Raw genomic sequence first — 55,339 nt, forward strand, 5'->3', positions numbered from 1 at the left:
CTGCCGCGTCGTCTGGTGCGAGTACGTCGATGCGTGCGAGGACGTCGGCCAGGTGCGCGGTGGTGTGGTACTTGCGCTGCGGCTCCGCCCAGGCGGTGAGGAGGCGGTCGGCGTAGGGGGCGGGGTCGCGGTCGGGGGCGGCTCCGGCGGCGGCGGTGGTGGCGTGCCAGCGGGCGCGGAGGTTCTGCTCGCGGTGCGTGTCGGAAGTCATGGCGGATGTCATGCGCACATTGTGGTGGTGGCGTGATTGTGCTGGTGGAGGGTGGGCGAAGGCCCGTACCCTGGATATTGGACTAGACCTATTTTCCAATGCGGGACGAAGGATGGGATTACATGAGCAACCGTGCGCTCCTGGAGGTGATCGCCCTCGACGTGGAGGACGCGGTCGCGGCCCAGGCCGGTGGGGCGGACCGACTCGAACTGGTCACCGACATGGCCGCCGACGGGCTCACCCCGCCGCGCGAGACCTTCGCGGCGATCCGGGCGGCGGTCGACATCCGGCTGCGCGTGATGCTCCGGAAGGCGGACGGCTTCTCGGCGGGTTCCGCGCAGGATGTGGAACGCCTGGTGGAGGAGGCGCGGGCGCTGCGTGCGGAGGGGGCGGAGGAGTTCGTGCTCGGCTTCCTGAACCCCGACGGCAGCCCCGACCTCGTCGCCGTCGAGGCGGTCGTGGCGGAGCTCGGCGGCTGCGGGTGGACGTTCCACCGCGCGATCGACCGGGCGGCGTCCCGTGACCAGCTCCGCAAGGCGGTCGCGGAGCTGCCCGGGCTCGACACCTACCTGACCGCGGGTGCGGCGGGCGGGGTCGACGAGGGCCTGCCGACGCTGCTGGCCGAGGCGGCGAAGTCCGGCACCCCCGGCTACGAGCCGCGGATCCTGGTCGGCGGCGGCCTGACCCTCGCCCACCTGCCGGTGCTGCGCGAAGCGGGCATCGACGCCTTCCACATCGGCGGCGCGGCTCGCCCGGCGGGCTGGGACCGGCCGGTGTCGGCCGAGGCGGTCGCCGCCTGGCGGACGTCCCTGAGCTAGCCCGCCTGGATCGCCGGCGTCGGGTGGGTCGGTGCCGGGGCCGGGGTGGGGTGTCGGCCTGGACTGCATGATTTAGGCGCCCTGTCCTCGGCTCCGACAGGGTGAAGCGTGTTCTCGCGCCACAAATCACGCTCTACGTCCAGGCCGACACCCCACCCCGTCCCCGTCCCCGCCCCGGGCCGCCGCAGCAAGTTCAGCCGTCCGGCGTTTGAGGACCGGGGTCTGGGGCGGAGCCCCAGGGGTCCGGGCGCAGCCCGGGGCCCTGCTTTGGGCCCGTCCGGCGTTTGAGGACCGGGGCAGGGCCGGCCCTGGGAACGGTGGAAGGGCGGGTCGGGGATTTCGCCCCGCAGGGTCGCCCCGCCTGCGGCGGCGGAGGGATCCCGGGGGTCAGGCCAGGGCCTCCGGGAGGGGGGTTGTGTGGAGGAGGGTGAGGCCGGAGACGGCTCGGGTGAGGCAGACGTAGAGGCGGCGCAGGCCCGTGCGTTCGTCGGGCTCGCCCGCGACCACGTCCGCCGGCTCGTGGAGGACGACGTAGTCGTACTCCAGGCCCTTGGCCAGGGAGGCCGGGACCAGGGTCAGGCGGGACTCCGCGGTCGTCTCCTCGCCGGGAGAGAGGTAGGGAAGGCCCGCCGCCAGGAGGGCCTCCGCCAGTTCCGGGATCCGCGCGTCCGCCGCGATGAGGCCGATCGAGCCCTCGTGCACGAGCGAGGCCCGGCAGGCATCGATCACCGCCGGGGGGAGGGAGGCGGCGGAGTCGACCGTAGTGACGATCAGTGAGCCCGGGGTCTCGCGGACCGAGGAGACCGGCGACAGGCCGGGCGAGATCGCCGGCAGCAGCCGCGAGGCGTAGGCGATCACCTCGCGCGGCACGCGGAAGCCCGCCGTCAGTTCCTCCAGCACCGCACCCGGCTTGCCCAGATGCCCCAGCGCCTCGTCCCAGCTGCGCGTCGCCCACGGGGTCGTGCCCTGCGCGAGGTCCCCGAGGACCGTCGCCGAGCCGGTCGTGCAGCGCCGGCCGACCGCCCGGTACTGCATCGGGGACAGGTCCTGCGCCTCGTCGATGACGACGTGGCCGAGCGAGTGCGTGCGCTCCACCAGGTCCGTCGCCTCGTCGATGAGGACCAGGTCCGCCGCCGACCACTTCACCGACTTCACGCTGCGCGCCGGCTTGGACCAGAGGAGCAGCGACTGTTCGTCGGAAGACAGGATCCCGTCCGCGTGCGCCGCGAGGAACTCCGGGTCGGAGAGGAGGCGCAGGACCAGCTTGGCCGGTTCCACCAGCGGCCACACCGTTTTGACCACGGCCTTCACGGCGGGATTGCGCGCCACCGCGTCCTGGACCCGGTCGTCGGGCGCCTCGCCCGCCTGCTCCATGCGGACGAGGACCGCGTGCGCGATCCGCTGCGGGAGGGCGTCGCGGGCGGCTCCGTAGCGGATGTCGCGGTTCTGGAGCTCGGCGACGATCTCGGCGATCTCGTACGCGGGCACCCGCCAGCGGCGCGATCCGCGGACCACCATCAGCGGTTCGACCGGCTCCGATACGTGCGAGTGGACCGCGCGGCGCAGGACCTCCGCCATCCGGGCGTCGCCCTTGACCACGGCGGTTTCGGCGGCGTCCGCACCGCGTACCTCCAGGTCCGCGCGGGCGACCAGATCGTCGACCGTGGCCTGCTTCACCTCAAGCTCGCCGAGGGCGGGCAGGACCTGCTCGATGTAGTGCAGGAAGGAACGGTTCGGCCCGATGACCAGGGTGCCGGTACGGGCGAGGCGGTCGCGGTGCGCGTAGAGGAGGTAGGCGACGCGGTGCAGGCCGACGGCCGTCTTGCCGGTGCCGGGACCGCCCTGCACGCAGACGGAGCCGGAGAGGCCGGAGCGGACGATCTCGTCCTGCTCGGGCTGGATCGTCGCCACGATGTCGCGCATGGGACCCACGCGCGGGCGCTCGATCTCCTGCTGGAGCAGCTTGCTGACGGACGCCGCCTCGGCGGGGTCGGAGAGGTGCTCGTCCTCGTACGCGGTCAGCTCGCCGCCCGTGTAACCGAAGCGGCGGCGCAGCCCGATGTCCTGCGGGTCGTTCTTGGAGGCCCGGTAGAAGGGCTGGGAGACCGGCGCGCGCCAGTCGATCACCATCGGATCGCCGCCGGCGTCGTGGACGTGGCGGCGGCCGATGTAGAACTGCTCGCCCTCCGCGCCCTCGGCGAGCTCCGCGCCGGGCGCGTGCAGGTAGTTGAGGCGGCCGAAGAAGAGGGGGGTGTGGGCGAGGTCGGCGAGGGCCTTGATCCGGTCGTCGATCTGGGCCTGGAGGACGATCGCGTTGACCCAGTTCGCGGTGACGTCGCGGATGTCGAGGTTCTGCACGTCCTCGCGCATCGCGCGGAGCGCGGACCGGGAGGCGGCGAGGTGGGCCCGCTCGCGGCCCAGGGGGTCGGTGGCGGCTGCGTCGGCTGCTGATGCGGCGTCGGAGTCTGTGACGTGGGCGTGCGCGGGCACGGAACTGCCTCCATCTGCTGAGGACCTGCGTGATGCGGGCGGACGGGCCCGCCGGTTTCCGAGCGGCGGGCGGCGCTCCCGGTGACGCGGCGGGAGGCGGCAAGAGCGGAGATTCTAGTCCGCGTGGACGTGCCGCGCGAATGGATAAGGGGGGCCGAAAGTCCTTCGGGGAGGTGACCCCGTACGGGGGGTGTTCGGGCCGTGTCCTCCTTCGGACAGAGCCCGTAGGGGGAGGCATGGGCCGGGAGGAGGAGGGAGCAGAGCCGGAGGTTCAGCCCTCAGGGCGATGTGACAACCCCGGCGAAAACCGACCATGGATACATGAGCACCGCAACCTACACCCCGGTCCAGGGTCGCCGCCCTAGCGGCGCCACCGCCACCTCCGACACCCGCCGCCCCCGCCACAGCGCCGGCAGCGTCCTGCGCGCCGCCAAGGTCTTCGCGGCGACCGCCGTGAGCGTCGTCGTCCTCGGTGAGTACGCCGAGAACGCAGCGGACGCGGGCGTCATACGCCGCTGAGGCCCCGCTCACGGCGCGCAGGCTCCGTGAACAGGACCTCGTGGGGTTCGGCCACCCCGTCCGTCAGCCGTCGGCCAGCAGCTCGTCGGCGTCCATGATCCGGTAGGCGTAGCCCTGTTCGGCCAGGAAGCGCTGGCGGTGCGCGGCGAAGTCCTGGTCGATGGTGTCGCGCGCGACGACCGAGTAGAAGCGCGCCTCGTGGCCGTCCGCCTTCGGGCGCAGCACGCGGCCCAGGCGCTGGGCCTCCTCCTGGCGGGAGCCGAAGGTGCCGGACACCTGGATGGCGACCGTGGCCTCGGGCAGGTCGATGGAGAAGTTCGCGACCTTCGAGACGACCAGCACGCTGATCTCGCCCTCGCGGAAGGCGTTGAAGAGCTTCTCGCGCTGCGCGTTGGAGGTCTCGCCCTTGATGACGGGCGCGTCGAGGTGTTCGCCGAGCTCGTCGAGCTGGTCGATGTACTGGCCGATGACCAGCGTCTGCTCGCCCGCGTGCTTGGCGACGAGCGCCTCGGTGACCTTCCGCTTGGTGGCGGTGGTCGCGCAGAAGCGGTACTTCTCCTCCGTCTCGGCGGTCGCGTAGGCGAGCCGCTCCGACTCGGTCAGATTGACCCGTACCTCGACGCAGTCGGCCGGTGCGATGTAGCCCTGCGCCTCGATCTCCTTCCACGGGGCGTCGAACCGCTTGGGCCCGATGAGGGAGAAGACGTCCGACTCGCGGCCGTCCTCGCGCACCAGCGTCGCGGTCAGCCCGAGGCGGCGGCGTGCCTGGAGGTCGGCGGTGAACTTGAAGACCGGTGCCGGCAGCAGGTGCACCTCGTCGTAGAGGATCAGCCCCCAGTCCCGCGAGTCGAAGAGCTCCAGGTGCGGGTAGATGCCCTTCCGCTTCGTCGTCAGGACCTGGTACGTGGCGATCGTGACGGGCCGGATCTCCTTGCGCGTACCGGAGTACTCGCCGATCTCCTCCTCCGTCAGCGAGGTCCGCTTGATCAGCTCGTGCTTCCACTGGCGGGCGGAGACGGTGTTCGTGACGAGGATCAGCGTGGTCGCCTTGGCCTTCGCCATCGCGCCGGCGCCGACCAGCGTCTTGCCGGCGCCGCAGGGCAGCACGACCACGCCGGAGCCGCCGTGCCAGAAGCCCTCGACGGCCTGCTGCTGGTAGGGGCGCAGCGCCCAGCCGGTCTCGTCGAGCTCGATCGGGTGCGCTTCGCCGTCCACGTACCCGGCGAGGTCCTCGGCGGGCCAGCCCAGCTTGAGCAGGGTCTGCTTGATCTGTCCGCGCTCGGAGGGGTGCACGGCGACGGTGTCGGCGTCGAGGCGCGCGCCGACCAGCGGGGCGATCCGCTTCGACCGCAGGATCTCCTCCAGCACCGGCCGGTCGGTGCTGGTCAGGACCAGCCCGTGGACGGGGTGCTTGGAGAGGGTGAGCCGGCCGTACCGGGCCATGGTCTCGGCGACGTCGACGAGCAGCGCGTGCGGGACGGGGTAGCGGGAGAACTCCACGAGCGCGTCGACGACCTGCTCGGCGTCGTGCCCGGCGGCGCGGGCGTTCCACAGCCCGAGCGGCGTGATCCGGTACGTGTGGATGTGCTCGGGAGCGCGCTCCAGCTCGGCGAAGGGCGCGATGGCGCGCCGCGCGGCCGCGGACAGCTCGTGGTCGATCTCGAGGAGGAGTGTTTTGTCGCTCTGGACGATCAGTGGACCATTCACACGCAGCGCCCCGTTTCACTCTGGCCAAACCTCCAGTGTGCCGCATCCCCGCATGTTCAGGAACATGGCGCTCGGAGAGCCCCAGGTGGTGCGGGGTCCACGGGGGTCAGGCCGTTTCCCCGGCGCGGGTGGTGAGGCGGCCGGCCGCTGCGCGCCGGTACAGGCGTTCGTGCTCCCGGTCGGCCCAGCGCCGGACCCGGTCGGGTTCCAGCGGGGAGCCGTGGCCGACGTGGAGTCGCGTGGGGTTGAGGGCGAGCATCTCGCGGAGGCTGGTCAGGTTGCGCTGCGGGTCGTCGTGGAACGGCGGATTGGCCGGCTTGCCCGGGATGAGGCCCATGAAGGAGTTGGCCACCAGGTCGCCCGCGACGAGGTCTCCGTCGTCGGTGAGGACGGAGATCGATCCGGCGGTGTGTCCGGGGGTGGGCATGATGCGGCCTGCGATCCCGAAGTCCTCCAGGGAGGTCTCGCCGCGGATCAGTACATCGGGGTCGAGGGGTTCGGCCTGGACGTGCAGCTCCTTGTTCCGGTCCATGACGCGGCCCATCGGGCCGGTGGGCAGGTACGGTTCGCGGACCCGGCCGGAGCGGTACGGTCCGAGGTCCGCGATGTGGCCGGCGACGGGCGCGCCGGTGAGCCGGTGCAGTTCGGCGGCGGAGCCGAAGTGGTCGATGTGCCCGTGGGTGATGACGATCAGCGAGACGTCGCGGGGGTCCACTCCGTGCTCGGTGATCCGGTCGTGGATCTTCCGGCCGCTGCCGGGTGTCCCGGCGTCGACGATCACGGGCCGGCGGCCCAGGAGCAGGTACGCGTTGATGGCCGTGCGGCCCATGACGGGGATGGGGATGACCTTCGTGCGTGACATGGCGTCCTCCATGAGGTGACGTACGGTCGCTGCCCGTGCGGGCATGCCGGGGATCCGCCGGACTGCCGGCGGATGGTCGGGGTGTGGGGTGTGGGGTGTGGGGTGGGGACAGGCCCTAGCGGAATCGGCGCCGGTATTCGGCGGGAGTGGTCCCCAGCCGGCGCTGGAAGGAGCGGTGCAAGGTCTCCACCGAGCCGAGGCCGCTGGCCGCGGCGATGTCCGGCAGGCTGCCGTCGGTCTCCTCCAGCAGCCGGCGGGCGGCTTCGAGGCGGGCGGACTCCACGTAGGCGGCGGGCGTGCCGTGGGTGCGCTGCCGGAACAGCCGGGAGAAGTGGCGCACGCTCAGGTGCAGCCGCGCGGCCAGGGCCTCCGCGGTGAGGTCCTCGGTGAGGTGGTCGGCGATCCACACGCGCAGGTCGTCGATCCGGTCGCCCGACGTGGCCGGGGCGGAGAGCGGAACGCTGAACTGGCTCTGCCCGCCGGAGCGCTTGACGTACATGACCATCATCCGTGCGGTGGCCAGGGCGAGGGCCTGGCCGTGGTCCTCGGCGACCATCGCCAGTGCCATGTCCAGCCCCGAGGTGACACCGGCGCAGGTCCACACGCTCCCGGACCGGATGAAGATCGGGTCCGGGTCGACGGCGACCCCGGGATGGTCGGCCGCCAGCCGGGCGGCGGTGAGCCAGTGGGTGGTGGCGGACAGTCCGTCGAGCAGGCCCGCCGCGGCCAGCAGGTGCGCTCCCGCGCAGATCGACCCGGTCCTGCGCGCCGTCGGCGCCGCTTCGCGCAGCCAGTCGGTGACCTCGCTGTCGATGACGGGCTCCACTCCGTCGCCGACCAGGTCGACGGCGCCGGCCACGAGCAGGGTGTCGACCCGGCCCCGCACCTCGTCGAGGGTCAGGTCCGCCAGCAGCCGGACGCCGCTGGAGGTGGTCACCGGCCCGCCGTCGGCCGTGGCGATCCGGACGAGATAGCCGGGGTGACCGGGGTGGCCGGAGTGGCTCGTACCGGCGACCCGGGTGGCTACCGAGAAGACCTCGGCGGGGCCGGTGACGTCCAGCAGTTCCACACCGGAGAAGGCCACGATGACGACTCTGTGCGGTGCGGATGCGGGCATGTGCCGATCATTTCGCCCTGCCCTGATGGCCGCAATGACGAGGTTCTGTCAGATCCGGCCACCCCGGTGCCGGGAGTGCCGCTACGCCCGCCCGGTGGCGAAGGCGAGGATCTCGGCGGCGCCGTCGAAGGCGGCGTAGGTGCCGGAGGGGCACGGCATGCGGTGCGGTCTGGGCGGGAACGGTGGCTGTGTCGGTCACCGGCGGATCACGCCAGGCCGCGCAGGAGCAGCTTCAGGCCGCCCTCGAACTCCCGGTCCGGGGTGACCGCGCGGGCGTCGCGGGCGGTGGCCGACATGTACGGGAACTCGTGCGGGGGGAGACCGGCGATGGCGGTGGTTCCGGGACCGGCCAGCGGGCCGAGGTGTTCCAGCTGCGTGGCGCCGATCACGTAGGCGACGAGCGCGCGCAGCGCGATCACCCGCTCCTCGGCCTCGATGCCGGCCTCGGTGAGGACGCCGAGCACGGTTTCCGACCAGCGCAGCCCGCTCGGCGAGCGGTGCCGGTGCGTCAGGGAGAGCGGCAGGGCGGCCGGGTGGGCGCCCATGGTGTCGCGGAAGCGGCGGGCCAGGACCGTGATCCGGCCGCGCCAGGGCCCCGGGGGCGGCGGGGTGGTGTCGACGCGGCTGAGGACGAGTTCGACGACGAGTACTTCGAGTTCCTCGCGGCCCGGGACGTAGCGGTACAGGGCCATCGGGCTGGTGCCGAGCTCGGTGGCGACGGCGCGCATGGTGAGGCCGGGGAGCCCGTCGCGGTCGATGACGGCGAGGGCGGCGGCGGCCAGTTGGTCCGGGGTGTGCGAGCGGGGGCGCGGCATGACGGTTGACAGCGTACGGCATACGCCTACGCTGGGGAGGTAGGCGTACGGCATACGCCTACGCCTGTCGAGGGAGGGTTTCCCATGCTCGAACCCGGTTCCGTGGTACCCGTACGCCTGCTCACGCCCGTCACGCCCGTCACGCCCACCGAGTCCATCGGGGACGGGGCCGCCGTCCCCGTGCCCGACCCGGAGCGGCTCGTCCATCTGCAGTTCCGGCGCTTCGCCGGCTGCCCCGTCTGCCACCTCCACCTGCGGTCCGTCGTGCGGCGCCACGCGGAGATCGAGGCCGCCGGGATCCGCGAGATCGTGCTCTTCCACTCCTCCGCGGAGGAACTGCGCCCGCACACCGCCGACTTCCCCTTCGCCGTGATCGCCGATCCGGGGCAGCGGCTGTACCGGGAGTTCGGCGTCGAGTCCTCCCCGCGTTCCCTGCTGGACCCGCGCGCCTGGGGCCCGGTGGTGTGGGCGATCGCCCGGTCGGCCGTCGAGGTGGCGCGCGGGCGGGAGCGGCTGCCCGCCCCGCGGCAGCCGGGCGGACGGCTCGGGCTGCCCGCCGACCTGCTGATCGGGCCGGACGGGAGGGTGCTGGCCGCCAAGTACGGGGAGCACGTCTACGACCAGTGGTCCGTGGACGAGCTGCTCCGGCTGGCGGCGGCGGCCCGAAACTCCGTGGGCGCCCGGAGAGCTCCTGCGTAGGGTCGCCGCATGAGCAGCGATCAGCAGACCTTCGTACCGCCGGCCGAGGTGTTCGAGGTGCCCGTCCGGCTCGTCGGGGAGGGCTTCCGGCTGGAGCCCCTCGGGCCCGAGCACAACGAGGGGGACCTCGCCGCCTGGAGCGGGAGCATCGAGCACGTGCGCGCGACGCCCGGCTTCCTGGGCGACTGGCCTCCGGAGGAGGGGATGAGCCCCGAAGCCAACCTCGCCGACCTGGTGCGCCACGCACGGGACTTCGCCGAGCGGCGCGGATTCACGTACAGCGTCCTGGAGGGGGAGCGGGACGGTACGGGCGAGGTCATCGGGTGCCTCTACATCTACCCCGGGAAGGCGGACCCGGAGCGCGTGCACGTCACCTCCTGGGTGCGCGCCGACCGGGCCGCGTTCGACAAGACGGTGTACGAGGCCGTCGTGCGCTGGCTCGCCGAGGTCTGGCCGTTCGACGCGGAGCGCATCGACTACGCGGCGAGGTGAGCACGGCTGGGTGAGCAAGGCCGAAGGGGCCCGGCCCACGCGGTGCGTGGACCGGGCCCCTTCGGGTCGTCGTACGGGGCCACTAGCCGCGGACGGTGCGCCGACGGCGGGCGAACCAGGCGACCGCTCCGCCGAGGCCGATGAGGACGGCGGCCAGGCCGGAGTACAGGGCGGTGTTGGAGTCCGAGCCGGTGTGCGCGAGGGAGCCGGTCGGCTTCGGGGTGTTCCCCGTGGCCGGGGTCGTGGTGGCCGCCGGAGCGGTGGTCACCGGAGCGGTGGTCGCGGAACCGGTCGGGGCCGGGGTGGTGGGCGCCGGGGAGGTCGGGGCCGGGGTGGTCGGCGCCGGGGAGGTGGGCGGGGTGGTGGCGGTCTTCGGGCCGAGCTGGAAGGGCTGCTCGGCGCCCTCGAACTGGTAGGTGTTGCCCTCGGCCAGCCCGACCATGGTGGAGACCTTGACGTCGGTGAGCTTCTTCAGCTTCGACTTGGGGCCGAGCTTGACCTGCACGTGCGTGATGACGTCACCGGAGGCGGCGCCGTAGCCCTTCGGGATGACCGGCAGCGTGCCCGTGCCGTTGCCGCCCGTCAGGTCCTTCCACTCGCCGCCGACCTTGACGCGGGTCTGGATGTCGGCGTCGTCCTTGCTGTCCACGTCCACGTTGAAGAAGGTGCTGAGCGCGGTGTTGAACTCGCCGTCACCGGTGACCCGGTAGCGGACGTCCATCTCCTGGCAGTCGGGGGTCTCGGTGTCCGCGCAGGGGCTCAGCATGTCGAACCAGGTCTCCAGCGCACCGGGCTTGGAGGCGGGGCCGGTCTTGAAGGCCAGGGAGCCCTCGCCGCCGTTGGCGATCTCGTTCGCGAAGCTCGACGCCCGCAGGGTGAAGTCGCCGTTGAGGGTCGGGTAGTTCTTGCCGAGGCCGATGGTGACCTTCCAGACCATCTTGCCGCCGGCCGGGATCTCGAAGCCGTCCTGGGCGTTCTTGCCGGCCGGGTAGAACAGGCCCTGCCACCCGCCGTCCTGCTGCCCGACCTTGGACTCGGTGGCGGGGGCGGTCACCGCTTCGACCTTGTAGACCACGTCGCTCTGCTGGAGCGGGCTGCCGCCGGTGTGGTCGAGGAGCATCCACGGGTGGTAGGAGGAGGACTTGTCCGTCGGGTTGGCGACCGTCAGGTCGAAGGTCTCCGTCGCACCGCCGCGGGTCAGCGGGCCGCTCGGGACCGGCGCGCTCATCGTGGTCTTCAGCGCCTGGGGGTTGCTCTCCTCGGCGGAGGCCGTCACCGGCATCAGGACCGTACCGGCGATGGCGGCGGCGACGACGGAGGCGGAGGCGGTGCGGAGGGCGGCGGTGCGAGCGGACATGGTGGACTCCCCCAGGAATCTTCAAGATCAGACGGCAGTGGCGGCCGAGAGGCCGAGAGGCAGAGCAGAGGTTGAGCGGCCGAGCGAGGCGATGGCCGGCGGTCGAACGCCGGTCCGTTGGTGCTTGGTTCTCGCTGGCGGTCCGGCTTCTTTCCCCCCGGTCGCTGCTGCGATGAGCTGATCTTCACACAGGCCACATCCCCAATCAGTCGCCGGAATGTCACCGCCGTGCAACAGCGAAAAACGCCTCTCCCTACCGCCTGACCTGCGGAGACAGCGGAATGGTCGTGACCTGTTTCGAGCCCCCTGCTACGCCCCCAAGTGCTCCAGCGGCCCGGCCGGATAGGGGGTCTCCACCGGCAGCAGGGCCCGCGCCGCCTCCGGTGCGCCGGAGCGCAGCAGGCCGTGGACCTCCCGGGCCAGCGGGGTCACGTCGCGGATGGCGACCGTCCACTCGTCGGCGTAGGCGCGGGACGCCGGTCCGGACAGGCCCAGTTGGAGCGAGCGGTACGGCAGCGGGTTGAGGTGCAGATCGCGCTCCGGGTCCCACTGCACCCGGGCGGGGGCGGTGCGCAGCGCCGACGTCCAGGCCTCGCGGTCGGCGTGCACGCCGGGGACGTAGTGCGACAGGCAGGCGCCGCTCAGCGCCCGGTCGAAGCCGGCGCGGGTGATCTCGACGGCCAGGACCGTTTCCTGGTCGGCCTTGGTGGCCCAGCCGCAGCGGTACATCATCCACAGGAACGAGGGCTTGACCCAGGTCATCCGCTCCCGCTTCCAGGCGGGCGGGAAACGGCCCTCGCGGGCGGCCGGCACGCCGATCCGGGGGTGGTACGCCTGGTACACGGTGACGGTGTCGGCGGTGTGCGAGGCGCGGATCTGATGGCGGGGGACCCGGTCGGCGGTTGCTTCGGACATGACCCCAGGGTGCGGGGCCGCGCCCCGTCCGGGCCAGGGGTTTTCCTTCTCCGCCGGCCGGCGAGACCGAGGCCTCCGGTCAGATCTGGTCCTCCTCCAGTTCCGCGACGCCCGTGATCCGGTGCAGCGCGAACGTCCGTACCTCGTCCGCCGTGTGGTCGTAGCCGGTGACGAAGCCGCCCTCCACCCGTACCGGGGCGATGACCCGCTGGCTCGCCGCCCCGTCGGCGTTGACGTAGCCGATCCACACCGCCGACCCGGTGAGCGCGGCCGCCTGCACGGTCGCCAGGGTCTCCGCCGCGCTCGTGCGCGGGAGTTCACCCGGGGCGCCGGAGCCGCCCGCCCCGGACCCGGACGACCCGGCCGGCTCCTTGCGGACCGCCGTCGCCGCCAGGTCGCCCGCGCGGATCGCCCGTACGGCCGCTCCCAGCAGCGTCGCGTCCGGTACCGGCGGCCCGTCCGGGACCGGTACGGGCAGCGCGCGGGCCGGGGTGCGGTGGGCGTCGGCGCGGGAGACCAGGACGTCCCCCGTACGGGATTCCGCGGCCGGGGCGTAGCCCATGGCCCGCAACCCGTCGAGCAGCGAGGTCGGTTCGGCCTGCGCGGCCAGTACGGTCGGCGCGAGGCGGCGCAGCCCGAGGCCCGCGGACCGCTTGTCGGCGAGGATCTCGTTCAGCATGCCGTCGTCGTCGCAGCGCACGTACGAGGAGGCCGCGCCGACCCGGAGGTGTCCGTGCCGCCGGGCCACGTCGTCGATGAGGTACGACAGCGGCTGCGGCACCGGGGTCCGGCTGTGCTCGGTGAGGAAGGACTGCAGGTCGACGGCGGTGTGGCCGGCGTCCAGGGCGCGGCGTACCGATCCGGGCGTGAAGCGGTACACGGTGGCCCCGCCCTTGGACTCCACCTCCGCCAGCACGGCCAGCACTTCGGCGAGCGCCCGCCGCAGCGGCCCGGGGGCCACCGCCGTCAGGTCGGCCTGGAGCAGTACGTGGTCCACGGGCTCGGGGAGCAGCGGCGCGAGCAGCGGCGCCGGGTCGCGCCCCTCCAGCAGGGCCCGGCCGGGCGCGGCGAGCGCGCCCCGGCCGGTGACTCCGAGGACCTCCGCCTCGGTCAGGGTCCAGTGTGCGAGGCGGCTGCGCAGTTCGCTCGTACCGCGCACCGGACGCTCCCACTCCAGGCGGGCGAGGAGCGCGGCCGGGGCGGGGGAGCCGCCCTCGGGGAGCTCGGCGAGCAGGCCGAGGATGCGGCGGCGGACCTCGGGGGCGGCGGAGCGGTCCAGTTCCGCGCCGAGCGCCGACAGGGTGCGGCCCTTCGCGTCCTGTTCGCCGACCAGGCCCGGGGTGCGGGTGGCGGCCATCCAGGCCGTCGCCAGCACCGACCAGCGCTCTGCGGGCGGGAGTTCGAGCCAGACGTCGAAGGCGGGGGTCGGGGCGTACCGTTCGTCGGCCTCGCCGTCGCTGGCCAGCAGGCCGGCCGCGTAGGACAGTTCGATCCAGAACGCCGCCGACGTCTCGTCGGTGTCCAGGGAGGCGGCCGCACGCTTCAGGTCGCGTACGGAGAGCCCGCCCGCCCGGAGCACGGGCGGACCGGCGTGCTCCCAGGACTTCACCAGCTCCTCGACCGTCGACAGCGCCGCCAGTGCCTGGCCGGCCGCGTTCGCGTCCACAAGCTGTGGACGGTGCTCGCGGTGCGCGGAAACGGCCGGGGGCAGCGGCTCCGTGACCCGGTGCGCGAGCCCGCCGCGCAGGTACAGGGCCACCTCGCGCGGCAGCAGCACCGTGCGCGCCGTGGCCGGCAGCAGCAGGCCGCGGTCGCGCAGCCAGCGCACCGGAGGCGTCGGATGGGGCGTCACCTCCCCGTACGGCGGACCCCACACGAGCCGGCCCAGCACCTGGTGGGCCTCCGCCGGAGCCTCGTCGAGCAGCGCCGACATCCGTTCCGGGTCGGTGAACAGGGCCGTCAGCGCGGTCACCGCCGACACCGGGTCGTGCGTCGCGGGCAGCCCGACGGCCGCCACGATCTCCTGGATCCGGGTCGGCGACATGCCGGCGGTGGCCTCGGCGACGGTGGGGCCCAGGCCGGTGGGAGAGGGGCGTGTCGCGGAGGGGGCGAGCAGTTCGCGGGCGGTGCGCACCAGGCGCAGCCGTTCGTCGTCGCCCCATACGAGAGCCTGCTCGCGCAGGGTGGCCAGGGCCCGGGGGAGTTCGGCGCGGGCGCCGTTGTCGGCGCCGGAGGTGGTGCCGGTGTCACCGCTGAGCAGGGACTCCAGTACCGCGTACGGGCAGGGCTCCGGGCCCACCGCGAGGGCCTCGGCGGCCTGCAGGGCGAACCGGTCCAAGTGGTCCAGCGCGCGCACCACCGAAGCCCGCGTCCCGGCCCGGGTGGCGAGCTGCGTCACGTCTCCGGGCACCGGGCTCAGCAGGTCCGGCCGGGCGCGCAGCAGGGCGCCGAGGCCGTCGTCGTCGCGGGCGCGCAGCGCTTCGGCGAGGGAGCGCGGAGCGCTTCCCGCGGTGCTCGGGTCAGGCACGGTCGTCGCCTCCTGGTCGCGTCGGCCGGTCAGTCGGCCGGTCCCCATCCGGTCAACGGTATCCGCTGCGCCCCCGGCCGCTCCACGGGCGCACGCGCTACCTTCGCTGGAGGTGGCACGGGAGGAGCCGGGGCGTGGGGATCGAGAGCGACCATCTGGTCTACGAATATCTGAGCCGGGTCGGGGACTTGGCGCAGCGCAGGCACCTGTCGTCGGGGGACCGGATACGGCTGGTGGCGGGGTTGCGGGACGAGATCGACCGGCGGCGGGCCAAGTACGAACCGGAGACTCCGGCGGCGGTGCGGCGCATCCTGCAGCGGATCGGCACGCCGGAGGAGGTCCTGGACACGCTGTCGACGACGGGCGCGGCGGGGGCCGTCTCCGCGTCCCCCTTCGCCCCCTCCTCTTCGGCTGCTCCCTCGGTGCCGGTGCAGCGGGGGGCTGCGCCGCCGCATCTCGCGGGGCTCGACGAACTGGGTGCGGGCGAGCGGCTGGAGCCCGACTGGTGGACGGTCGGGCCGGGGTCGACGGTGGAGGGCTTCGCGGGCGGCATCGAGATCCCGGAGCTCCTGAAGCCGCCGAACCGGCGGGGCTCCGATGCGGACTCCGACTCCTCCGACTCCTCCGACTCCGACCCGCAGCCTGACGCTCCCGCCGAAGCTTCGGCGGGTGGCCGGCGCACGCTCATGGGGTACCTGCGGGAGCGGCGGCGCCGGGCGAAGGCGGAGGCGGCGGCTGCCACCGCCGAGGCTGCACCGCGGGCCAAGCCGTACGCGTTCCTGCTGCTCGCGGGGGTGGCCCTGCTCGCGGGGGCCGTGTCCGGCTACTGGCTGCTGCTCGCGGCGGGGTGGCTGCTCGCGTACGCCTCGCGGGTGCTGGGGCCCGCGGAGCGGAAGTGGGTGGTGTTCGGGCTGCCCGGGGTGGTCTTCGCGGGGGCGGTGGTGTGGCTGTGGGGCCGCCAGAACGGCCGCTGGGGCTCCCCCCTGGCGGACGAGGCCCTGAGCGGGACCTTCCAGGACCTGCTGCCCTGGCTGGCGCGGGCCGCGGCGGTGTCCTCGGCGCTGTACCTCCTCTGGCGCTCCCGACGCCGCTGAGTCCCGCCTACGGTGCGGCGCCGTTGCCGGGGACCAGTCCCCGGACCCCTGCGCCTCAATCGCCGGCGGGGCTGGGTTGTGGTGGCGCCGGGCGGGCTGCGTCGGGTGGGTCGGTGCCGGGGCCGGGGTGGGGTGTCGGCCTGGACTGCATGATTTAGGCGCCCCCTGCTCTACTCCGACAGGGCGAAGGGTGTTCTCGCGCCACAAATCACGCTCTACGTCCAGGCCGACACCCCACCCCGTCCCCGTCCCCGCCCCGGGCCGCCGCCCTCCGACCCCGGCCGGGCGGCGAGTCTTTCAGCCGCCCGGGCGCAGCAAGTTCAGCCGTCCGGCGTTTGAGGACCGGGGTCTGGGGCGGAGCCCCAGGGGGCCGGGCGCAGCCCGGTACCCCGCTTTCAGCCCGTCCGGCGTTTGAGGACCGGGTCAGGGCTGGCCCTGGGAACGGTGGAAGGGTGGGTCGGGGAGTTCGCCCCGCAGGGTCCCGCACCCGCCCGAAGGTGCCGTCCACGGGGACGTCGGGACGATCAGGGGGGAGCCCGTTATCGGGTCGGGGATGACGATCGAGTCGAGGCCGAAGACCTCGTGGACCAGGTCGGCCGTGACGATCGCAGACGGCGGGCCCTCCGCCACCACCCGGCCCGATTTCATCGCCACCAGGTGGTCCGCGTACCGCGCGGCCTGGTTGAGGTCGTGGAGGACGGCGACGACCGTGCGGCCCCGTTCGTGGTTCAGGCGGCGGACCAGGTCCAGCACCTCCACCTGGTGGGCGATGTCCAGGAAGGTCGTCGGCTCGTCCAGGAGCAGGATGTCCGTGTCCTGGGCGAGGGCCATCGCGATCCAGACCCGCTGCCGCTGTCCGCCCGACAGCGCGTCCACGGGACGGTCCGCCAGGTCCGACACCGAGGTCCGGGCCATCGCGTCGACGACGGCCCGCTCGTCCGCCTCCGACCACTGCTGCCACCAGTGCTGGTGCGGCTGGCGCCCCCGCGCGACCAGGTCCGCGACCGTGATCGCCTCCGGGGCCGAGGGGGACTGCGGGAGCAGGCCGACGGCCTGGGCGATCCGCCGGGTGGGGAGGGAGGAGAGGGCTTCGCCGTCCAGGACGACCGAGCCCGAGCGGGGACGGAGCAGCCGTCCCAGGGCCCGTAGCGTCGTCGACTTGCCGCACGCGTTCGGGCCGACGATCACCGTCACCTTGCCGTCGGGGACGGCCAGGTCCAGGTCCTCGACGACCACCCGGTCCTCGTAGGCGAGGGTCAGGCCCCGCGCGGACAGTCGGCTCACTGCTTGCCTCCGGTGCGGCTGCGCATGAGCAGCCAGATCAGGTACGGGGCCCCGACGGCGGCCGTCAGGACGCCCACCGGGAGTTCGGTCGGGGAGAGGAGCCTGCGGGCGAGCAGGTCGGCGAAGACGACGATCACCGCACCCGTCAGGGCGGAGCAGAGCAGCGGGATCTGGGCCGTGCGGGTCATCCGGCGGGCGATCTGCGGGGCCAGCAGGGCCACGAAGTCGACGGGGCCCGCGGCGCCCGTGGCCACCGAGGCGAGGATCACGCCGAGGGCGACGAGCCCGAGCCGGACCCGGCCCAGCCGGATGCCGAGGGCTGTGGCGGTGTCGTCGTCGAGGGAGACGGTGCGCTGGGCGCGGGCCGCCCACAGGATGCCGGGGAGGAGGGCCAGGAGGACCCAGGCCAGGGGGGTCGCGACGTCCCAGCCGCGGCCGTTGAGGGAGCCGGTCATCCAGATCTGCGCCTGCTGCGCGACCAGGTAGTCGCCCTTGGTCATGAGGAGGGTGGTCACCGAGCGCAGGGCGATGGCGAAGCCGATGCCGATGAGGACGAAGCGCGTCGCGTGCAGGCCGCCGCGCCAGGCGAAGACGTACACGAGCGTCGCCGCGGCCATCCCGCCGAGGACCGAGAGGTACGGGAGGACCGTGTACGAGGTGACGCCGAAGGTCAGTGCCGCCACCGTGACGGCGCTCGCGCCCTGGCTGATGCCGATGATGTCGGGGGAGGCGAGCGGGTTGCGGGCGACGGTCTGGATCAGTGCGCCGGCCACCCCGAAGGCCAGGCCGACCAGCAGGCCGACCGTCATGCGGGGCAGCCGGAGGGTGCCGACGACCAGGTCGTCGGGGGAGGGCCGTCCGAGGAGGACCTTCACCACCTCGGCGGGGGCGACGAAGGATTCGCCGATGGAGAGGTACGCGACGCACACCGCGGCCAGGAGGAGGGTCAGGCAGAGGGCGACGGCCGCCGCCCGGCGGTGCAGGAGGAAGGAGCCGCGGCCCGAGCGGGGGCGGAGGAGTGCGTAGCCGGCGGGGAGGACCCGCGTACCGGCGCTCATGCCGCCACCGTCTTCCGGCGGACCAGCGTGACCAGGAACGGGACCCCGATCAGCGCGGTCATCACTCCGGCAGGGACCTCGCCGGGCGGGACGAGGATCCGGCCGAGGACGTCGGCGACGAGGAGCATCACCGGGCCGATCAGGGCCGCCACGGGCAGCACCCAGCGGTGGTCGCTGCCGACGAGGGCGCGGGCGAGGTGCGGTACGGCGAGGCCGATGAAGGCGATCGGGCCGGCCGCCGCGACCCCGGCGCCGGTGAGGATCGTGGCGCCGAGGCCGGCGACGATCCGTACGGCCGCGACGTTCTGCCCGAGTCCCTTCGCGAGGTCCTCGCCCAGAGCGAGCGCGTCCAGGCCGCGGGCCACCGAGACCACGAGGACCGCACCGACCAGCAGGAACGGCCAGATCTGGTGGACGACGGAGGCGTCGCGCCCGGCGATCGAGCCGACCTGCCAGAAGCGGAACTCGTCCAGCGCCGAGGCCTTCGTCGTGAGGACGCCCATGGTGACCGAGACCAGCAGGGCGTTGATCGCGGCCCCGGCCAGCGCCAGCTTGACGGGGGTCGCCCCGCCGCGGCCGCCGGAGGCGACGGCGTACACGGCCACCGAGGCGATCCCGGCGCCCGCGAAGGCGAACCACACGTAGCCGCTCAGGGTGTGCACCCCGGCGAAGGCGATGGCGCAGACGACCGCGACCCCGGCTCCCTGGCTGATGCCGAGGATGCCGGGGTCGGCGATCGGGTTGCGGGTGATGCCCTGGAGCGCGGTTCCGGCGAGGGCGAGGCCCACGCCGACCATCAGGGCTATGAGGGTGCGCGGTACGCGCAGCGAGCGGACGACCTCGGCGTTCGGCCCGGTCGCGCCCCGGAAGAGCGCGTCGAAGACCTCGCCGGGCGCGATGGCGCGGGCGCCGACGGCGAGGCTGAGGAGCACCGCGCACAGCAGCGCGGCGAGGCCGGCCGCCGTCCAGGCGATACGACGGGCCGTCAGGGCGCGCCGGACCACGGCGGGGGCCGCGGGGAGGGGAGGCGCGGGAGCCGCGGGAGCGGGGGCTGACATGTCACCAAATTTCACTGTCTGGTAAGGCGAGGCTCAGTCTACGTTCCCGCTCGCGGTGCCCGGCTCGGCACAATGGGGGCATGAGCCCCGAGACGCAGCTGACCGTCGGATTCGACCTCGACATGACCCTCATCGACTCCCGGCCGGGCATCAAGGCGGCCTTCGAGGCGCTGTCGGCCGAGACGGGCACGTTCATCGACACCGAGCAGACGGTTTCGCGCCTCGGTCCGCCGCTGGACCAGGAGCTCGCGTACTGGTTCCCGGAGTCGGAGATCCCCGCCATGGCCGACCGCTACCGGGAGATCTATCCCACGTACGCCATCGGGCCGACCCCGGCGATGCCGGGCGCCCGCGAGGCGGTCGAAGCCGTCCGGGCCCTCGGCGGCCGCGCGATCGTCGTCACCGCCAAGCACGAGCCCAACGCCCGCCTGCACCTGGACCACCTGGGGATCAAGCCCGACGCGGTCATCGGCTCGCTGTGGGCGGAGGCCAAGGCGGTCGCCCTGCGCGAGTACGCCGCCCAGGTCTACGTCGGCGACCACGTCGGCGACGTCCGGGGCGCCCGTACGGCCGGCGCGGTGTCGGTGACGGTCCCGACCGGCCCGTGCCCGGAGCCGGAACTGCGGGAGGCGGGCGCGGACGTGGTCCTGGCGGACCTCACGGAGCTGCCGGCCTGGCTCGCGGAGTACGAGCGCACCCGGACCGCGTAACCGCGTGGGCCAGGGGTCGTACTAGGCCTGCGAGGCGCGGGCCGCCGTGCGCTGCGCGGCGGCCGAGCGCAGCACGCCCGCCGCCGAGATCATGAAGCCGACGCCCATGAGCATGCACACGGCCCACGCGTACGAGGGGAACGGGTCCACGTCGAGGAAGAGCGGGGCCATCGTGGCGAGCGTGGCGACGGCGCCGACGATGAAGACGATGCCGCCGGCCTTGACGAGCGCGTCGCCGGGGCGGGCCGCGTCGGGACCCGCGTCCGCGGGATCGGGCTGAGGAGTAACAGTCACCCGACCAGGGTAGTTCCCTGGCCGGAGCGGTCACCCGCGAAGGACCGGGGAACGTCTTGTCACCCGGAGAGGGGCAACTAGCCTGAGAGGTGCGGGTCTGCGACCCGCTTCCCACCCGACGAACGCAAGGACAGAGGACGGACGTGCCTACCGGCAAGGTCAAGTGGTTCAACAGTGAGAAGGGCTTCGGCTTCCTCTCCCGCGACGACGGCGGCGACGTCTTCGTCCACTCGTCGGTGCTCCCCGACGGGTTGGACGCGCTCAAGCCCGGCCAGCGCGTCGAGTTCGGCGTCGTCGCAGGGCAACGCGGTGACCAGGCACTTTCGGTGATCGTCCTGGATCCGGCACCCTCCGTCGCGGCCGCGCAGCGGCGCAAGCCGGACGAGCTCGCGTCCATCGTGCAGGACCTCACGACCCTGCTGGAGAACGTCACGCAGCAACTGGAGCGGGGCCGTTACCCCGACAAGGCGCACGGCGGGAAGATCGCCGGCATGCTGCGCGCGGTGGCCGACCAGCTCGACGTCTGAGCCCTGCGCACGACCGTGCCCCGCCGCCCGTCAGGGCCGCGGGGCACGGTCGTGTCCTACGGGAAGACCAGTGCGTCGGCTGCGATGGCCGGAACCAGCCCCTCCGCGGCCGCCCGGGTCAGCAGCCCGCGCACCGCCGCGTAGCCGGCTTCGCCGAGGTCGGCGGTGAACTCGTTGACGTACAGCCCGATGTGCTGGTCGGCGACCGCCGGGTCCAGCTCCTGCGCGTGCGCCCGTACGTACGGCCGGGACGCCTCCGGGTCGGCCCAGGCCATCCGGACCGAGGTGCGGGCGGCCTCGGCGAGCGCGCGCAGCGCGTCGGCGCCCAGGGAGCGCTTGGCGATGATCGCGCCGAGCGGGATCGGCAGGCCGGTCGTGGACTCCCAGTGCTCGCCCATGTCGGCCAGACAGTGCAGTCCGTAGTCCCGGTAGGTGAACCGGGCCTCGTGGATGACCAGTCCGGCGTCCACCCGGCCGTCGCGCACGGCGGGCATGATCTCGTGGAACGGGAGGACGACCACCTTGCCGACGCCTTCGGGCAGCACGTCGGCGGCCCACAGCCGGAACAGCAGGTAGGCGGTGGAGCGTTCGCTCGGGACCGCGACCGTCTTGCCGGTCAGGTCCAGCCCCGGCTCTCGCGTCAGGACCAGGGGGCCGCAACCACGGCCCAGCGCGCCGCCGCAGGGCAGCAGCGCGTACTCCTCCAGGACCCACGGCAGGACGGCGTAGGAGACCTTCAGCACGTCGAGCTCGCCGCGCTCGGCCATGCCGTTGGTGACGTCGATGTCGGCGAAGGTGACGTCGAGGGCGGGCGCGCCGGGAACCCGGCCGTGGGCCCAGGCGTCGAAGACGAAGGTGTCGTTCGGGCAGGGCGAGTACGCGATCCGCACGGGCGGTGCGGCGGCTGTTCCGGTCATGAGGGTCCTCCCCAGGAAGCGAGTACGGGTCCCAGTGCCCGGAAGCCGTCGGCCAGCGCCGTCAGCGCCTCGCCGATCCGCCAGGCGTCGCGGTCCCGCGGGCCCACGGCGTTGGAGACGGCACGGACCTCCAGCACGGGCAGCCCGTGGGCGGCGGCGGCCTCCGCGACCCCGAAGCCCTCCATCGCCTCGGCCCCGGCCAGCGGGTGCCGGGCGGCGAGGGCGGTCGTACGGGCGGCGGTGCCGGTGACGGTGGAGACGGTCAGCACGGGCGCGAGCAGCGCCCCGGTCGCCTCGGCGGCGCGCGCGGCGAGCTCTGCGGGAGGCAGGTGCACGCTGCGGCCGAAGCCGAGTTCGGTGACGGTCAGGAACCCCTGCGGGGTCTCGGCGCCCAGGTCGGCGGCGACGATCGCGTCGGCGACCACGAGGGAGCCGATCGGGGCGGCGGGCGCGAACCCGCCGCCGATGCCGGCGGAGACGACGAGGCCGTAGCCGGCCGGAGCGGGCGCCAGCGCCAGGGCGGTCGCCGTACCGGCGGCCGCGGCGGCCGGGCCGACACCGGCGACCAGCACGTCGAAGGCTCCCCGGCGGTGGATGAGGTAACCGCCGGGGAGGCTGCGCGGCTCGAGAGCGGGGGCGTGGTCCGGGCCGGGGGTGTGGTCCGGATGAGGGACCGGACCGGACAGGCCTCGGACGACGGAGTCGGCCTCCGCCGTCACCGCGGTCACGATGAGCGCGCGCATGGTGGGTACGGGACTACTTGAGCTTGACGTTGAAGGCCCAGACGGCGATGGGCTTGCCGTCCTCGGACACCTGGACGATGTTCAGCTTCTTGGAGGCCGGGGCCTCGCCCTGGCCGCCGGTGGCGAACAGGTCGGCGCCGGGGAAGCTGCGGTAGGTGTTCGAGGAGGGCTCGGTGATCGGCTGCCCGTCGAGGACCGCCTGCCACTTCTTGCCGTCCTCGACGACGTCCGGCTCGACACCGAGGCGCAGCGTGTCGCCGCGGCCGTAGTCGATGTTCTTGGCGTGCTTGAGGTCGGCGAAGCACTCCTGGACCTTGTCGGCCGTGAGTTCCTTGGCGTCGCTGCAGGCGGCTTCGGTGGACACCGACGAGGTGCCGACCGTCACGGTCGCCAGCGGCGTCGGCTTGTCACAGGCGGAGAGGAGGAGGAGGCCGGCGGAAACGGCTCCGAGGGCCGCGACGCTGCGGCGGGCCCTACCCGAGAAAAGCGGTGCGGTCATGAGCCGAAGGCTATCGGGCGGGTGGCGTGCCTTGCTGCACGGGGTCCTGTGGTGCGGCGCCGTGGCGCAAGCGCCCCCGGCTGCGCCGGACTTTCCGGGGCGGAGCCCGGGGAACGGTGGAAGGGCGGGTAGGGGACGGCCCCGCAGGGCAGCGGCTACGCCACCCGGGGGCGCGACGGTGTCGTGTGCTGGTGGCGCGGGGACGTGAGGAAGCCGCGCAGGGCCATCGTCGTGCCGAGGGCGACCACCACCGCGGCGACGGACATGCCCAGGACGCCGTTCAGGGGAAGCGCGATGCCGATCGAGCCGCCCAGTACCCAGGCCACTTGGAGCAGGGTCTCCGAGCGGGCGAAGGCCGACGTACGGACGGCCTCGGGCACGTCGCGCTGGATCATCGCGTCCAGCGAGAGCTTCGCGAGGGCCTGGCAGAAGCCCGCCGTCGCCCCCAGGACGGCCATGAACACCCCGCTGAAGAAGACCGCCGCGAGGACGGCCACCGCGAGGGTCAGGGACAGCACGGCGGCGATGATCGCCTCGGGCGCGCGGGCCCGGAGCCAGGCCCCGACGGCGGTCCCGCAGGCGTTGCCGACGCCCGCCGAGACGCCGACGATGCCCAGCGACACCGCCGCGCTCTGACCGGCGAGCGGGTGCTCGCGCAGCAGGAACGCCAGGAAGAAGATCAGGAACCCGGACAGCCCGCGCATCGACGCGTTCGCCAGCAGCCCGCACAGCACCGGCCGGCTGACCGTCCGCAGCCCCGGCCGCTTCGAGTGCGGCTCGTGGGTGGAGAGCCGGGCGCGGCGCTCGCCCTTCGCCTCGTCGACCTTGTGCGGCAGCGTGAACGCCGCGAAGGTGCCCCAGATGAAGATCGCGCACGCCCCGTAGAGCGGCCACGGCGGACCGATCGTGTGCAGGGCGGCGCCCACGGGCGCGGCGGCGCCGGTGGCCAGCAGGCCGGCCAGGGTGACCCGGGAGTTCGCCTTGACCAGGGAGAACCCCGGTGGGAGGAGCCGCGGGACCACCGCGCTGCGGACCACCCCGTAGGCCTTGGAGGCGACGAGGACCCCGAGGGCGGCCGGGTACAGCTCCAGGCCGCCCGTGGCCACCGCGCCCGACATCATCACGGCCAGCAGGGCCCGGGTGAGCATCGCGCCGGCCATCGCGGCCCGCCGCCCGTGCGGCAGCCGGTCCAGCAGGGGACCGATCACCGGGGCCAGCAGGGTGAAGGGGGCCATCGTGATGGCGAGGTACAGGGCCACCCGGCCGCGTGCCTCGTCCGTGGGGACGGAGAAGAAGACGGTGGAGGCGAGCGCAACTGTGATCATCACATCACCGGCGCCGTTGATCGCGTGCAGCTCGATCAGCTTGCCGAGACCCGATTCGCCCGCCCCGTGCGCGTGCGTGGCCCGCCGGATTCCGCGCGCCGTACCGGTGAAGGGCAGGTGCAGGGCACGCCCGATGGCCCGGCCGGCCCGCCTGGCCGGTCCCGAGCCGTCATCGGACGACCGTACGGGTGCCACGTGGCCATAGTGCCCCACTCGGCCCGCCGGGACCCTTCCCGGCGCGTCGCGGGGACACGGCCGGGCCCCGGCTCGGCCCTGGGTTGGCCGTGGGTGTCCGCGAATCGGACCTTGCATGTGGGCCGAAGGCGCCGGAGGAGGTAGCGTGCGTAGCGCGCCACCGGCGGTTGCTCCTGGCCGCGCGCCTCTTCGCGATCCTTCAGAATGGATCGCAGGTAGGTGCGCCCTGGAACCCGATCGGGCGCGGACGTCGACGCGGCCCCCTGGTCCGCTCCGCCCGCGCTACGTAGGGACAGCCGACGGGTCGTTGTGGACGACAAGTACGGACGGCGCACTCGTGAGACGGCGTAGGAGAGAACGAGACCTGTGAGTGCTGCGACGACGCGAAGCCGTACCCCCGACCGCCTGTGCGTCGAGGCGGTAGACCTCGCCCGAGCGGCGGCCGAAGAAGCCGCCTACCCCGGAGTGGTCGGCGAACACACCGCCGCCATCGCGGAAGGTGACCGGGTCGTCACGCACTTCTTCGAGTGCAAGGACCCCGGCTACCGCGGCTGGCGTTGGGCCGTGACGGTGACACGTGCCTCCCGCGCGAAGAACGTCACCCTCGACGAAACGGTGCTGCTCCCGGGCGATGACGCCCTGCTCGCCCCCGAGTGGGTGCCGTGGAGCGAGCGGCTGCGGCCGGGTGACATGGGTCCGGGCGACCTGCTCCCCACGGACGCCGAGGACCTGCGCCTGGAGGCCGGCTGGTCGGGCGAGGACGCCCCGCCGCCGAACTCGGTGGTGTCCACCGAGATGGCCGAGCTGGTCGAGGCGGAGGACGCCGACGTCACCGACCGCGCGGTGGTCCCCGTACGCGGCTCCATCACCTCCGTCGCGGAGGAACTGGGCATGCGCCGGGCGCGCGTGCTCTCCCGCTACGGGCTGCACAGCGCGGCCGACCGCTGGGACGAGTCCTTCGGCGCGAAGACCCCGATGGCGCAGGCGGCTCCGGCCTCGTGCGTCTCCTGCGGCTTCCTCGTCGCGATCGGCGGCTCGCTGGGCCAGGCCTTCGGCATCTGCGCGAACGAGTTCGGACCGGCCGACGGCCGCCTCGTCTCCCTGTCCTACGGCTGCGGCGGCCACTCGGAAGCCGCGGTCATGCCGAAGCCGCCGCGTCCGGCCCCGCCGGTCCTGGACTCGATGGCCTCGGACGAGTTCCACCTCCGCCCGGCCCCCGACACGGGTTCGGTCCCGACGGCGGACGAACTGGCCTCGGACCTCGGCCACTCGTGACCCGGGGCAATCTCAGCCTCGCCGGCGTTTGAGGCGCGGGGTCCGGGGCGGAGTCCCCGGGGAACGGGCGAAGGGCGGGTAGGGGAACTCCGCCCGCCCAGCGGCACCCGCCCGAGCAGCGGCACCAGCCGAAGCGACCCCAGCCGAAGCAGCGCCCCCGTAGCCGGTCCGGGTCCCGGGACCTCGCCCGGTTGGGTGACCCGGGGCGCGACGGGCCGTCAGGCGTGATCCGCTGGGCGGGATGACCACCGACACGCGCCCGCAAGCAGCCCCCCACACCGGACAGGCAGCGCCCACCCGCACCCGCCTGTCCTGGGTCGACTTCGCCGTGGCGGCGGCCTTCCTCGTGCTCGGGTACGCGATCCTCCAGGTCGGCAAGGGCACCGCGGTCAACTTCGACCCCGCCGACGTCCCCGACGTGGACACGGACCCGGCGAAGCTCCCGTACTACGCCGCCCGCAGCGTCCTGCGGATGTTCATCGCGCTGTTCGCCTCCGTGGTCTTCACCTTCGGCTACGCCTACGCCGCCGCCCGCAGCCGCCGCCTGGAACGGGTGCTGATCCCGGCCCTGGACATCCTCCAGTCCGTCCCCGTCCTCGGCTTCCTCTCGGTCCTCGTCACCTTCTTCGTCGCCCTGTTCCCCGGCTCGCTCCTCGGCCTCGAATGCGCCGTCGTCTTCGCCATCTTCACCTCGCAGGCCTGGAACATGACCTTCGGGTTCTACGCCACCCTGACCTCCCTCCCCCGCGAACTCGACGAGGTGTCCCGCTCGTTCGGCTTCACCCGCTGGATGCGCTTCTGGCGCGTGGAGGTCCCCGCCGGGGTCATCGACCTGGTGTGGAACGGCATGATGAGCTTCGCCGGCGGCTGGTTCATGCTCGTGGCCTCCGAGGCGGTCTCCGTCTCCGGCCAGGAGTACGCCGTCCCCGGCCTCGGCTCGTACGCGGGCACCGCGATCGGCGAGGGCGACCTCGGGAAGATCGCCTGGGTCATCCTCGCGATGACCGTCACCATCGTCACCGTCAACTTCTTGTTCTGGCGGCCCCTCACGGCCTGGGCGGAGAAGTACAAGAACGAGCAGTCGGAGTCCACCGACGTCCAGCGCAGCTACGTACTGGACTTCCTGCGCCGCTCCCACTGGCCCCGCCTGCTCGGCCGCGCCACCGCCCCCGCCCGCGACGCCACCGGCCGGGCCGCCCGCGTACTGGGCCGCGACGACAGGGCGCTGTCCGTGGATCCGGCCCGCCGCCGGACCGGCGACGTGGTCTTCACCGTCGTCGCCGGAGCCGTCATCCTGTGGGGCCTGTACGACCTGGTGCGCTACCTCCAGCGCGAAGCCGAAGCCGGTCTCGGGGTGTTCGGGGAGCCACTGGTGCTCGGGCTGATCACCTTCGTCCGGGTGATCGTGCTCGTCGCCGCCGCCACCGTCGTGTGGGTGCCCGTGGGGGTGTGGATCGGCTCCTCGCCGCGGCTCACGAAGATCGCCCAGCCCGTGGTGCAGGTGCTGGCGAGCTTCCCCGCGAACCTGCTCTTCCCGGTGGCCGTCTGGTTCTTCCTCGAGACCGGGCTGAACATCAACATCGGCTGCGTCCTGCTGATGGCCCTGGGCGCGCAGTGGTACATCCTCTTCAACGCCATCGCCGGAGCCATGGCCATCCCCTCGGACCTCAAGGAGGCCATGGACGACCTCGGCGTCCGCGGGCTCCAGCGCTGGAAGCGCCTGATCATCCCGGCCGTGTTCCCCTCGTACGTCACCGGCGGCATCACCGCCTCGGGCGGCGCCTGGAACGCCTCCATCGTCGGAGAGGTCGTCACCTTCGCGGGGACGACGTTGTCCGCGACCGGCCTCGGCGCGTACATCTTCCACGCCACCGAGGACGGGGACTTCCCCAAGCTGATCGCCGGGATCGCCGTCATGAGCCTGTACGTCGTCGGCCTCAACCGGCTGTTCTGGCGGCCCCTGTACCGGCTCGCGGAGCGCCGCTACTCCATCTGAACCCCGCCCGTCCGATCGCCCGACCGTCCGTCCGCCCGTCCGATCGCTCGACCGAGGAGCCCGCCCCGCATGACCACGATCCTCCAGGCCGCCGCCCTCACCAAGTCCTACGCCGGCGCCGACGGGGAACTGCCCGTGCTCGGCGGCATCGACCTGGAGATCCGCGAGGGCGAGATCGTCGCCCTCCTCGGGAAGTCCGGCAGCGGCAAGTCCACCCTGCTGCGCTGCCTCGCCGGGCTGATCCCCGCCAGCTCCGGCTCGGTCACCTACCGGGGCGAGGAGCTGCGCGGGGCGAACCCGGGCACGGCGATGGTGTTCCAGACCTTCGCGCTGCTGCCCTGGCTGACGGTGCAGCAGAACGTGGAACTGGGCCTGGAAGCCAAGGGCATGGACCGCGAGGCACGGGCCCGCCAAGCGGTGGAGGCCATCGACCTGATCGGCCTGGACGGCTTCGAGTCGGCCTACCCGAAGGAGCTCAGCGGCGGGATGCGCCAGCGCGTCGGCTTCGCCCGGGCCCTGGTCGTGGAGCCGGACGTGCTGATGATGGACGAGCCGTTCTCCGCCCTGGACGTGCTCACCGCCGAGAACCTGCGCGGTGAGCTGATGGAGCTGTGGGCCTCCGACCGCTTCCCCGCCAAGGCGGTGGTGCTGGTCACGCACAACATCGAGGAGGCCGTGCTGATGGCCGACCGGGTGGTGGTGCTGGGCTCGCGGCCCTACGGAACCATCAAGGAGACCTTCGAGGTGGACCTGGCCCGCCCCCGGGACCGGGGGAGCGCCGACTTCGAGCGGATCGTGGACGCCGTGTACGCGGTGATGACCGGCCGCACCGCCAAGACCCCGGCCACGGCCCCGCCGGCCAAGCGCACCCCGGCCAACACCCCGCTCCCGGCGGCCAGCGTCGACGGGATGGCGGGCCTCGCCGAGATCGTGCTCCAGCGCGGCACCGGCGACGGCAGCGTGGACCTCGCCGACCTCGCCGAGGAACTGGGCCTCGAGGTGGACGACGTACTGCCCCAGGTGGACGGGCTGGAACTGCTGGGCCTGGCCGAGGTGCGGGACCTGCACCTGGTCCTGACCGCCCGCGGCAGCGCCTTCGCGGGGGCCGACGTACAGGAGTCGAAGGAACTGTTCGCGCAGGGGGCCATGGAGGTCCCGCTGGTCCACCTGATCCACACCACCCTGCACCGCTCGCGGGGCGGCACCCAGCGGGCCGGCTTCTTCCGCGACCTGCTCTCGCACCACTACACGAGCGAGCAGCTGGAGCAGCAGCTGGAGACGGCGACGGACTGGGGCCGCTACGGGGAGCTGTACGGCTACCACGCGGACGGCGAGGAATACCGGCTCGACGAGGATCCCGCACGGGGTTAGACCCGTACGCTCGGTGCATGGGGGAATCGGACATGGTGGGACTGGACGGCCGGGTCACCGGAACGGTCGGGCCGGGGCTGGTCGGCGAGGTCATCGTGCGGATCCGGGGCGGAGCCGAGCACTTCCTCGCGCACCCGGCGCCGGGGACGGGCCGGCTGGCGGTCGGGACGGTGGTCACGGTGGTCGAGTACCTGCCGCCGCGGACGGTCTACGTGATGGCCGCGTACGGGGACTGACCGGGGACGCGGCCGACCGTATCAAGATGGCGACAAGATTCGGCCGCCGTCTTCACGCCGCCCTGACGCGGGCGCACACTCGCCTTCTTCGGTGGCGAACGCCACTGCGTACGAGGGGGAGTTGCCGATGTCTGTCGGCGTACTGGCAGGGATTGTCGTAGGTGCGATCGCGGCCGCGATCGGCCTGTTCAAGCTCATGTGGCGGGTGGCCGAGCCCAACGAGGCGCTGGTCATCTCGGGCTCCGCGCACAAGACCGAGGGCATCGCGGAGGGCATGGGCTTCCGCATCGTCACCGGGCGGGGAACGATGGTGCTGCCCGGCGTGCAGGCCGTGCGCAAGCTCTCGCTGGACCTCAACGAGACCCAGCTGAACGTGGACTGCGTGACCCACCAGGGCATCCCGCTGCGGGTCAAGGGCGTGGTCATCTTCAAGATCGGCGACGACTTCGTGTCCATCGCCAACGCGGCCCGCCGCTTCCTGGACCAGCAGAAGATGATGCCCGAGCGCGTACACATCGTCTTCGCCGGCCATCTGCGGTCCATCGTCGGCGGCCTGACGGTCGAGGACATGATCCGCGACCGGGAGAAGCTGACCGGGCAGACCCGGGCGGCGTGCGGTACGGAGATGGAGAAGCTCGGCCTGATCGTCGACTCCCTCCAGATCCACGAGATCGAGGACCCGACGGGCTACATCAAGAACCTGGCGATGCCGCACGCGGCGGCCGTCCAGCGGGACGCGCGGATCGCCCAGGCGGACGCCAACCTGCGGGCCACCGAGGCCGAACAGGCCGCGTTCGCGCGGATGTCGGAGGCCACCCGGGACAGCGAGATCCTCCAGGCCGGCTACCAGGCCGAGCGGGACAAGGCGGCCGCGACGGCCCGCCAGGCGGGCCCGCTGTCGGAGGCGGCGGCGCGGCAGGAGGTCGTGGTCCAGGAGACCCGGGTGGCGGAGCTGGAGGCGCAGCGGCGCGAGCAGCAGCTCCAGGCGGACGTGCGCAAGCCGGCGGACGCGGCGGCGTACGAGACCCGGACCCGGGCCGAGGCGGACCGCGACGCGCGCATCTCGGCGGCGCAGGCCAAGGCCAAGGAGACGGAGCTGGCGGCCGCGGCCGAGGCGACCCGGGTGACGACGGCGGCGGCGGCCGACGCGAAGGCCACGGAGGCCCGGGGTCTGGCCGCGGCGACGGCCACCCGCGCGACCGGCGAGGCGGAGGCGGCGGCGACCCAGGCCAAGGGCCTCGCGGAGGCGGCGTCGGCCCAGGCGAACGGGCTGGCCCTGGCGGAGGCCGCCAAGGCGAAGGGCCTCGCTGAGGCGACGGCCATCAAGGCGCGGGCCGCCGCGCTGGCGGAGAACCAGGAGGCGGTGGTCGCGCAGCAGCTCGCCGAGAACTGGCCGGCGATCGTGGAGGCGGGGGCGGGTGCCTTCGGCAACGTCGAGCACATGATCCTCCTCAACGGGGCGGAGGGCATGTCGGAGATGTTCGCGAAGGCCCTGACGATGGGCGGCACGGGCCTCGGCCTGGCCCGCCAACTCCTGTCGACGATGTCCCAGTCGACGCCGACGCCGACGCCTCCGGCGGAAACCCCGACCAACGGATCCTCTCCCGCGACCTCTCACCAGATCCCGATCCAGGGGGCCTGAGCAGCAGCGACCGTGCGGCGCCGTTCCCGGGGACCAGTCCCCGGACCCCTGCTCCTCAAACGCCGGAGGGGCTGAATGTGGCCGGCGTCAGCCCGCAATTCAGCCGTCCGGCGTTTGAGGACCGGGGTCTGGGGCGGAGCCCCAGGGGTCCGGGCGCAGCCCGGGGAACGGTGGAAGGGCGGGTAGGGGACTTCGCCCCGCAGGGCCCACCACCGGACCCGGGCTGCGACCCCCGCCCGGAGGGTCAGGGCTTCGGGCGGCGGCGGAGGAGTCGCTTCGCGGCCAGGGTGAGGGTCAGGGCTGCGACCAGGACGAGCGCGCCCTTCGTGAAGCTCCCGCCCTCCGGGCTGCCTGGCGCGCCGGGCGCCGGCGCGGGCGCGGCGGAGCCGGAGCCGGACGCCGAAGGCGAGGGCTTCGAGGCCGACGCCACCGGGACGGCGACGACCCGGCTGTTGGCCCCCTCGGCCCCGAACATCAGCGTCGACCCGTCCGCCGTGTACGTCACGGACTCCGCCTGCCCCTGCCACGGCGCGGCCACCGCCTCCCCGTCCCCGGCCGGCCGCCCGTCCTTCCACGGGTACGTCTTCGCCCACAGATAGCCCCGCAGCACGAGCCGCCCCCCGTCCGGGGAGAACGCCCCGTCCGTGACCCACGGGACGTCCCCGATCCGCCGGAAGGTGTTCGTGCCGGAGGCGGACAGCGCCTCCGGGCCCTCGTAGAGCCCGCCGGCCTTCTCGTCCTTGCTGGCGATGTACACCCGCCCCGTCACCGGATGGACCATCAGCGCCTCCGCGTTCCGCGACCCGTCGGCGTACTTCACGGTGAACTGCTCGGCCTTGAGCGTGGCGTCCCCGAGCGTCTTCGGTTCGGCGAAGCGGTAGATCCACACGTGGTTCCAGGAGCCGTTCAGGTTGTCCCCGATGTCGCCGACGTAGAGCCGTCCGTCCGGTCCCAACGAGATCCCCTCGATGTCCCGGGGCTTGCCGATGCCGGTGAGGGTGATCCGCGCGACCGTCTTCCCGGTCGCGGAGTCCACGGCGTAGACGTACGGGCCGTCGTCGCTGTCGTTGTGCGTCCAGTAGACGCCGGGGTGGATCCGGCTGGCCGCGAGCCCGCTCGACTCCTTGATCCGCGGGTCGGTGATCGTGAACCCGGACGCGGGCCCGGAGGCGGCCGCGGCCACCGAGGGCATCAGCACGAGGGCGGCAGCGGCGGCGGCGGCGGTCAGGGGCAGCAGATGCGGGCGCATCCCCCTACCCTGCCAGCCCGCCCCGCGTGTCCGGCATCACAGGGGCCGCGGCCCGGTGATCCGCGAAGATGTCCGGATGCGTTTCATGTTCGTCGGGGACTCCATGACCATCGGACGCGCCGGCGACTACACCTGGCGCTACCGGATGTGGCAGCACCTCGACACCACCTTCGGCGGCCCGTACGAGATCGTCGGCCCCCGCAGCGGTCTCTACGACGCCGTCGCGGACGCGCCGGCCAGCGACGCCTACGCCGACCCCGGCTTCCCCGCCGAGGCCCGCCGCCACCTGGCCGGCTGGGGCGAGGGCTGGCAGCACATGGCCCCGCTCATCGGGCCCGCCGCCGGCGCCGCCGGGGCCGACGTGCTGCTGGTCTCCCTCGGGCTGATCGACCTGGGCTTCTACACCGCCGCCGAGGGCACGGCCGCCAACGTCCGCCGCTTCATCGCGGAGGCCCGAGCCGCCCGGCCCGGGATCCGGATGGTCCTGCTGCCCGTCATACCCAACGTCCGGGCCCGGGACGACGCGCCCTTCGCGCAGCAGGTCGAGCTCTTCAACGAGCTCCTCGCCAAGGCCGTGGCCGACCTGTCGACCCCCGCCTCGCCGATCCTGCTGGCCGCGCGCCCGGAGGCGTACGAGATCGACCGGGACACCTACGACGGCACGCACCCCAACGCCTCCGGCGAGCACCGCCTCGCGGGGGAGTTCGCGGCGGTCCTCCACCAGGCCTGGGGCCTGGGCGGTCCGTACCGTCCCCGGCAGGACACGTAAGCAGGACACGTAACACGGCCTTCACGGACGGGTCTTGCTTCGAGCGCACTCCAGGCAGTTGGCTAGTGGCCCATGGAGTACACGCAGCTCGGACGCACCGGTCTCAAGGTCAGCCGACTTGTCCTCGGCACCATGAACTTCGGCCCCCAGACGGGAGAGCCGGAGAGCCACGCCCTCATGGACACGGCCCTCGACGCCGGCATCAACTACTTCGACACGGCCAACGTGTACGGATGGGGCGAGAACAAGGGCCGTACCGAGGAGATCATCGGCACCTGGTTCGGCCAGGGCGGCGGCCGTCGGGAGAAGACGGTCCTCGCCACCAAGGTCTACGGGAACATGGCCGCCGAGGGCGACCCGTGGCCCAACTACGACCGCCTGTCGGCGCTGAACATCCGGCGGGCCGTCGACGCCAGCCTCAAGCGCCTGAACACCGACTACATCGACATCTACCAGTTCCACCACGTGGACCGGCTGACGCCCTTCGAGGAGATCTGGCAGGCCGTCGAGGTCCTGATCCAGCAGGGCAAGGTGCTGTACGCGGGCTCCTCGAACTTCCCCGGCTGGAAGATCGCGCAGGCCAACGAGGCCGCGGCGCGCTCGGGGCGGCTCGGCCTGGTCAGCGAGCAGTGCCTCTACAACCTCGCCGAGCGGCGGGCGGAGCTGGAGATCATCCCGGCGGCCGAGGCGTACGGGCTCGGCGTCATCCCGTGGTCCCCGCTGCACGGCGGGCTGCTGGGCGGGGCCATCCGCAAGGCGTCGGAGTCGGGTCGGACGGCCACCGGGCGCTCGGCGGACGCGCTCGCGAACAGTTCCGTACGGGCGCAGGTGCAGGCGTACGAGGACCTGCTGGACAAGCACGGACTGGAGCCCGGCGAGGTCGCCCTGGCCTGGCTGCTGACGCGTCCCGGGGTCACGGGTCCGATCGTCGGGCCGCGTACGCCGGAGCAGCTCGCGTCCGCGCTGCGGGCGGTGGAGCTGGAGCTGTCGCCGGAGGTGCTGGCGGGGCTGGACGAGGTCTTCCCGGGGCCGGGGCCGGCTCCGGAGGCGTTCGCCTGGTAGCCGGCCGCGCTGCGGGGCCGGGGGTCCAGTCGCCTACTGGCCCACTGCGGCGGCCACCGCCACGACGAGGAACATCAGTACGAGCACACCGGCCATGACGCGGTTTCTGGTCTTGGGATCCACCCGTCGAGCCTAACGCGACCGGGCCCGCCCTTCGTACGGAGGGGCGGGCTCTCCCAGTTCCCAGGAGCCGACGACCTCGTAGCGGGGCTGTTCGCCGGGGATGCCGGAGTCGGGGAGATTGCTGCGGACCAGGCTGAGCTCGCCGACCTGCCAGCCGGTGCCCTCGAAGGAGGCCAGGGCCGTGCAGTAGGGGCGGACGTCGTCCCGCTCGTCGCGGAGCCGCCCGAGGGTGAGGTGGGGGGTGTAGCGGTGGTGCTGGTCCATGGGCACCCCGGAGCGCCGGGCGGCGGCGTCGGCGCGCTCGGCGAGCATGCGCAGGGCGTCGAGGTCCCCGGCGGCGCCGGCCCACAGGGAGCGGTGGCCGAAGTGGCCGGAGCCGTGGATCCGCAGCGGGAAGGGGGCGCTGCGTGCCGCGGCGCGGGCGAGGCGTACGTGGAGCTCGGGGAGCAGCTCCTCCCGTACCTCGCCCATGAAGGCGAGGGTGAAGTGCCAGCCCGCTTCCGCGGTCCAGCGCAGCCGGTCGTCGCGCAGGCCGCGCACGGCCCCGGCCAGTTCCGAGATGGCCGCCTCGGGCGGGATGACGGCTGCGAACAGTCTCATGGTGCCGAGCCTAGTCACGAACGACGGCGGGGCCGGACTTCCCGAAGGGAATCCGGCCCCGCCGTCGTTCGAGGACGAGGCGCTACGCGGCCGTCGCCAGCTGGCGGCGGCGGTCCGAGGGGACGAAGGTCACGCCGTGGCGGTTCACGCTGAGGCGGAGGTTGCCGATGCGCGAGAGGACGAGGCCGATCGTGACGGCGGCGGCCAGGGAGACCGCTCCGCCCGCGGCCATGCCGATCCGCGCGCCGTACGTGTCCGTGACCCAGCCGACCAGCGGGGCCCCGATCGGCGTGCCGCCGGTGAAGACCATCATGAACAGGGCCATCACCCGGCCCCGCATCTCGGGGTCGGTGGCCATCTGCACGCTGGAGTTGGCGGTGACGTTCACCGTGAGGCCGAAGACCCCGATCGGGACGAGGAGCGCCGCGAACAGCCAGAAGCTCGGTGCGAAGGCCGTCACCAGCAGGAGGACGGAGAAGAGCACCGCCGCCGCGACCAGCAGCCGGAGGCGCGAGAGTCCCCGGCGGGCCGCCAGCAGCGCGCCCGCGAGGGAGCCCGCCGCGATGAGGGTGTTGAAGAGCCCGTACGTGCCCGCGTCCCCGTGGAAGACCTTGCTGACGAAGGCCGACAGCCAGATCGGGAAGTTGAAGCCGAAGGTGCCGATGAATCCGACGAGCACGATCGGCCAGATCAGCTCGGGCCGTCCGGCGACGTACCGCAGGCCTTCCCGGAGCTGGCCCTTGGCGCGGGGCTGGACCTCGACCGGGTGCAGGTCCCGCGTCCGCATCAGCATCAGGGCCGCGAGGGGCGCCGCGAAGGACAGGCCGTTGAGCAGGAAGGCCCAGCCGGAGCCGACGGCGGTGATGAGGACACCGGCGATGGCCGGGCCGACCAGTCGCGCGGACTGGAAGTTGGCGGAGTTCAGGCTGACCGCGTTGGCCACCTGGTCCTTGCCGACCATCTCGGAGACGAAGGTCTGGCGGGCCGGGTTGTCCACGACGGTGACCAGGCCGAGGAGGAAGGCGGCGAGGTAGACGTGCCAGACGTTGACGTGACCGGCGAGGGTGAGGACGCCGAGCGCGAGGCCGGTGAGGCCCATCGCGGCCTGGGTGCAGAGCAGCAGCGGCCGCTTGGGGAGCCGGTCGGCGAGTACGCCGCCGTAGAGCCCGAACAGCATCATCGGCAGGAACTGCAGCGCGATGGTGATGCCGACCGCGGAGGCGGATCCGGTCAGGGACAGGACCAGCCAGTCCTGTGCGATGCGCTGCATCCAGGTGCCGGTGTTCGAGACGGCCTGGCCCGTGGCGAAGAGCCGGTAGTTCCGGATCTTCAGCGAGCTGAACATCGAGTTCTTGGCGTTCTTGGCGTTCTGTGCGGTGTCCGGCGTGCGCGTAGTGGTGGATGTGTGGCCGGGGGCGGAGTCTGCTCCGGGTCCCGTACTCAAAAGGGTTCGCCTCCTGGCGTCGTTCCTATAGGTGCGCGAGCTTGTCCAGGACGGGCGCGGCTTCGCGCAGCTTCGCCCATTCGTCCTCGGTCAGCTCGGCCGCGAGCCCGGCGAGGAAGGCGTTGCGCTTGCGACGGCTCTCTTCGAGCATCGCTTCGGCCTCCTCCGTCTGGCGGACCACCTTCTGGCGGCGGTCGTCGGGGTGCGGTTCCAGCGTGACCAGTCCCTTGGCTTCCAGCAACGCGACGATGCGCGTCATGGACGGCGGCTGCACGTGCTCGCGGCGGGCCAGCTCACCGGGGGTGGCCTGGCCGCATCGGGCGAGGGTGCCGAGGACCGACATCTCGGTCGGGCTCAGCGATTCGTCGACGCGCTGGTGCTTGAGGCGCCGGCCCAGCCGCATGACGGCGGAGCGGAGGTCGTTCACGGCGGCTGCGTCGTCACCATGGGAAAGGTCATGCATGTATTTAGAGTAACTCATTACTCTTCCTAAGGAACACCGGTTATCCGGTGTCACTCGTACGGGTGAGTCGGCTCCGGAAAGTGACACGCGTCCATGCCCTGTGCCCCGACTCTTTCGGCATGGGGACACATGTGCTGAGCATGCGCATAGACGGGGAGCTCCTCGACAGGCTCCGGACTCATGCCGCCAAACGCGGAATGAGCGTCCAGGACTACGTGGTCCGGACGCTCATTCGCGACGATTTCGACGAACGCTTCAAGGCGGCCGTCGACGAGACGGAGAAGTTCTACGGCCTTACGTGAGGCCCAGGGCCGGCATCGCGTAGTAGAAGACGAAGACCGCCGACACGACGTACATGGCCACCGGGACCTCGCGGCCCCGGCCGGTCGCCAGCCGCAGTACGGAGAAGGCCACGAAGCCGATGCCGATGCCGTTGGTGATCGAGTACGTGAACGGCATCATCACCATGGCCAGGAAGGCCGGGACGGCGATGGTGAAGTCGTTCCAGTCGATGTCCCTGACCGAGCCGGCCATGATCAGGAAGCCGACCGCGACGAGGGCCGGGGTGGCCGCCTGCGAGGGGACCATCGTGGCGAGTGGCGTGAGGAACAGCGAGACGGTGAAGAGGCCGCCGGTCACGATGTTCGCGAGGCCGGTCCTGGCCCCCTCGCCGACGCCGGCCGTGGACTCCACGAAGCAGGTGGTGGCCGAGGAGGAGGAGGCGCCGCCCGCGGCGACGGCCATGCCGTCGACGAACAGCACCCGGTTGATGCCGGGGAAGGAGCCGTCCGGCTTCGTCAGCTTCGCCTCGTCGCCGACGCCCAGGATGGTGCCCATCGCGTCGAAGAAGCAGGACAGCAGCACGGTGAAGACGAACAGGATGCCGGTCAGCATGCCGACCTTGCCGAAGCCGCCGAACAGGCTGACCTGACCGATGAGGCCGAAGTCCGGGGCGGCCACCGGGTTGCCCGGCCACTCCGGGACGGTCAGGCCCCAGGCGGCGTCCGGGAGCTTGGTGATCAGCTGGATCGCCAGGGCTGCGACCGTCATGGCCACGATGGAGATCAGGATCGCGCCGGGGGTCTTGCGGATGATCAGCGTCAGCGTCAGCAGGACGCCGACCACGAAGATCAGGACGGGCCAGCCGTGCAGGTGGCCGTTGCTGCCGAGCTGGAGCGGGACCGTGGTGTGGGCGAGGTCCGGGATGCGGGTGACGAAGCCCGAGTCGACCAGGCCGATCAGCATGATGAACAGGCCGATGCCGATCGCGATGCCCTTGCGCAGGCCGAGCGGGACGGCGTTCATGACCCGCTCGCGCAGACCGGTGGCGACGAGCAGCATCACCACGAAGCCGGCCAGGACCACCATGCCCATGGCGTCGGGCCAGCTCATGCGCGGGGCGAGCTGGAGGGCGACCACGGTGTTGACGCCGAGCCCGGCCGCGAGGGCGATCGGGACGTTGCCGATCACGCCCATGAGCAGGGTGGTGAAGGCGGCGGTCAGCACGGTGGCGGTGACCAGCTGGCCGCCGTCGAGCTGGTGCCCGTACATGTCCTTCGCACTGCCCAGGATGATCGGGTTCAGCACGATGATGTAGGCCATCGCGAAGAAGGTGGCGAAGCCGCCGCGGACCTCCCGGCCGATGGTCGAGCCGCGCTCGGAGATCTTGAAGTAGCGGTCCACGGGGGCCGACGTGCTCATGGGGGTCCTGGTCCTCAGTGGTGGTTTCATACGACGAAAACGGGCCAAGCCCAAACCGTTTCAGTATGAACACATGAACGAGAGGCCGTCTATCTCCGCGCGTAGACCCTCCGCCGACCGGCCTAGACTGGTCCCCATGGCGAAATGGACTGCGAAGCACGAGGCCCCCGAGCCCCTTGAGGGTCCGATCGTCGCCACCGTGGCCGGCGGCACGATCCTGTGGTTCGCGCTCTTCCTCTTCCAGCTCCCCTTCTACGGGTGGTTCGCGGACCGGGGCATGCTGTGGTGGGTCTGGACCTGCGCGGTCGGCGGGGTCCTCGGCCTGATCGGCCTCTGGTACGTCCGCGGGCGCGATGCCGCGCTGAAGCGGCACGCGGATGCGCTGGCCGCTCGGAACGATGCCGACCAGGCGGGCCCGGCGCCCCAGGCGGGCTAGCCCGCCGCCCTCGAGGCCGGCCACCCGCGCCTGCGCCGTTGGTCCACCTCCCGCGCGTGACCGGCGGGCCGGGGGCGGAGCCCCCTGGAAACGGAGCCGCACGTGCCCGGCGCGCCGCACCCCGTCGGTCGAAGGGGCTACCAGGGGAGGATTCCGGTCATCCCGAAGTCGGATCTTCGGACTTCTCGGCGGGTGAACCGTTGAATCCCCCTTTACCGTCGAAACCATGACGGAGCGGGCGCAGAGCGCATCAGACGGGCCGGAGCCGGGCGGTGGCGGCACGGCCGCCGGGACCGCCATCGACGCGGGGGCCGAGCTCGATCCCGTACACCCGGTACGACCGCCCGCACCCCGGTTCAAGCCGGCCGGGCTGACCACCGCCGAAGTCGCCGAGCGCGTCGCCCGCGGAGCCGTCAACGACGTCCCCGTCCGCAGCAGCCGCTCCACCACCGAGATCGTCCGCGCCAACGTCTTCACCCGATTCAACGCCATCATCGGCGTCCTCTGGGTGATCATGTTCTTCGTCGCGCCGATCCAGGACAGCCTCTTCGGCTTCGTGATCATCGCGAACACCGGCATCGGCATCATCCAGGAGATGCGCGCCAAGAAGACCCTCGACGGCCTCGCCGTCATCGGCGAGGCCAAACCCAGCGTCCGCCGCGACGGCCGCACCGCCGAGATCTCCACCTCCGAGATCGTCCTCGACGACGTCATCGAGCTCGGCCCCGGCGACAAGGTCGTCGTCGACGGGCTCGTCGGCGAGGCCGACGGCCTGGAGATCGACGAATCCCTCCTCACCGGCGAGGCCGACCCCGTCCTGAAGAAGGCCGGCGACCCGGTCATGTCCGGCTCGTTCGTGGTCGCCGGCGGCGGCGCCTTCACCGCCACCAAGGTCGGCCGCGAGGCCTACGCCGCCCAGCTCGCCGAAGAGGCCTCCCGGTTCACGCTCGTCCACTCCGAGCTGCGCTCCGGCATCTCCACCATCCTCAAGTACGTCACCTGGATGATGATCCCGACCTCGATCGGCCTGATCATCAGCCAGCTGATCGTCAAGGACAACAACCTCAAGGACGCCATCGCCCGCACCGTCGGCGGCATCGTCCCGATGATCCCCGAAGGCCTCGTCCTCCTCACCTCCGTCGCCTTCGCCATCGGCGTCATCCGGCTCGGCCGCAAGCAGTGCCTGGTGCAGGAGCTGCCCGCCATCGAGGGGCTCGCCCGCGTGGACGTGGTCTGCCTCGACAAGACAGGCACCCTCACCGAGGGCGGCATGGACGTCACCGAGTGCCGCCCGCTCGGCGGCGCGGACGCCGCGTACGTCAAGAAGGTCCTCGGCGCGCTCGGCGAGAGCGACCCCCGCCCCAACGCCAGCCTCCAGGCGATCATCGACGCCTACCCCGACAGCGCCGAGTGGCGCTGCACCGAATCGCTGCCCTTCTCCTCCGCCCGCAAGTACAGCGGCGCCAGCTTCAGCGAGGGCGACGGCGAGAACAACACCTGGCTGCTCGGCGCCCCCGACGTGCTGCTCCCCGCAGGGGACCCGGCCCTGGAGGAGATCAACGAGCTCAACGAGCAGGGCCTGCGGGTCCTCCTGCTGGGACGGGCCGCCCTCGAACTCGACGACCCGGCCGTGGCCACCGGGGTCAAGCCGACCGCCCTCGTCGTCCTGGAGCAGCGGCTGCGCCCCGACGCCGCCGACACCCTGCGCTACTTCGAGGACCAGGACGTCAAGGCCAAGGTCATCTCCGGGGACAACGCCGTCTCGGTCGGCGCGGTCGCCGGCAAGCTGGGCCTGCCCGGCGCCGAGAACACCGTCGACGCGCGCACGCTCCCCACCGACCAGGGGGAGATGGCCGAGGTCCTCGACGGGAACGCCGTCTTCGGGCGGGTCACCCCGCAGCAGAAGCGCGACATGGTCGCCGCCCTCCAGTCCCGGGGCCACACGGTCGCGATGACCGGCGACGGGGTCAACGACGTGCTCGCGCTCAAGGACGCCGACATCGGCGTCAGCATGGGCTCCGGCTCGGAGGCCACCCGGGCCGTCGCGCAGATCGTCCTGCTCAACAACAGCTTCTCCACCCTGCCCTCGGTGGTCGCCGAAGGCCGCCGGGTCATCGGCAACATCACCCGCGTCGCCACCCTCTTCCTCACGAAGACGGTCTACTCGGTGCTGCTGGCCGTCCTGGTGGTCTGCTCCCAGGTCGAGTACCCCTTCCTGCCGCGCCACCTGACGCTGCTGTCCACCCTCACGATCGGCATCCCGGCCTTCTTCCTGGCCCTCGCCCCCAACAAGGAGCGGGCCAAGCCGCACTTCGTGAAACGCGTGATGCGGTACGCGATCCCGGGCGGGGTCATCGCCGCCGTCGCCTGCTTCGTCACCTACGTGATCGCCCGCCACCACTACTCCGGCCCCGACGCCCTCAAGGCCGAGACCAGCGCCGCGACGCTCGCGCTGTTCCTGACCTCGATGTGGGTGCTGGCGATCATCGCCCGCCCCTACACCTGGTGGCGGGTCGGCCTGGTCGGCGCGATGGGCGGGGCGTTCCTGATCGTCCTCGTCGTGCCCTGGCTCCAGGAGTTCTTCCAGCTCAAGCTGGAGGGCGCCGTGATGCCGTGGACCGCCGTGGGCATCGCCGCCGTGGCGGCCGCCCTCATCGAGTTCACCTTCCGGTGGGTGGACCGCAGGTTCCCGGCGTAGGCCGGGGTCGGGCGGTCGGATTCACCCATGAGAGGACTGGACGGGTGGTTCGCGAGGTCTTCATACTTGCTGTATGGCTACGAAGAAGATCACGATCACCGTGCCCGAGGAGCTCCTGGAGTCGATCCGCTCCCGGGTGGACTCGCGCGGGGTGTCGGCGTACATCACCGAGGCTGCGGTGCGTATGGACGCGGTGGACAAGCTGGGTGAGCTGTCCGCCGGTCTCCAGGAGGAGTACGGAGCCCTGACCGACGAGGAGCTCCGTGTGGCGGACGAGTGGCTCGCGGCCATCGATGCCAAGCACGATGAGCTCACGGCCAGAGCGAGAGCAGGCACGGGAGCCGAGGTGAGGGGCGACGTCGGACGGGAGGCGGCATGACTCCGCCTCCCAGGTCCGGCGACCTGGTGAGGCCGAGGCTCTTCGTCTTTGACTCCGAGGCCCTGTCAAGGGCGGTGCGTGGGGACCGGGCCTTCCTCGGACTGGTGAACAAGGCCTGGGAACGACGGGCGCCGGTCGTCACGTCGGGCCTCACCACACTGGAGGCCTGGGATCCGCGGCCGGGCAAGGCGCCGAGGCTCTGGGACTGGGCCCTCTCGCGCATCGAGGTCATCCACGCCGATGGTGCGATCGTCGACAGTGCCCGTTCCCTCCTGACCGAGGCAGGTCTGCACGGCCACAAGTACGCCATCGACTCGATCCTGGCCGCCGTCGCCGCGGCCGGTGCGAGGCGCGGCAGCCAGGTGACCGTGTTCACCTCCGACGCGGACGATCTGGAGCGGCTCCTGGCGGGGATCCCCGTCGTGATCGAGCCCGTCTGACGCCCCCTGCAACGCCCTCACGCCGCCAGGTCGAGGTCCTGCTCCGTGCGCTGCGCGATCCGGGTGCGCAGGCCCAGGATCGCCACCGCGGCGAGCAGTCCGGCGGCCAGGGCGCCCCACCACAGGGCGGCCGCCCCGACGCCGGTGTAGAGGGTGACGCCCAGGGTGAGGGCGGAGAAGCGGGCCAGGCCCCAGGTCCAGCTGAAGGCGCCCTGGTAGCGGCCGCGGGCGTCGGCCGGGGCCAGGTCGGCCACCAGCGAGGCCGCGATGCCGGCCACGGCCACCTCGCCGAGCGACCAGACGACCACCGAGACCACGTACCCGGTGACGGAGTCCGCGAGCCCGGTCAGCGCCACCCCGGCGGCGATCAGGGCGCTGCCCGCAGCCTGCACCGGGAGCTGCGGCAGTCCCGACAGCTTGGCCGTCACGAACGGCTGCAGGGCCACCACCAGGACGGCGTTGACCGCCGCCAGGGCCCCGTACACGGCCGGCGAGAGCCCGCTGTCGCGGACGGCCAGCGGCAGCGCCACCTCGGTCAGCGAGTACACGAACAGCTGGATCCCGAGCAGGGGGAGCAGCAGGAGCATCAGCCGGTCGCGCAGGACGACCCCGTAGCCCAGGCCGCCCGAGGCCTTGGTCGGAGCGGTGCGGGCCGGTTCGCGCAGCCGGGTGGCGACCACGGTGGCGTAGACGAGCGCCGAACCGGCGTCGACGGCGAAGAGCAGCCAGTAGCCGTGCGCGGCGAGGAAGCCGCCGAGGACGCCGGCGACGGCCGTGCCGATGTTGACGCCCCAGTTGAACAGGGCGTACGCCCTCTGCCGCCAGCCGGTGTCCACCGAGTCCGCCAGCAGGGCGAACGCGGCGGGCGGGACGGTGGCCCCGGCGGTGCTGAGGAGCAGCGCGGAGGCGGCCATGGTCCAGACCCCGGGGGCCGTGAACAGGGCGCCCTGGGCGACGGCGGAGCCGATGAGCCCGATCAGCATGGTCGGGCGGCGGCCGATCCGGTCGGCGAGCAGTCCGCCGACGGCCGGGCCGAGCAGGTGGCCGGCGCCGAGCGCGCCGAGCACGAAGGAGATGTCGGATCCGGTGATGCCCCGGTCGGCGAGGAGGAAGACCAGGAACGGGGTGACCAGGTAGCCGATCCGGTTGACGATCGAACCGGCGAACAGGGTCCAGACGAGGGGCGGGAGACCGCGGAAGGAGGAGGGCATGCGAGGAGCCTGCGCCCTGGGCGAGCGGGGGCCCATTGATTAAGGTGGGGCCGAATCCAATGGCACGGAGTGGCATGGCGGGGGCGGTAGACGCATGGAGTACGAACTGAGCTTTTCCGCCACGGACCTGGCGCAGACCCGGTTCGCGGTGTCCCCGATGTGGGAGGTCGTCACCAGTTTCCGGCTGCTGCGCGAGGAGTCCGATCCGCCGCTGCACCGCCGCTGGGCCCGGCAGGTGCGGCCCCGGCTGCTCGCCGCCGGACTGGACCGGGGCTGGCTCGCCGCCCTGATCCCGGGCACCGGCTACCTCGCGGACTTCCTCAACCCGACCCCGGCCGGCCCCTTCGGCGAACTCCCCGGGGAACTGGCGGCCATCCGCCGCACCCCCGCGGCACAGGTGCGCGCCGACCTCGACGTCCTGGTGGCCAAGACGCCCTGCCCGGCGCCGCGGCTGCGGCTGCTGCGCGAGGAGCCCGAGGCGGCGCTGGAGAAGGTCACCGCCGAGATCGAGACGTACTGGGACCTCGCACTGGGCCCGTACTGGCCGCGCATCCGCCAGCTGTTGGAGGCGGACGTGTTCCACCGCGCCCGGCAGGTCGCCGAGCACGGCTCGGCGCACGTGCTCAACGAGCTCCACGAGACGGTCAGCTGGGACGCCGGAACCCTGCGCATGGTCCGCCGGCAGTGCTCGATGAACCGGGCGGAAACGGGAGCCGGTCTGCTCCTCGTACCCTCCGCCTTCGCCTGGCCCCGCGTGCTGACCCGTTCGGTGGCCCCGGAACCGCCCCAGCTCGCCTACCCCGCCCGCGGGATCGGCACCCTGTGGGAGCCCCGCGCCACCAAGGCCACCGACGCGGTGGCCGCCGTACTGGGCCGCTCCCGGACCCTGCTGCTCGCCGAACTGGACACCCCGTCCTCCACCACCCAACTGGCCCGGCACAGCGGCCTGTCCACCGCCGCGGTCTCCCAACACCTCACGGCCCTGCGCGACGCGGGCCTGGTCACCGCCCACCGCGCGGGCCGCTCGGTCCTGTACGCCCGAACGGCCATCGCGGACGCGCTGCTGACGCCGGTGGGGGCTGGTACCCCCTGATGCCGTGGCCGGAACCGAAACGTGATCGGGTAAGGCTGGTGCGATCCGGTGGCCCGTGTGTGAGATTGCGGCTGATCAACTCTTTCTTCCCTGGGGGGAACAGCACATGAGACGAGCGCGTGCTCTGCCACTGGCAGGACTCGCCCTGGCGATGGCCCTGGGCTCCACGGCCCCGGCCGCCGCCGCGGGCGATCCCGCGGCGCCCAAGGTCACGGCACCCCGTACCCTTCCCACGCCCGAATTTGCGGGTGAGAGCACTTCCTCCGCCTGCTACACCGACCCGTACAGCGGGTCCGGAGCGGGCTGGATCGGCGCGAGCTTCGACGGCGTGAGGCTCCGCGTCAAGGCCACCGGCCCCTCGCGCACGCAGCTCCAGACCACGTTCCAGCTCTGGGACACCTCCTACGGGGGCAAGCGCACCAACCTGACCAACGGCTGGTCCGCGTCGTCCGAGCAGACCGCGTACGTCAGCGGCGACCTGCTGAAGGAGGGCGGCCAGTACGGTTGGCGGGCACGCGCCACCGACGGCAAGCTGACTGGTGCCTACACCCCCTGGTGCTACTTCCGGGTGGACACGACGCATCCGACGGCCGAGGTCACCACCGACGCGAAGCCCAAGAGGGTCGGCCAGGAGGCCACCTTCACCCTGCACGGCACCGACACCGGATCGGGGATCGCCTGCGCCCGCTGGCAGACGGATCCGACCTTCAGCGTCGGCTGGAGCTGCTCGGACGAGGCCACCGACCTCCACGTCGTACGGCTGACCGACGGCAAGGCCGACATCAAGGTCAAGCCCGAATCCTGGGGGTCCCAGGCCGTCTACCTGCAGACGATGGACGACGCTGGCAACCTGGCCGACACCTACCTGAGCTACTACGCGCAGTCGAGCACCGCCCCCATCGCCCTCGGTGACATCGACGCGGACGGCAAGCCCGACGTCCTGGCCCCCGATGCGGCCGGACACCTGCGCACCCGTGGCGCGGACCCGCGCGACACCCCCAACGCCCACGCCGCCGCGGCCCCGGGCGACCTCGGGAGCTGGGCCCGCGTGCAGTACACCCACCGCGGCTCGCTGTACCAGGACAGGGTGGACGACCTGGTGGCGCACGCCCCCGGCGGAGCCAACCTGTACCTCTTCCACAACGCCGGCGCGGGGCATTTCACCGAGCAGGGTCCGGGGGTCTTGGGCAAGCCCAGCACCTGCAAGGACGCGGCCGGCAAGGCCATCGACTGCGTGAAGAACGGCCTCGGCGGGGACTGGTCCAAGGTCACCGGGATCGCGGCCTACGGTTCGCCCCGGGGGGACACCCCGGCCGACGGGCAGAGTCTGACCCGTACTTCGCTGCTGTTCGTCGAGAACGGACGCCTGTGGCTGGCGGAAGCGGCCTTCGGCACTTTGCTGAGCCGTGAGGCGACCCTCATCTCGGGCAACACCACCCGCTGGGCCGGCTACGACCTGCTCACCCCGGGCCGGGCGCAGGGCACGGACTTCCCGACCCTGTGGGCCCGCTCGCAGAAGGACGGCACGGTCCGGGCCTTCACCATCAAGGGCACCCCTGCCGCCCCCGACTTCTCCGCCTTCGCCAACCCGTCGGCCGCGCCGGTCCTGACCACCCTGGCCCCGGCCGCGCACCCGCGCGTCGGCTCCGACGGCGACCTCACGGGTGACGGCATCCCGGACCTCTGGTCCGCCGACGCCTCCGGCAAGGTCACGGTCTTCCCGGGCAAGGGCAAGGCGAAGCCCTACCCGACGGTGACGGGCTTCGGCGCGGGCCGCTGAGCAAGCCACCACCCCGTACGGTCTCCGGCGCCCCGCAGTGGGCGTCGGAGGCGGCGCCCGGTGGGATCACCGGAAGGTTTCGTAGGTCATGAACGCGGCGAGGGCCAGCATCGCGAATGCGCAGGCGTAGGCGGCGAAGTACCTCACCACCACCGGGAGGAGGGAGCCCGGGACCTTGGTGCGGTAGGGGCGCAGGGGGTCGTAGACGACGCGGAGGGTCGGCGTCCGGTGCTTGCGGGTGTGGTGCGTGTACGTGACGCCGTCCGTGGCGGTGAACTCGTACCAGGGGTGCGGGCTTCCCTGCGGGTCGATGGCGCGGACGGCCTCGACCGTGATGCCGCGCCGGGCCAGGGCCACCCGCACGGAAATGGCGAGGACGCCGAAGGTGACGGCGGCCAGGCCGAGGAAGACCGGTATTCCGATGACGGCCACCGAGACCGCTTCGAACGCTCCGTGGGTGATGCCGGCCCAGATCGTGTAGCCGAGGTAGGCGAGCGCGATGCCTGCGGGCCAGATCAGGGATCTCCAGACGGTCCGGAACGGCTCCCCGCCAGGTACGGCCTCGGTGGTGACCAGTGCGCTGCCGGCCGGGTGCCGTTCCCCGGGCAGGGCGCCGTTGACGGCGGCGGCGAAGGCTGCGGTGGCGGCCGGCTTCCCGCCCGGGAGTTGGTGGGTGGCGCCGTCGGTCAGGACGACCTGGAGGAGCTGCTCGCCCTCGACCCGTGCCTCGTGCACGGCGGCGAGCGGGATGTCGGTGTTCCGTCCGCCCCGGACGATGAGCAGCCGGTCCGTGCCGAGCGAGGCCCTCGCGTCGTCTCCGCGCCAGAGTGGTTCCGCCTCCTCGGACGTCGACCCGGTGGTGACCAGTGCGCTGCCGGCCGGGTCCCGGCCCTCGGGAAGGGCGCGGTTGAGGGCGGCGGCGAAGGCCGCGGCGGCGGTCGGATTGGCGCCCTTCACCCGGTGGACCGCGCCGTCGGTCAGCACGATCTCGACGGTCGACTCATCCCCTGCGCAGGCCTCTTGCACGGCCGCGAGGGGGATGAGCGTGTACTGCGGGCCCTGCTGGATCCGCAGGCGGCCGGCTTCGAGGGTGGCCGACGTGCCGCGGCCGCCGCGCCCGGTCAGGACATGGGAAGAGGACATGCCCCCATGATTCCCGGCGCGGCCGGATGGTTCTACGGGCGCGGCGCGGGGCGGCTCAGTCGAACCAGCGGTCCCGGGCCAGTTCCGCCGTGCGGGACGGGTCCTCCAGGAGGGCTGCCACCTCGAAGCGGCGGGGCCACTGGCCCGCCGCCCAGGCGAGGGCCGCCGCGACGCCCTCCAGGGTGGAGGCGTGCAGGGTGCCGTCCGAGGTGCGGCGCCAGTCGAGTTCGGTGCCGCCCGCCAGGAGTTCCTCGTGCTCCACGTAGCTCTTCGGGGTGGCCGGGCCCAGGAGCTGGTGCACCGACTCGGGGACCTCGTGCTCCTCGCCCTCGGTGGTCACCTCCGCGGGGACCGTCTCCGAGAGGCGCCGGACCTGGAACAGCTCCGCCAGGTCGGCGGCCCGGGACGGGGCCACCGGGAGGAGCGGGAGGCCCGCCGTCAGGGGGAGGAGGTCCGGGGCGTCCGCGACGAGGGCCTCGGAGGCGTCCACTACGACCACCTCGCCGTCCACGACCGCGCGCAGCTCGTCGGGCAGGGTGACCTGCTCGGGGTCCAGGTCCGCCAACGCACCGTACAGACCGTGCAGTTGGCGGCCGGTGACCTCCCGGTCCGGGTCGGCGAGGCGGCCGAGCAGCTCGGCGGCGCCGCCCGGCTCCTCCAGCAGGGCGGGCACGGTGGTGCGTACGCCCAGCGCCCGCAGGACCTGCTCGTCCTCGAAGCCGGTGGCGTCCGCCGGGGTGTAGAGGCCCGCCAGCAGCGGGTCGCCGCCCGCCGAGCGCAGTCCGGCCGGGCGGCGGCCGTCCAGGACGGGGTGGTCGCGCAGCCACCAGGCGGTGTACGAGCGCACGGAGCGGGTGGTGCCGTCCGGGAGCAGGACCCGCACGGGCTGGGTCAGGGCGTCCCGGAAGGGAGGCTGGGCCAGCATGGCCAGGGCCCGGGGCCAGCAGTCGTCGTCGACCAGGTCGAGGTCCCGTACGGCGACCAGCTCGGTGGCGACCGGCGGCACGGGGGTGTCGGGGAGCTGGTCCAGGAGGTCCTCGCACCACACGTCGACGGCGTCGAGCAGACCGGCGTCGTCGGGCTCGGCGAAGTCTCCGTCGCGGGGCTCCAGTTCGTCGGGGTCCAGGACCACGTCGGTGGCGCGGACCAGCTGGAAGGCGGCGAGGACGCCCACGGCGGTGAGGGTCCGCTCGTCCCAGCGCTCCACCAGCTCGGCGTCCACGTAGGGGATTTCGTCCTCGCGGATCACCGAGGCCAGGGGGGAGCCGGGCAGCAGGAGTTCGCCGGCCGGGGTGGGTTCGCCGTCCTCGTCGGGCAGGGCGAGTGCGCCCAGCCACGGTTCGTCGCCGGGCGAGAGCTCGGCGTCGCGGACCAGGCCGAGGACGATGTCGGCGAGTTCCTCGGGGTCGAGGGCGTCCTCGTCCCAGATCTCCCCGGCGTCCAGGGAGGCCGCGACGGCCGCCCGCACCTGCGGGGTCGTCAGGACGGCGCGCGGGCTCGCCGGGAGCGCGCCGAGCTTCTCCAGCAGCGGGTGCACCGCGTCGGGGTGGGCCACCTTCAGGCCGAGCCGGGCCAGGCTCTGCGGACTACCCGAACGCGGGCTGCCCGACCGCGGGGCGTCCGCGCCGGGCAGCAGCAGGTGGCGGGGACCGATCGCGGTGCGGCCGTCGGCGAGCGGCACGGGGAGGCCGGAGAGCCGGTCCGGGTCGACCCCGGCGAGGCTGTCGTAGAGCCGGTACCACCACTCGGGGGTCCGCTCGATGCCCGCGATCCGCTCGATGGCCTCGCCCAGCGGCAGCCGGCCCACGCCCAGCGTGCGCAGTTCGGGGCGGCGCTCCAGCCCGGCGGGGAGCAGGGTCGGCAGCACCTCCGCGAGGACCCGTACGGTATCGGCGCCCGCGCCCTCCACCACCTCGGCCTCGAAGGGGCGCAGGGCGGCCCGCTCCAGCGGCTCCCCCTCCGCCGGCTCCTCGGGCGGTGCGGCGGGCGCGAGGAAGGCCGTACGGGGCAGCCGCGCGATGACGGCGGCGCGCAGGGCCCCGTCGAGCTCCCCCTTGCCGAGCGGGCCGGGTACGAGGTCCACGAGCGCGGTGCTCACCGGGTCCCAGGAGCCCAGCAGTTCGGCGTACGCGTCGGCCGCGCGCTCCACGAGGAAGTCGGTCAGCGGCCCCGGCGCGGGGTGCCGGCGGGTGGTGTCCAGCGGCAGGGTCGCGATGAGCAGTGCGGGGATGCCCAGGGGTTCGTCGGTCGGGGTCGGCGCGTGCACCACGGGGGCGGTCGCGGGGCGGACCGGGGCGCCTTCGGCGTCGACGGGCACCGACCAGGACACCGCCCAGACGGGCCGCAGCCGTTCCTCGACGGGCCGGTCGGCGAGCAGCGCCTTCTCGATGGGGCCGGAGTGGCGCACGGTGCGCCAGCGCCTGCGGCCGGGCGCGGCGCCGGACGCGGTGTCCGAGGCGTCCGAGGCGGAGTCGGTGATGACGGTGTACGGGCCTTCGACGCGGCGGGTCAGCGTCCGCACGCCCCCCGTGGGGGTGTCGATGACGACCTCGGCGAGCCCCGGCAGGGTCAGCAGCAGGGCGTCGTCGACGGCGGCCAGCAGCCGCCCGGCCAGCTCCTCGGCTGCGGCGTCGCGCAGCGGGAGGACCACCACGGTGTCGTAGCCCTCGGGTGCGGTGCCCTCGGCGGGCAACGGGAGCCGCAGCAGCGGGACGTGGCCGTCGCGGCGGCGCAGTTCCTCACTGAGTCCCGAGCTGCCGACGGCCGCTCCCCGGGCCAGCTCGCGGGCCTCGGCCAGGGACCAGCGCACGCCGCCGTGCCGGCCGAGGACGGCGGGCTCGTCGGAGACGGCCAGGACGGCGGCGAAGCCGACGCCGAAGCGGCCGACGCTCCCGGAGGAGTCGTCGCGCTTGGCGGAGGCGCGCAGCGTGGACAGCGACTCCACTCCGGTGGCGTCCAGCGGGGAGCCGGTGTTGGAGACGGCGAGCAGCGCGTGCCCGTCGGGCTGGTCGGTGCCCGCGTGCAGGGTGAGCCGCAGCCGGCCGGGGACCCCCGCGCGGGCGGCCGCGTCGGCGGCGTTCTGCGCGAGCTCGACGACGAGCCGGTCGCGGTAGCCGCCGAGGGCCAGGTCCTCCTCGGCGTTGGCGTCCTCGCGGAAGCGGGCCGGGCCCGCGCCCCAGGCGTCGAGCACCCCGCGTCGCAGCCGGGCCGTGCCGAAGGGGTCCACGCCGTCCTGGGCCGCCGTCACTCGCACGCTCACGCTGCTGCCTCCAAGCTGTACTGCGCTCATCTGCGCTGTACGGCATCCGGGGAACGCCGGACACCGAGGCCCTGAAGGTATCGCGTGCGTCGAGCGCCTCCGCAAACGAACCGGCGTCAGGCAGACTTCAGGAGTCGGTATCGCACTGCTATTTGTGAGGATTGCGCATGATCACGCTCACCAAGGAAGACGGCCCCGCGGACCTGGGCGGCGTAACCCACCTGTCCATCGGGGTCTCGTGGGACCCCACCGTGGGCAGCAGCGGCGGCCTGTTGGGCAAGCTCAAGCGGAAGGTGGGGACCGACCTGGACCTGATCGCGATCGCGATGCAGGGGGCGGACCCGGTCCGGCTCGCGGGTCTCGACTCCCTTGACCCCATGGGCAACGGCTCGCTGCTCCACAGCGGGGACAACCAGACCGGCCACGGCGAGGGCGACGACGAGACGGTGACCGTCGAGTTCGCCCGGATACCGGGCAACGTCACGTCCATCGTCTTCGTCGCCGCCGCGTACAAGAAGGGCAGTTCCTTCCAGAGCGCCCGCAACATCAGCTTCAAGGTGTACGACGGCACGGGCGGCAGCACCCAGCAGGTCGCCGACATCTGGCCGAGCCTGCTCGGCACGGACAACGGCTGCGCCGTGGCCAAGGCGATCCGGGACGGGGCCGGCTGGAAGCTCCAGGTCATCAACGAGACCGGGAAGATCAAGCCGGGCGACGAGCAGGCCCTGATGCGCTTCGCCGTGGCCAAGTGACGATCCTCGCCCCCCATGAAGGCAGGGTGATTCCCCTCAGCTCGTGCGAGCGGGCTTCGGGGCTTCACGCATCCGCCTCCGGCCGCCGGCCGGGACTCGCACCCTGGGGGCGCTGCGCGTGCTGTTGATGTCCGAGCCGCCCGTCCGGCGGGCTCGGGCCTCGATCTCGACCGAGGCGTTGTGGTCGGCGTAGTCCTCATGCCCGCACCGGGTGCAGGCGAACAGCCGGCCGCATCCCTTGCGGGATTCGGGGTCGACCTGGCCGCAGGCGGCGCAGGTCTGGGAGGTGTGGAACGGCGGTACTGCGACGAGTACGGACCCGTACATGCGGGCCTTGTACTCCAGTTGGCGCCGTCGTTCACCGGGGGCGTTGTCGAGGATCGACCGGTTCAGCCCAGCCTTCCTCCTGACGTTCGTTCCCGGCACGTCCGTGGTGCCCTTCGCTGACTTGCTCATGTTCTTCACACGGAGGTCCTCGATGCCGATCAGGCCGTGGCTTTTGGCGAGGTCGGTGGTGAGTTTGTGCGTGAAATCTTGGCGTCGATTGGCCCGCCGGGTGCTGAGCTTCGCGATCTGGGCGATCGTCGTGTGGAGGCGGCGGCTGTACGTCCCGCCCTGATGCTTTTTCGCGTACGTGATCTGGCGTGCCTTGCGCTGCTCCAGTGCTTTGAGCCGCTTGTTCTCGTTGGTGGTGAGCGTCGGCGGCATGAGGCGAGGCCTGGTCTCGGCGGATACGAACGCGGATGCCGCGACGCCGAAGTCCACCCCGCACGCCGGTTTCCCGTTCGGCGGATCCGGGGTGCGGCTGGTGTGGACGCCGAAGCTGATGTGCCAGCCGTTGCCGTCCCGGGACACGGTCGCGTTGCGGATCGTTCCCCCAACAGCGCGGGAGAGCCGGAACCGCAGCCAGCCCATCTTCGGCAGACGGACCTCGGCCCACTTACGGTTCAGCTTGCGGACCACCACCGCCTGCCCGGGGAACGGGACCGACAGCCGATGCCCGCGCTTCTTCCTCGTCGGAAACCGGGCCGGGTGCTCAGGGTTCCAGAAATTGTCGTAGGCCCGGTCGAGGCTGCGCAGGATCTGCTGACCGGCCTGCGCCGGCAGGTCACCCAGCCAGGCCAGCTCGCTGCGGGCAGTGGTGAGTTGCTCGCACTGCTTGGACGACCGCAGGGTGTACCGGCGCTGCTCCCACAGATACACGCGCTGCTCGAGAGCCACATTCCACAGAGCACGTGCCGTATGCCCCCACCCGGTCAGGACCGCGTCCTGGACCTTGGTGGGGTATGCACGGTACTTCCGCCCTGCGTCCGCCTTCACACTCTCATCGTGCCGACGGGCAACGACCAACATGACCTAGATCTGCAAAAGATCGGCAATTTTACTATATGCGAATATTTGTTGATTCCTTGCCGAAATGGGGACGCGAAGTGTCCGTTGATGCGCGCCTCAAACGGATGGAGTCACCATGTGGGCCGACTGCGCGGCCTACTCCTTGCCGACGAGGTGCGCGAAGACCACGACGTTGGCGTCCCAGTGGCGGTCCTTGGTGAGGTTGCCGCCGCAGGTGATGACGCGGAGCTCGGCCTTGCCGTGGGTGTCCCCGTAGACCTTGTCGGTCGGGAACCGGTCCTTCTTGAAGGTGTCGACCTCGTCGACGGCGAAGACGGCGGTGGAGCCGTCGTCGCGGTGGACCTCGATCTTCTCGTCCTTCTTCAGCTTCTTGAGGTTGTAGAAGACGGCCTCGGGGGCCTGGGGGGTGTCCATGTGCCCGACGATGGCGGCCGCGCCCTTCTCCCCGGGGGTCGGGCCCTCCTTGTACCAGGCCGCGTCCTTGGGCTTGGCGAAGTCCGGCTCCTGCATGGTGCCCTGGGCGTCGAGTCCGACCGTGTCGAGCGGGGCGTCGACCTTGATGTCCGGGATCACGATGCGGTCCGGGACGGAGGCGCTCAGCACCGAGGCGTTCTTGGCGCCGGCCGGGTCGTTCTCGGCCGTACTGCCGGCGCCGCCGCCGGAGCCGCAGGAAGTGATCAGGAAGGCCGTGAGCCCCGCGGCGCCCGCCAGGGCGGCCACGCGCAGGGCGCGGCCGCTCCGGCGGGGGGCGCGGTCAGGGGTGGACTGCTCAGCCATTGTCTGCCGCGTCCGAGGGGACCCAGCCGAGCGGGGCCTGGCCGGTGTTCACGGAACCCTTGGGGGTCTTGTGGTGGCTCGGGTCGAGCGGGGTCGGCTTCGGCTTGGGGGTGACGTTGCCGGTGGCGTCGGTGGAGAACTTGACGGTGTCGAACTTCTTGCCGCCCGCGAAGGCGTCGACGCCGTAGTAGCCGGTCTTGACGTCCTTGGCGACGACCGCGGTGCCGGTCCAGACGCCCTTGCCGTCGTTCTTCAGGTTGACCTGGCCGCCGAAGGCGTCGGACTTGATGAACGCGCTCTTCTCGTTCGGCGCCGTCTTGACGGTCACCTGGATCTTGTCGCCCGGCTTGCCGTGGTCCTGGGACAGGCTCAGCGTGGAGGCGGTCGGGGTCGGGGTCGGCGTCGGGGCGGGCTTGCCGTCCTTGACCGTGAGCTGGGCGGTGGCCTGGAGCTTCTCGCCCTTGGGGCCCGTGCCGGTGAGGGAGACGCCGTAGTTGCCGTCGGCGACCTTGGCGATGGTGGCGGTGGCGCCGCGTCCGTCGGTCATCTTGACGTCGTTCAGGGCCTTGGAGGAGATGGACAGGTTCGTCGAGCCGTCCGGGACCTCCATGGACATCTGGAGGGAGTCGCCCGGCTTGCCGGAGGAGGCCGACAGCTTCAGGGCCACCGGGGCCGACGTGGCGTCGGCGCTCGCGCTGCTGTGCGCGGTCGGGGTGGCATCGGCGGCGAACGCGACGGCGGGGGCTGCCAGGGCCATAGACGAGGCGAGGGCGATCGCCGAGAAGGTAAGTGCCTTGCGCATGGGGTTCCTCCTGAACGGGCCGGGGTTCGTTCCCGGCACACCAGACATGAGGGACATCCTGGGGTGCTTGGTTGCGCTCCTCGGAAGGGCCGGAGGAGGCCCCTGCCGAAGGTCCCGCGACATAAACCCGCAGGCCGCGACGGGGGTGGGGATCTTCCCTTGGCGGGCTCTTTGCGCCGATTTTTGGGACCAAGGTCCCGGGGTTCCGGGCCGCGCGCGGGACTTCGTTCTTCAGGGCTCGTTCAGGACCGGCTCAGGACCGGCTCAGGACCTGTGGGCAACACGGAAGCCCCCGGTGACGAGAAGTCACCGGGGGCTCCGGAGCGTGTCGGACGGGCTGGGTCAGAGGGCTTCGATCACGAAGTCCACGCACGCGGTGAGCGCCTGGACGTCCGCCGGGTCGATCGCCGGGAACATCGCGATGCGGAGCTGGTTGCGGCCGAGCTTGCGGTACGGCTCGGTGTCCACGATGCCGTTGGCGCGCAGCACCTTGGCGACCGCGGCCGCGTCGATGTCGTCCGAGAAGTCGATCGTGCCGATGACGGCCGAGCGCTTCGCGGAGTCCGCGACGAACGGGCTCGCGTACTTCGACGCCTCGGCCCAGCCGTACAGGTGGGCCGCGCTGGCCGCGGTACGGCCGGTCGTGAACTCCAGACCGCCCTGGCTGTTCATCCACTCCAGCTGCTGGTCCAGCAGGAAGAGGGTGGAGAGCGCCGGGGTGTTGTACGTCTGGTTCTTCAGCGAGTTGTCGATCGCCGTCGGCAGCGAGAAGAACTCCGGAATGTGCCGGCCGGAGGCGTGCACGCGGGCTGCGCGCTCCAGGGCCGCCGGGGAGAACGCCGCCAGCCACAGGCCGCCGTCGGAGGCGAAGGACTTCTGCGGGGCGAAGTAGTAGACGTCGGTCTCGGTGATGTCCACCGGCAGTCCGCCGGCGCCCGAGGTCGCGTCCACCAGGACGAGGGACCCCTCATCGGCGCCCGCGACGCGCTTGATCGGCGCCGCGACACCCGTCGAGGTCTCGTTGTGGGTGTACGCGTACACGTCCACGCCCG

At 72.5% G+C, this 55,339-nt stretch carries 51 protein-coding genes (2 of these 51 cut by a window edge); 22 read left to right on the plus strand and 29 right to left on the minus strand.

Going from position 1 to position 55,339, the window contains the following annotated elements; all coding sequences use genetic code 11:
* Nucleotides 1-223: the 5' portion of a hypothetical protein gene (locus ACE1OC_RS22800; RefSeq protein WP_407838549.1), read on the minus strand. It extends 467 nt beyond the left edge of the window; 223 of the gene's 690 nt are visible here — the first part of the coding sequence; the start codon lies at nt 221-223; its stop codon lies beyond the left edge, outside the window.
* 110 nt (nt 224-333) lie between these two features.
* Here ACE1OC_RS22800 and ACE1OC_RS22805 point away from each other — a divergent pair, with 110 nt between their 5' ends.
* Nucleotides 334-1,029, plus strand: coding sequence for a copper homeostasis protein CutC (locus tag ACE1OC_RS22805; protein WP_407838550.1), 696 nt, complete (start codon nt 334-336; stop codon nt 1,027-1,029).
* Between the two features lie 387 nt (nt 1,030-1,416).
* Here the strand turns inward: ACE1OC_RS22805 and ACE1OC_RS22810 are convergent, their stop codons facing one another.
* Complete coding sequence (locus tag ACE1OC_RS22810; RefSeq protein ID WP_407838551.1) at nt 1,417-3,519, minus strand: HelD family protein; 2,103 nt, start codon at nt 3,517-3,519, stop codon at nt 1,417-1,419.
* A 321-nt stretch (nt 3,520-3,840) separates the two neighbouring features.
* Here ACE1OC_RS22810 and ACE1OC_RS22815 point away from each other — a divergent pair, with 321 nt between their 5' ends.
* On the plus strand, nt 3,841-4,038 hold the full coding sequence (locus ACE1OC_RS22815; RefSeq protein WP_407838552.1) for a hypothetical protein: 198 nt from the start codon (nt 3,841-3,843) through the stop codon (nt 4,036-4,038).
* A gap of 63 nt (nt 4,039-4,101) precedes the next feature.
* On the opposite strand, the gene ACE1OC_RS22820 is transcribed toward ACE1OC_RS22815, so the two are convergent.
* The 4 genes from ACE1OC_RS22820 to ACE1OC_RS22835 form a co-directional block, all read right to left on the minus strand.
* A complete protein-coding gene (locus ACE1OC_RS22820; protein WP_250750761.1) occupies nt 4,102-5,745 on the minus strand; it encodes a DNA repair helicase XPB in 1,644 nt (547 codons plus the stop codon).
* A gap of 106 nt (nt 5,746-5,851) precedes the next feature.
* On the minus strand, nt 5,852-6,607 hold the full coding sequence (locus tag ACE1OC_RS22825) for an MBL fold metallo-hydrolase (RefSeq protein WP_407838553.1): 756 nt from the start codon (nt 6,605-6,607) through the stop codon (nt 5,852-5,854).
* A gap of 115 nt (nt 6,608-6,722) precedes the next feature.
* On the minus strand, nt 6,723-7,724 hold the full coding sequence (locus tag ACE1OC_RS22830; RefSeq protein WP_407838554.1) for a GlxA family transcriptional regulator: 1,002 nt from the start codon (nt 7,722-7,724) through the stop codon (nt 6,723-6,725).
* 206 nt (nt 7,725-7,930) lie between these two features.
* On the minus strand, nt 7,931-8,539 hold the full coding sequence (locus ACE1OC_RS22835; RefSeq protein WP_407838555.1) for a TetR/AcrR family transcriptional regulator: 609 nt from the start codon (nt 8,537-8,539) through the stop codon (nt 7,931-7,933).
* Between the two features lie 84 nt (nt 8,540-8,623).
* Between ACE1OC_RS22835 and ACE1OC_RS22840 the strand changes: the two genes are divergently transcribed.
* Complete coding sequence (locus ACE1OC_RS22840) at nt 8,624-9,238, plus strand: peroxiredoxin-like family protein (protein ID WP_407838556.1); 615 nt, start codon at nt 8,624-8,626, stop codon at nt 9,236-9,238.
* A 9-nt stretch (nt 9,239-9,247) separates the two neighbouring features.
* Nucleotides 9,248-9,730 carry a GNAT family N-acetyltransferase gene (locus ACE1OC_RS22845; RefSeq protein ID WP_407838557.1) on the plus strand — a complete coding sequence of 161 codons (483 nt, stop codon included), beginning with the start codon at nt 9,248-9,250 and terminating at the stop codon, nt 9,728-9,730.
* A gap of 82 nt (nt 9,731-9,812) precedes the next feature.
* On the opposite strand, the gene ACE1OC_RS22850 is transcribed toward ACE1OC_RS22845, so the two are convergent.
* The 3 genes from ACE1OC_RS22850 to ACE1OC_RS22860 all read right to left on the minus strand — a co-directional run bounded on the left by ACE1OC_RS22850 (nt 9,813) and on the right by ACE1OC_RS22860 (nt 14,577).
* A complete protein-coding gene (locus ACE1OC_RS22850) occupies nt 9,813-11,087 on the minus strand; it encodes an LAETG motif-containing sortase-dependent surface protein (RefSeq protein WP_407838558.1) in 1,275 nt (424 codons plus the stop codon).
* A 309-nt stretch (nt 11,088-11,396) separates the two neighbouring features.
* Nucleotides 11,397-12,002, minus strand: a complete 606-nt coding sequence (locus ACE1OC_RS22855) for a DUF4291 domain-containing protein (RefSeq protein ID WP_407838559.1) — start codon at nt 12,000-12,002, stop codon at nt 11,397-11,399.
* A 79-nt stretch (nt 12,003-12,081) separates the two neighbouring features.
* Entirely contained in the window at nt 12,082-14,577 is a 2,496-nt protein-coding gene (locus ACE1OC_RS22860) for a helicase C-terminal domain-containing protein (protein WP_407838560.1), read from the minus strand.
* An 86-nt stretch (nt 14,578-14,663) separates the two neighbouring features.
* On the opposite strand from ACE1OC_RS22860, the gene ACE1OC_RS22865 reads away from it, so the two are divergent.
* Nucleotides 14,664-15,623, plus strand: coding sequence for a hypothetical protein (locus tag ACE1OC_RS22865; RefSeq protein ID WP_407838561.1), 960 nt, complete (start codon nt 14,664-14,666; stop codon nt 15,621-15,623).
* A gap of 423 nt (nt 15,624-16,046) precedes the next feature.
* On the opposite strand, the gene ACE1OC_RS22870 is transcribed toward ACE1OC_RS22865, so the two are convergent.
* The 3 genes from ACE1OC_RS22870 to ACE1OC_RS22880 are packed head-to-tail and all read right to left on the minus strand — an operon-like array spanning nt 16,047 to nt 19,023.
* Nucleotides 16,047-16,907 (minus strand): ABC transporter ATP-binding protein, encoded by an 861-nt coding sequence (locus ACE1OC_RS22870; RefSeq protein ID WP_407838562.1) that lies wholly within the window; start codon nt 16,905-16,907, stop codon nt 16,047-16,049.
* Nucleotides 16,904-17,965, minus strand: coding sequence for a FecCD family ABC transporter permease (locus ACE1OC_RS22875; protein ID WP_407838563.1), 1,062 nt, complete (start codon nt 17,963-17,965; stop codon nt 16,904-16,906). The genes ACE1OC_RS22870 and ACE1OC_RS22875 overlap by 4 nt, the downstream gene beginning before the upstream one ends.
* The gene (locus tag ACE1OC_RS22880) at nt 17,962-19,023 is read right to left on the minus strand and encodes a FecCD family ABC transporter permease (protein WP_407838564.1); all 1,062 of its coding nucleotides are present in this window, start codon (nt 19,021-19,023) and stop codon (nt 17,962-17,964) included. The genes ACE1OC_RS22875 and ACE1OC_RS22880 overlap by 4 nt, the downstream gene beginning before the upstream one ends.
* Before the next feature lie 80 nt (nt 19,024-19,103).
* Between ACE1OC_RS22880 and ACE1OC_RS22885 the strand changes: the two genes are divergently transcribed.
* Complete coding sequence (locus ACE1OC_RS22885; protein WP_407838565.1) at nt 19,104-19,733, plus strand: HAD family hydrolase; 630 nt, start codon at nt 19,104-19,106, stop codon at nt 19,731-19,733.
* Nucleotides 19,734-19,754: 21 nt separating this feature from the next.
* Here the strand turns inward: ACE1OC_RS22885 and ACE1OC_RS22890 are convergent, their stop codons facing one another.
* On the minus strand, nt 19,755-20,027 hold the full coding sequence (locus tag ACE1OC_RS22890; protein ID WP_407838566.1) for a hypothetical protein: 273 nt from the start codon (nt 20,025-20,027) through the stop codon (nt 19,755-19,757).
* A gap of 143 nt (nt 20,028-20,170) precedes the next feature.
* On the opposite strand from ACE1OC_RS22890, the gene ACE1OC_RS22895 reads away from it, so the two are divergent.
* A complete protein-coding gene (locus tag ACE1OC_RS22895; protein ID WP_323187858.1) occupies nt 20,171-20,554 on the plus strand; it encodes a cold-shock protein in 384 nt (127 codons plus the stop codon).
* A 56-nt stretch (nt 20,555-20,610) separates the two neighbouring features.
* Here ACE1OC_RS22895 and ACE1OC_RS22900 read toward each other — a convergent pair whose 3' ends face one another.
* From ACE1OC_RS22900 to ACE1OC_RS22915, 4 genes are all read right to left on the minus strand, one after another.
* Nucleotides 20,611-21,471, minus strand: a complete 861-nt coding sequence (locus ACE1OC_RS22900) for a 1,4-dihydroxy-6-naphthoate synthase (RefSeq protein WP_407838567.1) — start codon at nt 21,469-21,471, stop codon at nt 20,611-20,613.
* Entirely contained in the window at nt 21,468-22,214 is a 747-nt protein-coding gene (locus ACE1OC_RS22905; protein WP_407838568.1) for a futalosine hydrolase, read from the minus strand. The genes ACE1OC_RS22900 and ACE1OC_RS22905 overlap by 4 nt, the downstream gene beginning before the upstream one ends.
* A gap of 13 nt (nt 22,215-22,227) precedes the next feature.
* Nucleotides 22,228-22,713 carry a DUF2771 domain-containing protein gene (locus ACE1OC_RS22910; protein WP_250747456.1) on the minus strand — a complete coding sequence of 162 codons (486 nt, stop codon included), beginning with the start codon at nt 22,711-22,713 and terminating at the stop codon, nt 22,228-22,230.
* Nucleotides 22,714-22,868: 155 nt separating this feature from the next.
* Entirely contained in the window at nt 22,869-24,251 is a 1,383-nt protein-coding gene (locus ACE1OC_RS22915) for an MFS transporter (RefSeq protein WP_407838569.1), read from the minus strand.
* Between the two features lie 348 nt (nt 24,252-24,599).
* Here ACE1OC_RS22915 and ACE1OC_RS22920 point away from each other — a divergent pair, with 348 nt between their 5' ends.
* From ACE1OC_RS22920 to ACE1OC_RS22940, 5 genes are all read left to right on the plus strand, one after another.
* Entirely contained in the window at nt 24,600-25,508 is a 909-nt protein-coding gene (locus ACE1OC_RS22920) for a DUF3027 domain-containing protein (protein ID WP_407838570.1), read from the plus strand.
* A gap of 241 nt (nt 25,509-25,749) precedes the next feature.
* Nucleotides 25,750-27,504: an ABC transporter permease gene (locus ACE1OC_RS22925; RefSeq protein WP_407838571.1), complete on the plus strand. Its 1,755-nt coding sequence runs from the start codon at nt 25,750-25,752 to the stop codon at nt 27,502-27,504.
* 69 nt (nt 27,505-27,573) lie between these two features.
* Nucleotides 27,574-28,875: a nitrate/sulfonate/bicarbonate ABC transporter ATP-binding protein gene (locus tag ACE1OC_RS22930; protein WP_407838572.1), complete on the plus strand. Its 1,302-nt coding sequence runs from the start codon at nt 27,574-27,576 to the stop codon at nt 28,873-28,875.
* A gap of 17 nt (nt 28,876-28,892) precedes the next feature.
* Nucleotides 28,893-29,111 (plus strand): hypothetical protein, encoded by a 219-nt coding sequence (locus ACE1OC_RS22935; RefSeq protein WP_266878693.1) that lies wholly within the window; start codon nt 28,893-28,895, stop codon nt 29,109-29,111.
* Nucleotides 29,112-29,238: 127 nt separating this feature from the next.
* Nucleotides 29,239-30,753: an SPFH domain-containing protein gene (locus ACE1OC_RS22940; RefSeq protein WP_407838573.1), complete on the plus strand. Its 1,515-nt coding sequence runs from the start codon at nt 29,239-29,241 to the stop codon at nt 30,751-30,753.
* Nucleotides 30,754-30,997: 244 nt separating this feature from the next.
* Here the strand turns inward: ACE1OC_RS22940 and ACE1OC_RS22945 are convergent, their stop codons facing one another.
* Nucleotides 30,998-32,002 carry a WD40 repeat domain-containing protein gene (locus ACE1OC_RS22945; RefSeq protein WP_407838574.1) on the minus strand — a complete coding sequence of 335 codons (1,005 nt, stop codon included), beginning with the start codon at nt 32,000-32,002 and terminating at the stop codon, nt 30,998-31,000.
* 76 nt (nt 32,003-32,078) lie between these two features.
* Between ACE1OC_RS22945 and ACE1OC_RS22950 the strand changes: the two genes are divergently transcribed.
* On the plus strand, nt 32,079-32,771 hold the full coding sequence (locus ACE1OC_RS22950) for a GDSL-type esterase/lipase family protein (protein WP_407838575.1): 693 nt from the start codon (nt 32,079-32,081) through the stop codon (nt 32,769-32,771).
* Nucleotides 32,772-32,843: 72 nt separating this feature from the next.
* Nucleotides 32,844-33,833 carry an aldo/keto reductase gene (locus tag ACE1OC_RS22955; RefSeq protein ID WP_274548229.1) on the plus strand — a complete coding sequence of 330 codons (990 nt, stop codon included), beginning with the start codon at nt 32,844-32,846 and terminating at the stop codon, nt 33,831-33,833.
* Between the two features lie 132 nt (nt 33,834-33,965).
* On the opposite strand, the gene thpR is transcribed toward ACE1OC_RS22955, so the two are convergent.
* The 3 genes from thpR to ACE1OC_RS22970 form a co-directional block, all read right to left on the minus strand.
* Nucleotides 33,966-34,556 carry an RNA 2',3'-cyclic phosphodiesterase gene (gene thpR / locus ACE1OC_RS22960; protein WP_407838576.1) on the minus strand — a complete coding sequence of 197 codons (591 nt, stop codon included), beginning with the start codon at nt 34,554-34,556 and terminating at the stop codon, nt 33,966-33,968.
* A gap of 82 nt (nt 34,557-34,638) precedes the next feature.
* A complete protein-coding gene (locus ACE1OC_RS22965) occupies nt 34,639-36,000 on the minus strand; it encodes an MFS transporter (protein ID WP_407838577.1) in 1,362 nt (453 codons plus the stop codon).
* A 25-nt stretch (nt 36,001-36,025) separates the two neighbouring features.
* Nucleotides 36,026-36,463: a MarR family winged helix-turn-helix transcriptional regulator gene (locus ACE1OC_RS22970; RefSeq protein WP_214954723.1), complete on the minus strand. Its 438-nt coding sequence runs from the start codon at nt 36,461-36,463 to the stop codon at nt 36,026-36,028.
* Nucleotides 36,464-36,582: 119 nt separating this feature from the next.
* Between ACE1OC_RS22970 and ACE1OC_RS22975 the strand changes: the two genes are divergently transcribed.
* Nucleotides 36,583-36,765: a hypothetical protein gene (locus ACE1OC_RS22975; protein WP_030156886.1), complete on the plus strand. Its 183-nt coding sequence runs from the start codon at nt 36,583-36,585 to the stop codon at nt 36,763-36,765.
* On the opposite strand, the gene ACE1OC_RS22980 is transcribed toward ACE1OC_RS22975, so the two are convergent.
* A complete protein-coding gene (locus ACE1OC_RS22980) occupies nt 36,758-38,164 on the minus strand; it encodes an NCS2 family permease (RefSeq protein WP_407838578.1) in 1,407 nt (468 codons plus the stop codon). The genes ACE1OC_RS22975 and ACE1OC_RS22980 overlap by 8 nt on opposite strands.
* A gap of 136 nt (nt 38,165-38,300) precedes the next feature.
* Here ACE1OC_RS22980 and ACE1OC_RS22985 point away from each other — a divergent pair, with 136 nt between their 5' ends.
* The 4 genes from ACE1OC_RS22985 to ACE1OC_RS23000 all read left to right on the plus strand — a co-directional run bounded on the left by ACE1OC_RS22985 (nt 38,301) and on the right by ACE1OC_RS23000 (nt 42,117).
* Entirely contained in the window at nt 38,301-38,600 is a 300-nt protein-coding gene (locus ACE1OC_RS22985; protein ID WP_407838579.1) for a DUF2530 domain-containing protein, read from the plus strand.
* Nucleotides 38,601-38,826: 226 nt separating this feature from the next.
* Nucleotides 38,827-41,298 (plus strand): cation-translocating P-type ATPase, encoded by a 2,472-nt coding sequence (locus tag ACE1OC_RS22990; RefSeq protein WP_407838580.1) that lies wholly within the window; start codon nt 38,827-38,829, stop codon nt 41,296-41,298.
* 73 nt (nt 41,299-41,371) lie between these two features.
* On the plus strand, nt 41,372-41,677 hold the full coding sequence (locus tag ACE1OC_RS22995; RefSeq protein WP_407838581.1) for a hypothetical protein: 306 nt from the start codon (nt 41,372-41,374) through the stop codon (nt 41,675-41,677).
* Nucleotides 41,674-42,117, plus strand: a complete 444-nt coding sequence (locus ACE1OC_RS23000) for a hypothetical protein (protein WP_407838582.1) — start codon at nt 41,674-41,676, stop codon at nt 42,115-42,117. The genes ACE1OC_RS22995 and ACE1OC_RS23000 overlap by 4 nt, the downstream gene beginning before the upstream one ends.
* A 17-nt stretch (nt 42,118-42,134) precedes the next feature.
* On the opposite strand, the gene ACE1OC_RS23005 is transcribed toward ACE1OC_RS23000, so the two are convergent.
* Nucleotides 42,135-43,328, minus strand: a complete 1,194-nt coding sequence (locus ACE1OC_RS23005; protein ID WP_407838583.1) for an MFS transporter — start codon at nt 43,326-43,328, stop codon at nt 42,135-42,137.
* 94 nt (nt 43,329-43,422) lie between these two features.
* Between ACE1OC_RS23005 and ACE1OC_RS23010 the strand changes: the two genes are divergently transcribed.
* Together ACE1OC_RS23010 and ACE1OC_RS23015 are read left to right on the plus strand one after the other, a co-directional pair.
* Nucleotides 43,423-44,421 carry an ArsR/SmtB family transcription factor gene (locus ACE1OC_RS23010; protein ID WP_407838584.1) on the plus strand — a complete coding sequence of 333 codons (999 nt, stop codon included), beginning with the start codon at nt 43,423-43,425 and terminating at the stop codon, nt 44,419-44,421.
* Nucleotides 44,422-44,527: 106 nt separating this feature from the next.
* Entirely contained in the window at nt 44,528-46,201 is a 1,674-nt protein-coding gene (locus ACE1OC_RS23015; protein ID WP_407838585.1) for a hypothetical protein, read from the plus strand.
* 66 nt (nt 46,202-46,267) lie between these two features.
* Here ACE1OC_RS23015 and ACE1OC_RS23020 read toward each other — a convergent pair whose 3' ends face one another.
* On the minus strand, nt 46,268-47,344 hold the full coding sequence (locus tag ACE1OC_RS23020; protein WP_407838586.1) for a hypothetical protein: 1,077 nt from the start codon (nt 47,342-47,344) through the stop codon (nt 46,268-46,270).
* Nucleotides 47,345-47,399: 55 nt separating this feature from the next.
* Nucleotides 47,400-50,603 (minus strand): sacsin N-terminal ATP-binding-like domain-containing protein, encoded by a 3,204-nt coding sequence (locus ACE1OC_RS23025; protein ID WP_407838587.1) that lies wholly within the window; start codon nt 50,601-50,603, stop codon nt 47,400-47,402.
* Nucleotides 50,604-50,770: 167 nt separating this feature from the next.
* On the opposite strand from ACE1OC_RS23025, the gene ACE1OC_RS23030 reads away from it, so the two are divergent.
* The gene (locus ACE1OC_RS23030) at nt 50,771-51,355 is read left to right on the plus strand and encodes a TerD family protein (protein ID WP_351441597.1); all 585 of its coding nucleotides are present in this window, start codon (nt 50,771-50,773) and stop codon (nt 51,353-51,355) included.
* A gap of 36 nt (nt 51,356-51,391) precedes the next feature.
* Here the strand turns inward: ACE1OC_RS23030 and ACE1OC_RS23035 are convergent, their stop codons facing one another.
* The 4 genes from ACE1OC_RS23035 to serC form a co-directional block, all read right to left on the minus strand.
* Nucleotides 51,392-52,708, minus strand: coding sequence for an RNA-guided endonuclease InsQ/TnpB family protein (locus ACE1OC_RS23035; RefSeq protein ID WP_407838588.1), 1,317 nt, complete (start codon nt 52,706-52,708; stop codon nt 51,392-51,394).
* 135 nt (nt 52,709-52,843) lie between these two features.
* Nucleotides 52,844-53,485 (minus strand): class F sortase, encoded by a 642-nt coding sequence (locus ACE1OC_RS23040; protein WP_407838589.1) that lies wholly within the window; start codon nt 53,483-53,485, stop codon nt 52,844-52,846.
* Nucleotides 53,478-54,287, minus strand: coding sequence for a hypothetical protein (locus ACE1OC_RS23045; protein ID WP_407838590.1), 810 nt, complete (start codon nt 54,285-54,287; stop codon nt 53,478-53,480). The genes ACE1OC_RS23040 and ACE1OC_RS23045 overlap by 8 nt, the downstream gene beginning before the upstream one ends.
* Nucleotides 54,288-54,629: 342 nt before the next feature.
* Nucleotides 54,630-55,339: the 3' portion of a phosphoserine transaminase gene (serC, locus tag ACE1OC_RS23050; protein WP_407838591.1), read on the minus strand. 409 nt of this gene lie beyond the right edge of the window; 710 of the gene's 1,119 nt are visible here — the last part of the coding sequence; its start codon lies beyond the right edge, outside the window — the gene reads right to left on this strand; its stop codon occupies nt 54,630-54,632.

Source organism: Streptomyces stoeckheimensis, assembly GCF_045822005.1.
Classification (GTDB): domain Bacteria; phylum Actinomycetota; class Actinomycetes; order Streptomycetales; family Streptomycetaceae; genus Streptomyces; species Streptomyces stoeckheimensis.

What these genes read in the sequence shown, in the direction of transcription:
- ACE1OC_RS22805 (WP_407838550.1), top strand. Translation starts at nt 334, where the DNA reads ATGAGCAACCGTGCGCTCCTGGAGGTGATCGCCCTCGACGTGGAGGAC.
- ACE1OC_RS22815 (WP_407838552.1), top strand. Translation starts at nt 3,841, where the DNA reads ATGAGCACCGCAACCTACACCCCGGTCCAGGGTCGCCGCCCTAGCGGC.
- ACE1OC_RS22825 (WP_407838553.1), bottom strand. Translation starts at nt 6,607, where the DNA reads ATGTCACGCACGAAGGTCATCCCCATCCCCGTCATGGGCCGCACGGCC.
- ACE1OC_RS22830 (WP_407838554.1), bottom strand. Translation starts at nt 7,724, where the DNA reads ATGCCCGCATCCGCACCGCACAGAGTCGTCATCGTGGCCTTCTCCGGT.
- ACE1OC_RS22835 (WP_407838555.1), bottom strand. Translation starts at nt 8,539, where the DNA reads ATGCCGCGCCCCCGCTCGCACACCCCGGACCAACTGGCCGCCGCCGCC.
- ACE1OC_RS22840 (WP_407838556.1), top strand. Translation starts at nt 8,624, where the DNA reads ATGCTCGAACCCGGTTCCGTGGTACCCGTACGCCTGCTCACGCCCGTC.
- ACE1OC_RS22845 (WP_407838557.1), top strand. Translation starts at nt 9,248, where the DNA reads ATGAGCAGCGATCAGCAGACCTTCGTACCGCCGGCCGAGGTGTTCGAG.
- ACE1OC_RS22850 (WP_407838558.1), bottom strand. Translation starts at nt 11,087, where the DNA reads ATGTCCGCTCGCACCGCCGCCCTCCGCACCGCCTCCGCCTCCGTCGTC.
- ACE1OC_RS22855 (WP_407838559.1), bottom strand. Translation starts at nt 12,002, where the DNA reads ATGTCCGAAGCAACCGCCGACCGGGTCCCCCGCCATCAGATCCGCGCC.
- ACE1OC_RS22860 (WP_407838560.1), bottom strand. Translation starts at nt 14,577, where the DNA reads ATGGGGACCGGCCGACTGACCGGCCGACGCGACCAGGAGGCGACGACC.
- ACE1OC_RS22875 (WP_407838563.1), bottom strand. Translation starts at nt 17,965, where the DNA reads ATGAGCGCCGGTACGCGGGTCCTCCCCGCCGGCTACGCACTCCTCCGC.
- ACE1OC_RS22880 (WP_407838564.1), bottom strand. Translation starts at nt 19,023, where the DNA reads ATGTCAGCCCCCGCTCCCGCGGCTCCCGCGCCTCCCCTCCCCGCGGCC.
- ACE1OC_RS22885 (WP_407838565.1), top strand. Translation starts at nt 19,104, where the DNA reads ATGAGCCCCGAGACGCAGCTGACCGTCGGATTCGACCTCGACATGACC.
- ACE1OC_RS22900 (WP_407838567.1), bottom strand. Translation starts at nt 21,471, where the DNA reads ATGACCGGAACAGCCGCCGCACCGCCCGTGCGGATCGCGTACTCGCCC.
- ACE1OC_RS22905 (WP_407838568.1), bottom strand. Translation starts at nt 22,214, where the DNA reads ATGCGCGCGCTCATCGTGACCGCGGTGACGGCGGAGGCCGACTCCGTC.
- ACE1OC_RS22910 (WP_250747456.1), bottom strand. Translation starts at nt 22,713, where the DNA reads ATGACCGCACCGCTTTTCTCGGGTAGGGCCCGCCGCAGCGTCGCGGCC.
- ACE1OC_RS22925 (WP_407838571.1), top strand. Translation starts at nt 25,750, where the DNA reads ATGACCACCGACACGCGCCCGCAAGCAGCCCCCCACACCGGACAGGCA.
- ACE1OC_RS22930 (WP_407838572.1), top strand. Translation starts at nt 27,574, where the DNA reads ATGACCACGATCCTCCAGGCCGCCGCCCTCACCAAGTCCTACGCCGGC.
- ACE1OC_RS22935 (WP_266878693.1), top strand. Translation starts at nt 28,893, where the DNA reads ATGGGGGAATCGGACATGGTGGGACTGGACGGCCGGGTCACCGGAACG.
- ACE1OC_RS22940 (WP_407838573.1), top strand. Translation starts at nt 29,239, where the DNA reads ATGTCTGTCGGCGTACTGGCAGGGATTGTCGTAGGTGCGATCGCGGCC.
- ACE1OC_RS22945 (WP_407838574.1), bottom strand. Translation starts at nt 32,002, where the DNA reads ATGCGCCCGCATCTGCTGCCCCTGACCGCCGCCGCCGCCGCTGCCGCC.
- ACE1OC_RS22950 (WP_407838575.1), top strand. Translation starts at nt 32,079, where the DNA reads ATGCGTTTCATGTTCGTCGGGGACTCCATGACCATCGGACGCGCCGGC.
- ACE1OC_RS22955 (WP_274548229.1), top strand. Translation starts at nt 32,844, where the DNA reads ATGGAGTACACGCAGCTCGGACGCACCGGTCTCAAGGTCAGCCGACTT.
- thpR (WP_407838576.1), bottom strand. Translation starts at nt 34,556, where the DNA reads ATGAGACTGTTCGCAGCCGTCATCCCGCCCGAGGCGGCCATCTCGGAA.
- ACE1OC_RS22970 (WP_214954723.1), bottom strand. Translation starts at nt 36,463, where the DNA reads ATGCATGACCTTTCCCATGGTGACGACGCAGCCGCCGTGAACGACCTC.
- ACE1OC_RS22975 (WP_030156886.1), top strand. Translation starts at nt 36,583, where the DNA reads ATGGGGACACATGTGCTGAGCATGCGCATAGACGGGGAGCTCCTCGAC.
- ACE1OC_RS22980 (WP_407838578.1), bottom strand. Translation starts at nt 38,164, where the DNA reads ATGAGCACGTCGGCCCCCGTGGACCGCTACTTCAAGATCTCCGAGCGC.
- ACE1OC_RS22985 (WP_407838579.1), top strand. Translation starts at nt 38,301, where the DNA reads ATGGCGAAATGGACTGCGAAGCACGAGGCCCCCGAGCCCCTTGAGGGT.
- ACE1OC_RS22990 (WP_407838580.1), top strand. Translation starts at nt 38,827, where the DNA reads ATGACGGAGCGGGCGCAGAGCGCATCAGACGGGCCGGAGCCGGGCGGT.
- ACE1OC_RS22995 (WP_407838581.1), top strand. Translation starts at nt 41,372, where the DNA reads ATGGCTACGAAGAAGATCACGATCACCGTGCCCGAGGAGCTCCTGGAG.
- ACE1OC_RS23000 (WP_407838582.1), top strand. Translation starts at nt 41,674, where the DNA reads ATGACTCCGCCTCCCAGGTCCGGCGACCTGGTGAGGCCGAGGCTCTTC.
- ACE1OC_RS23005 (WP_407838583.1), bottom strand. Translation starts at nt 43,328, where the DNA reads ATGCCCTCCTCCTTCCGCGGTCTCCCGCCCCTCGTCTGGACCCTGTTC.
- ACE1OC_RS23010 (WP_407838584.1), top strand. Translation starts at nt 43,423, where the DNA reads ATGGAGTACGAACTGAGCTTTTCCGCCACGGACCTGGCGCAGACCCGG.
- ACE1OC_RS23015 (WP_407838585.1), top strand. Translation starts at nt 44,528, where the DNA reads ATGAGACGAGCGCGTGCTCTGCCACTGGCAGGACTCGCCCTGGCGATG.
- ACE1OC_RS23020 (WP_407838586.1), bottom strand. Translation starts at nt 47,344, where the DNA reads ATGTCCTCTTCCCATGTCCTGACCGGGCGCGGCGGCCGCGGCACGTCG.
- ACE1OC_RS23030 (WP_351441597.1), top strand. Translation starts at nt 50,771, where the DNA reads ATGATCACGCTCACCAAGGAAGACGGCCCCGCGGACCTGGGCGGCGTA.
- ACE1OC_RS23035 (WP_407838588.1), bottom strand. Translation starts at nt 52,708, where the DNA reads ATGTTGGTCGTTGCCCGTCGGCACGATGAGAGTGTGAAGGCGGACGCA.
- ACE1OC_RS23040 (WP_407838589.1), bottom strand. Translation starts at nt 53,485, where the DNA reads ATGGCTGAGCAGTCCACCCCTGACCGCGCCCCCCGCCGGAGCGGCCGC.
- ACE1OC_RS23045 (WP_407838590.1), bottom strand. Translation starts at nt 54,287, where the DNA reads ATGCGCAAGGCACTTACCTTCTCGGCGATCGCCCTCGCCTCGTCTATG.